Source organism: Fibrobacterota bacterium (assembly GCA_019509785.1).
GTDB lineage: Bacteria > Fibrobacterota > Fibrobacteria > UBA11236 > UBA11236 > Chersky-265.
This window is the reverse complement of record JAEKLQ010000044.1, coordinates 1-57671: the sequence shown is the minus strand read 5'-3', so window position 1 is coordinate 57671 and position 57671 is coordinate 1. Positions and strand designations below refer to the sequence as shown.

General features: G+C 63.7%; 38 protein-coding genes. 19 read left to right on the top strand and 19 right to left on the bottom strand.

All coding sequences use genetic code 11. The annotated features are described in order from the left end of the window. Nucleotides 1-127: 127 nt before the first annotated feature. From JF616_13200 to JF616_13175, 6 genes are all read right to left on the bottom strand, one after another. On the bottom strand, nucleotides 128-1510 hold the full coding sequence (locus tag JF616_13200) for a VCBS repeat-containing protein (protein ID MBW8888707.1): 1383 nt from the start codon (nucleotides 1508-1510) through the stop codon (nucleotides 128-130). A 146-nt stretch (nucleotides 1511-1656) separates the two neighbouring features. Beyond that, nucleotides 1657-3363: a hypothetical protein gene (locus JF616_13195; GenBank protein ID MBW8888706.1), complete on the bottom strand. Its 1707-nt coding sequence runs from the start codon at nucleotides 3361-3363 to the stop codon at nucleotides 1657-1659. A 134-nt stretch (nucleotides 3364-3497) separates the two neighbouring features. After that, entirely contained in the window at nucleotides 3498-5939 is a 2442-nt protein-coding gene (locus JF616_13190; GenBank protein MBW8888705.1) for a transglycosylase domain-containing protein, read from the bottom strand. Between the two features lie 6 nt (nucleotides 5940-5945). Continuing rightward, a complete protein-coding gene (locus JF616_13185) occupies nucleotides 5946-11795 on the bottom strand; it encodes a hypothetical protein (GenBank protein ID MBW8888704.1) in 5850 nt (1949 codons plus the stop codon). Next, a complete protein-coding gene (locus JF616_13180; protein ID MBW8888703.1) occupies nucleotides 11788-17403 on the bottom strand; it encodes a hypothetical protein in 5616 nt (1871 codons plus the stop codon). Before JF616_13180 ends, JF616_13185 begins: the two co-directional genes overlap by 8 nt. A 62-nt stretch (nucleotides 17404-17465) precedes the next feature. Further along, on the bottom strand, nucleotides 17466-19994 hold the full coding sequence (locus JF616_13175) for a UvrD-helicase domain-containing protein (protein ID MBW8888702.1): 2529 nt from the start codon (nucleotides 19992-19994) through the stop codon (nucleotides 17466-17468). 489 nt (nucleotides 19995-20483) lie between these two features. On the opposite strand from JF616_13175, the gene JF616_13170 reads away from it, so the two are divergent. From JF616_13170 to JF616_13125, 10 genes are all read left to right on the top strand, one after another. Continuing rightward, nucleotides 20484-23282, top strand: a complete 2799-nt coding sequence (locus tag JF616_13170) for a hypothetical protein (GenBank protein ID MBW8888701.1) — start codon at nucleotides 20484-20486, stop codon at nucleotides 23280-23282. Nucleotides 23283-23407: 125 nt separating this feature from the next. Beyond that, nucleotides 23408-23839 carry a phage integrase N-terminal SAM-like domain-containing protein gene (locus JF616_13165; GenBank protein MBW8888700.1) on the top strand — a complete coding sequence of 144 codons (432 nt, stop codon included), beginning with the start codon at nucleotides 23408-23410 and terminating at the stop codon, nucleotides 23837-23839. A 62-nt stretch (nucleotides 23840-23901) separates the two neighbouring features. Continuing rightward, a complete protein-coding gene (locus JF616_13160) occupies nucleotides 23902-25257 on the top strand; it encodes a hypothetical protein (protein MBW8888699.1) in 1356 nt (451 codons plus the stop codon). A 122-nt stretch (nucleotides 25258-25379) separates the two neighbouring features. After that, the gene (locus JF616_13155) at nucleotides 25380-26900 is read left to right on the top strand and encodes a hypothetical protein (GenBank protein MBW8888698.1); all 1521 of its coding nucleotides are present in this window, start codon (nucleotides 25380-25382) and stop codon (nucleotides 26898-26900) included. Further along, the gene (locus JF616_13150) at nucleotides 26873-27448 is read left to right on the top strand and encodes an NUDIX hydrolase (GenBank protein ID MBW8888697.1); all 576 of its coding nucleotides are present in this window, start codon (nucleotides 26873-26875) and stop codon (nucleotides 27446-27448) included. Before JF616_13155 ends, JF616_13150 begins: the two co-directional genes overlap by 28 nt. Further along, the gene (locus JF616_13145; GenBank protein MBW8888696.1) at nucleotides 27445-28203 is read left to right on the top strand and encodes a class I SAM-dependent methyltransferase; all 759 of its coding nucleotides are present in this window, start codon (nucleotides 27445-27447) and stop codon (nucleotides 28201-28203) included. The genes JF616_13150 and JF616_13145 overlap by 4 nt, the downstream gene beginning before the upstream one ends. 47 nt (nucleotides 28204-28250) lie before the next feature. Continuing rightward, nucleotides 28251-28715 carry a nucleoside deaminase gene (locus JF616_13140; protein ID MBW8888695.1) on the top strand — a complete coding sequence of 155 codons (465 nt, stop codon included), beginning with the start codon at nucleotides 28251-28253 and terminating at the stop codon, nucleotides 28713-28715. Between the two features lie 52 nt (nucleotides 28716-28767). Further along, nucleotides 28768-29466 (top strand): hypothetical protein, encoded by a 699-nt coding sequence (locus JF616_13135; protein MBW8888694.1) that lies wholly within the window; start codon nucleotides 28768-28770, stop codon nucleotides 29464-29466. 84 nt (nucleotides 29467-29550) lie between these two features. Beyond that, complete coding sequence (locus JF616_13130) at nucleotides 29551-30084, top strand: bacterioferritin (GenBank protein ID MBW8888693.1); 534 nt, start codon at nucleotides 29551-29553, stop codon at nucleotides 30082-30084. Nucleotides 30085-30116: 32 nt separating this feature from the next. Further along, nucleotides 30117-30386, top strand: coding sequence for a hypothetical protein (locus JF616_13125; protein ID MBW8888692.1), 270 nt, complete (start codon nucleotides 30117-30119; stop codon nucleotides 30384-30386). A 36-nt stretch (nucleotides 30387-30422) separates the two neighbouring features. On the opposite strand, the gene JF616_13120 is transcribed toward JF616_13125, so the two are convergent. The 4 genes from JF616_13120 to JF616_13105 form a co-directional block, all read right to left on the bottom strand. Continuing rightward, nucleotides 30423-31961 (bottom strand): hypothetical protein, encoded by a 1539-nt coding sequence (locus tag JF616_13120; protein MBW8888691.1) that lies wholly within the window; start codon nucleotides 31959-31961, stop codon nucleotides 30423-30425. Next, a complete protein-coding gene (tadA, locus tag JF616_13115; protein MBW8888690.1) occupies nucleotides 31958-33868 on the bottom strand; it encodes a Flp pilus assembly complex ATPase component TadA in 1911 nt (636 codons plus the stop codon). Before tadA ends, JF616_13120 begins: the two co-directional genes overlap by 4 nt. Before the next feature lie 22 nt (nucleotides 33869-33890). Next, nucleotides 33891-34868 (bottom strand): thiamine-phosphate kinase, encoded by a 978-nt coding sequence (gene thiL, locus JF616_13110; GenBank protein MBW8888689.1) that lies wholly within the window; start codon nucleotides 34866-34868, stop codon nucleotides 33891-33893. A 327-nt stretch (nucleotides 34869-35195) separates the two neighbouring features. Further along, nucleotides 35196-35519, bottom strand: a complete 324-nt coding sequence (locus JF616_13105) for a PEGA domain-containing protein (protein MBW8888688.1) — start codon at nucleotides 35517-35519, stop codon at nucleotides 35196-35198. A 105-nt stretch (nucleotides 35520-35624) separates the two neighbouring features. Here JF616_13105 and JF616_13100 point away from each other — a divergent pair, with 105 nt between their 5' ends. Beyond that, complete coding sequence (locus JF616_13100; GenBank protein ID MBW8888687.1) at nucleotides 35625-36458, top strand: ATP-binding cassette domain-containing protein; 834 nt, start codon at nucleotides 35625-35627, stop codon at nucleotides 36456-36458. Between the two features lie 73 nt (nucleotides 36459-36531). On the opposite strand, the gene JF616_13095 is transcribed toward JF616_13100, so the two are convergent. The 6 genes from JF616_13095 to JF616_13070 all read right to left on the bottom strand — a co-directional run bounded on the left by JF616_13095 (nucleotide 36532) and on the right by JF616_13070 (nucleotide 44419). Further along, the gene (locus tag JF616_13095; GenBank protein ID MBW8888686.1) at nucleotides 36532-38085 is read right to left on the bottom strand and encodes a type IV pilus secretin PilQ; all 1554 of its coding nucleotides are present in this window, start codon (nucleotides 38083-38085) and stop codon (nucleotides 36532-36534) included. Then, a complete protein-coding gene (locus JF616_13090) occupies nucleotides 38082-40463 on the bottom strand; it encodes a hypothetical protein (protein ID MBW8888685.1) in 2382 nt (793 codons plus the stop codon). Before JF616_13090 ends, JF616_13095 begins: the two co-directional genes overlap by 4 nt. 12 nt (nucleotides 40464-40475) lie before the next feature. Further along, nucleotides 40476-41072, bottom strand: a complete 597-nt coding sequence (gene pilO, locus JF616_13085) for a type 4a pilus biogenesis protein PilO (protein ID MBW8888684.1) — start codon at nucleotides 41070-41072, stop codon at nucleotides 40476-40478. Next, a complete protein-coding gene (locus JF616_13080) occupies nucleotides 41069-41932 on the bottom strand; it encodes a PilN domain-containing protein (protein ID MBW8888683.1) in 864 nt (287 codons plus the stop codon). The genes pilO and JF616_13080 overlap by 4 nt, the downstream gene beginning before the upstream one ends. Beyond that, nucleotides 41932-43014, bottom strand: a complete 1083-nt coding sequence (pilM, locus tag JF616_13075; protein ID MBW8888682.1) for a type IV pilus assembly protein PilM — start codon at nucleotides 43012-43014, stop codon at nucleotides 41932-41934. Before pilM ends, JF616_13080 begins: the two co-directional genes overlap by 1 nt. 202 nt (nucleotides 43015-43216) lie before the next feature. After that, entirely contained in the window at nucleotides 43217-44419 is a 1203-nt protein-coding gene (locus JF616_13070; GenBank protein MBW8888681.1) for a PilZ domain-containing protein, read from the bottom strand. 158 nt (nucleotides 44420-44577) lie between these two features. Here JF616_13070 and JF616_13065 point away from each other — a divergent pair, with 158 nt between their 5' ends. From JF616_13065 to JF616_13055, 3 genes are all read left to right on the top strand, one after another. After that, the gene (locus JF616_13065) at nucleotides 44578-45459 is read left to right on the top strand and encodes an HDOD domain-containing protein (GenBank protein ID MBW8888680.1); all 882 of its coding nucleotides are present in this window, start codon (nucleotides 44578-44580) and stop codon (nucleotides 45457-45459) included. Between the two features lie 27 nt (nucleotides 45460-45486). Then, the gene (locus JF616_13060) at nucleotides 45487-45777 is read left to right on the top strand and encodes a FliM/FliN family flagellar motor switch protein (protein ID MBW8888679.1); all 291 of its coding nucleotides are present in this window, start codon (nucleotides 45487-45489) and stop codon (nucleotides 45775-45777) included. Between the two features lie 189 nt (nucleotides 45778-45966). Continuing rightward, entirely contained in the window at nucleotides 45967-46965 is a 999-nt protein-coding gene (locus tag JF616_13055) for an SMP-30/gluconolactonase/LRE family protein (GenBank protein MBW8888678.1), read from the top strand. 1 nt (nucleotide 46966) lies between these two features. Here the strand turns inward: JF616_13055 and JF616_13050 are convergent, their stop codons facing one another. Beyond that, complete coding sequence (locus JF616_13050) at nucleotides 46967-49696, bottom strand: hypothetical protein (protein ID MBW8888677.1); 2730 nt, start codon at nucleotides 49694-49696, stop codon at nucleotides 46967-46969. Between the two features lie 79 nt (nucleotides 49697-49775). On the opposite strand from JF616_13050, the gene JF616_13045 reads away from it, so the two are divergent. The 5 genes from JF616_13045 to hisB all read left to right on the top strand — a co-directional run bounded on the left by JF616_13045 (nucleotide 49776) and on the right by hisB (nucleotide 54999). Next, the gene (locus JF616_13045; GenBank protein ID MBW8888676.1) at nucleotides 49776-52430 is read left to right on the top strand and encodes an LPS-assembly protein LptD; all 2655 of its coding nucleotides are present in this window, start codon (nucleotides 49776-49778) and stop codon (nucleotides 52428-52430) included. Between the two features lie 90 nt (nucleotides 52431-52520). Next, nucleotides 52521-53075, top strand: a complete 555-nt coding sequence (gene maf, locus JF616_13040) for a septum formation protein Maf (GenBank protein ID MBW8888675.1) — start codon at nucleotides 52521-52523, stop codon at nucleotides 53073-53075. A 7-nt stretch (nucleotides 53076-53082) separates the two neighbouring features. After that, entirely contained in the window at nucleotides 53083-54180 is a 1098-nt protein-coding gene (locus JF616_13035; protein MBW8888674.1) for a helix-turn-helix domain-containing protein, read from the top strand. A gap of 2 nt (nucleotides 54181-54182) precedes the next feature. Continuing rightward, on the top strand, nucleotides 54183-54380 hold the full coding sequence (locus tag JF616_13030) for a hypothetical protein (protein MBW8888673.1): 198 nt from the start codon (nucleotides 54183-54185) through the stop codon (nucleotides 54378-54380). Between the two features lie 25 nt (nucleotides 54381-54405). After that, entirely contained in the window at nucleotides 54406-54999 is a 594-nt protein-coding gene (gene hisB, locus JF616_13025) for an imidazoleglycerol-phosphate dehydratase HisB (protein MBW8888672.1), read from the top strand. Nucleotides 55000-55042: 43 nt separating this feature from the next. Here the strand turns inward: hisB and JF616_13020 are convergent, their stop codons facing one another. Then, the gene (locus tag JF616_13020; GenBank protein ID MBW8888671.1) at nucleotides 55043-56281 is read right to left on the bottom strand and encodes a S8 family serine peptidase; all 1239 of its coding nucleotides are present in this window, start codon (nucleotides 56279-56281) and stop codon (nucleotides 55043-55045) included. Continuing rightward, complete coding sequence (locus tag JF616_13015; GenBank protein MBW8888670.1) at nucleotides 56278-57621, bottom strand: hypothetical protein; 1344 nt, start codon at nucleotides 57619-57621, stop codon at nucleotides 56278-56280. The genes JF616_13020 and JF616_13015 overlap by 4 nt, the downstream gene beginning before the upstream one ends. Nucleotides 57622-57671: the final 50 nt, after the last annotated feature.

The window sequence follows — 57671 nt, the reverse complement described above, 5'->3', positions numbered from 1 at the left end:
GAACCCCTGGGGTTGATACCTCCATTGGACGCTTGGCCCGGGAAAAGGTTGCGTTCCGGCAGCGCGATCGGGGGGATAAAACGTCTTCGCGCTGCGAAAATACGGAATCGTGACCCTTCCGTGACGATCAGTCCCCGGCGTCCGGAGCCCGGCTTCCATCGATTGGAGCGCGACCCAGAGCGTCTTCACTCCCGTCCCCATGCGGGAATAACAAAGTCGGAGAGGGCGCCTTCGGGAACCGCTCGGCGATCTTGCGCGACCGTCCGGGCCGTAGCGCGGTTCCCGTCCCGTCGTTGAAGAAGACGAAGGCGCCGCGGCGGCGGGCGACCAGGATATCCGGCCGTCCGTCCCCGTTCACGTCCGCGATGGTTATTTGGGTTCCGATGCCGGCTTCGCTATCGATGAGGTAAGGCGTGAAACGCGGCGCCTGCCCGGCGGGCCGCGTCAACTTGAACCAATAGAGCACCGCGGGCGAATCGATGTCGGCGACGCCGTTGCCATGGGCGCCCTTCCTCTTGCCGGTGATGATGTCCTTCAATCCGTCTCCGTCCAGGTCGGCCAGGGCCAGCGCGTGCAATTGCGAAAACGCGACCCCGTATTTGGCCTTCTCGGAAGGCAGCCCCACGAGCTGATGCGCATCGAAGGCGAGGCCTCCGCCCTTATTCTCGAACCAGGACAAACCGAAGCCATGCGCTTGCAAGCTGGTTACGATATCGTTGTCCCCGTCGCCGTCCACATCGTAGGCGTACATCTGCGCGCCTCCCGGACTTTCCTGAGGCGCAGCCTGCCCGCCTAAGGTGGCGGCGTGAAAGGTCCACGGCGTGTCCGCGACGGCTGCGGGATGTTCCCACCAGCCGGTGGAGAACATCAGATCGAGTCGCCCGTCGCCATTGACGTCCCCGGCGCCAATGCCATGCGTATACGAGCCCCAGTTCTGGACCTGGGTGACACGATGTAAAGACCAGGGGGAAGCGGGTTTGGACCAATCGGGCGCGATCCAACCGCCATACCCGCCGGAATTGGTGATCAACTCGGGCTTGCCGTCGCCGTCCATGTCGAGAAGGGTCGCCGATTCGTTTTGGACGACGGAGTGGACCACGTGCTCGGGCCAGAGACCTCCCGCGCCCTTGGGATTCTCGTACCAGACGGCTTCCATCCCGCCATTCTGCCGCGTGGAGAGGACGTCGAGCCATCCGTCGCCGTTGAAGTCGAAAGGGAAGACGGAGTAGCAATCGGAATCGCCGGTGGTATCGAAGGGGGTGGTCCGCGGTTGGCGGAAGTCCACTTTGCGCGCGAAGTCGGGGCCTGGGTAATAATAGGGCCCGGCCACGATATCGATGATGCCGTCATGATCCAGATCGCCGGCGCTGATGCCTTCCGAATAGAATTGCGGATTGAGGCAGAGCTTGCGGAAATGAAGGGGGCCTTCCTGGGCATGAAGCGGCAGCGCGGGGATCGCGATGAGGACCGATGCCAGGGAGAATGCAAAACCTGGTGAGCGCTTCGGCATGAATCCCCCTTCCGGCCGCGAGGCCGGATGCGATCGCCCGTAGAAGTAAGGAATCCCCGGGCCGCCAGTAGAAGATAAGGCGTTTAGGCCGAGCCTGCCACGCGCATCCCTACGGCGTTAGGCCAGAACGGCCTAACCTCGGACGGTTACTTGCCGTGCGATAGGACCTGGGGGGCTAAGGATCGCCCGTCCAGCCCATAGATGCCGCCCTTCCCTTCCAGAACCAGGGAGCTCCCGCGCACGCGCATCCGGTAGCCCGGGGGCGTCCGGGCCGCGCCGGGAACGGATCGTAACGCCGCGATGCCGAGAGACTCCAAAGGGAAATGGCCGTAATGCATGTTTTTCGAATTCCAGGTCATGACCTTGACCGCCGCCGCGCGGGGATCTCCGGCGGAAGGTAGCGCGAAGGTTACCGATCCTCCCGTTCCCAGGGCCGCCCGGCCCTCGGCCACCACGGTCTCCCGGACGTATTTCCGATCGCGCTGGGCCTGGTTGGCGGAAAGGATGACGGCGTTCCAGGGCAAGGAATCGATGCGGACCAGCTGGAAGCAGGCGGAATCCCCGGGCGCGCCCGCGCCTTCCAAGATCAGGCGTCCCGGCCCGCTGCCTTGCGCCGGAACCAGATCGAGGATGGGCGGATGCAGGCTCAGGCCCGGATCGCCAAGCAGCACATAGGCGGCCGCGTTCCGCATATCCGTGGCTCCTATGGAAGCGTCGGCCCGCTTGGCCGCCGCGACGGCGGCGCCTACGGTCCCGCCCCGCGCCGCAGCGGAATCGAAAGCGCGCGCGAGGTTGAGATTGGGCCCTGGATAGGTCAGGCTGGTCGCGCCCAGGAAGGCGATGGCGCCATCGGGATGGAGCAGCAAATCCCGGCCGATGACGCTCCCGGGGTCCACGAATCGGGCGACCGAGGCGGAAAGCGCGACCACCACCGGTTGCAACCGTTTCGTCCGCAAACGCGGCAAGTCCCCCGGGACCATGAACATCTTCTCATCGGTGAACTGGGAAGGATTTCCCGTCCCTACCCAATACGCCCGCGCCGGACCGGCATTGAGCAAGGCCACGGCGCTGTCCCTGGCCTCCGGCTTGGTCCCGTCAGAATGCAAAGGGAATTCGATAGAGAGGACCCGGCGCACGAAAGGCTTCACCTTCAACCCCTCCCAGAGATCGTAATGATTCTCGGGAAAGTTCTGGATCGGCATCAGGCTGTCCGGGAGCCCGATCTGGATATCGTCATCGCTGAGGTACCCGTAGGTGAAGGCCTGGGGCCCGTAAGGGAAAGCCGACTCGTAATCCTCCACCTTGTCTAAATAGGCATCGGCCTGTTCCGGCGTCGACGCGGGGATGCGGCCCAAGGCGAAGCGCGGGCCAAAGTCATCGGCATGGGCGATGCTGTCGAAGAATTCCGTGTAGGCATCGTCGGTGGTCAAGGTATCGACACCGGGAGGAGGTTGGATCAAGGAGGGCGATTCTTCCCGATAGACGGGTACATGGTTGGCGGCAGAGGCATCGTCGAAGGATGCGCCTCCCATCAAGGCAACGTGGCCCATCTCGTGGGGGGAAGCGCGATAGCGCGAGGCCAGATAATCACGCAGGGAAGTCCAGCGCCATCCCGTGGGCGGGAAAGCGCGGTAGATATCGCCCATATCGGCCACGCAGGGATGCGCGGCGATGGCCGGCGTAACGCGATGCCGCAAATCGGCCAGGCGCCTGGCCTGCGGGGCAAGGACCGAGTCCGTGATGACGAGGTAATCGCAGGGGCCCGCCGGCAGGGCGGAACGGGCCGGGCCGGGAAGGCCTGCGGCGACCATGGCCACGGTCGCGAAGAACGGATCGAGGGTACGACGAAGCATGCTTCCTCCTGGTTTCGTAAGTTCGATGCGCGAGCGCAAGCGAATGTATCAAGGGGAAGCCGCGGGGCGCAAGGGCGGGAAGACCGTTTTCCGAACAAGTACGTTAGCGATACGTTTTCAATACACTTCCGTTTTCAATACACTTCCAGCCGGACCGTTGCACTACGATAATTGGTCCCTGGAACGACCGCCTGGAAGGTATGCGGCCCCGCGCGCATAGGCCATTTCAAGGTGAAAGGGAATTTCACCTCGGCCACCTCTTCCCCATCGGCGAGCCACAGGACGGTGGCAGGCGCGGGATCGATGCGGCAGGCGATGGGCAAGACGCTCGCGCCCTCCGGCATCTCCGGATCGATGAAGAAGCGCGAACCTCCGCGGGGGGAGGTGATGGAGAGAGCGTAACGGTCTGCGAATCCTTGGCCGCCGCATTCCGGGCTATAGCGATCGGGCGGGACCTCCAGGCCCTGGGCGGCGGCCCATTCACGATAACGCGGTTCCAGCACGGTGAAGCGTTTCCACCGTATGGGCACGGGGCAGCCGGGGTAGGCCAATAGCCCATTGCGCGCATCCACCGGCAAGGTCTGTTGCGCATCGCTGTACTCCAGCGGCTCGGTGCCGGGCTTGAAGTATTCGGTGGTGACGTAAGGCGTAAAGCGGTCCGCGCGCTTTCCGGTGAGCCGGCAGATGGGCACGGGGACGTAACCGGGAGGATACGGGGTTTCGCCGTCTCGCAGGCCGTCCAGGCGATCGGGGTGCAAAGCGTACAGCATGCGTTTGGCGATGCGCGCGGCGCCTTCGTACCCGCTGAGCCCCTTTGTGGGCGAAAAATCGGCATTGCCGATCCAAACCCCGACCAGGTAGGTATCGCTGAAAGCCATGCACCAGGAATCGCGGTAGCCTTCGGAGGTGCCGGTCTTGACGGAGACCGCGAAGGGATATTCGAGGTTGCCGCCCCGGGGGAAGCCCGGCAGGCGGGCCACGGGATCGGCCAGGAAGCGGCGGATCATCATGGCGATATCGGCAGGCATAACGCGCTCGGGCTCGGCATGGGCGGATTCGGGTTCTACCGCGGTTCGTCCCGTGGCGCTGTCCGGCAATTCCCAAACCAGAGGGCGGCGCTCTCCCTGGTTGGCCAAGGCCAGATAGGCCTCGGCCACCTGTTGCAGGGAGCAATACAACCCTCCGATGGAAAGGCCCAAGCCGTAGTGGCCCGCCTGGCCGTCGTCGCGCGCCAGCCCCAGGGCGACGCAGCGCCGGTAGAATTCATCCACGCCCACCGCCTTCAATACTTCCACGGCGGGGATGTTGCGGCTATTGGCCAGGGCGTTCTTGTACAGCACCGGGCCCAGGTATTTATGATCGTAATCCTCCGGCACGAAGGAGTGGTTCCCGGTCCCGAAGTCGTGGCCCTGATCGTCGAGCACGGTAGCGGCCGTGTAACCTTTCCACTCCATGCCCATGGCGTAAATGAAAGGCTTGAGCAGGCTCCCCGTGGACCGGGGCAGGTTGGCGAAATCGATGGCGCCGCCGCGCGGGTCGAAATAACCCTGCGAGCCTACATAGGCGAGGACCTGGCCCCGACGGACGTCCAGCACCAGGGCGGCGGCGTTGCCGGCCTCCCATTTCAGGAGTTGGGGCAGCTCGCGCCGGAGCAGGGATTGCAGGGTATCCTGCACGGCGAGGTCGAGGGTGGTTCGTTCTTCGCCGCGGGGATGCGCGGGTACGGCCGTGTGCGCGGCTGCCGTATGAACGGCGGCTTGGCGCAGGTAATGCAGCACGCTGGGATCGCGCGATTGGCGGGCCGGCCGATCCAAGGAGGCCAATTCCGCCAACGCCCCGTCCCGCTTCTCCGCATCGATGAAACCGTAAGCCTGGGCCCGCTTCAGGATGAGGGCCGCGCGACGCCGGGCCCCCGCGAAGCCCTCCACGTCGAAGAGGTTATAGCGAGAAGGCGCCTTAGGCAACGCGGCCAACAAAGCCGCTTCGGCCAGGCTCACGTCCTGGACGGGTTTCCGGAAATAGCGGCGGGCCGCGCAGGCCGCCCCCGAAATGCGGTTGCCGTAGGGAGCGTCGCGGAAATAGGCGCGCAGGATCCCGGTCCGGCCCAGGCGCGCGGTGAGACCTAAGGCCGCGGCGGCATCGTGGATTTTCCAATACCAGCCGGCGCCCCCGGAGCGTTGCAGGCGGGCCACCTGCATGGCCAAGGTGGAAGCGCCCCGCTGGGGGCCGCGACGCAGGTAATGGTCGCGGAAGGCCCCGGCGACCGCGCGCGCGTCGATGCCGGGATGGGAGGCGAAGCGGCGGTCCTCGGCGGCCAGGGCGGCGGCGATCAGGGCGGGAGGCAGGGAATCGGGCATGTCCCAGTACCCGAAATCGCCTTGGCCGTTATCGAGGGCGGCGATGAAGCGCCAATTGCGATCGAGCAGATGCAGCGAAGGCGTGCGCGCCTTGAGGCGCGCGTCGAAAAGGCCATGGACGATGGGTATTAACGGCAGCGCCAGCAATAGGGCCGCCCAACCGCGGCGGGCCTTCACGAACCCGGAAGGGGTTTTGCCGGATGGAGGGAACGCGGCCATTTCCGATTACGGCGCCGGCCGCACCGCCACCTGGGCTCCCGGGCTGGTCCCGTAATTCCCCATCTCGTACATCATCTCGGCGCGGGCCGAGGGCAGGCTATAAGCGCCTTCCACCGACGCGCGCACCCGGAAATAGAAGTCGTACGTCCCTTCGGGCAGGCTCTCGAAGAACCAGGTCGCCCCATCGTCCAGGAAAGCCTGGTAATCGCCAGAATTAGTGGTAGCGCCCTTGGGCTTGGCGTCTTCGCCCGAAGTCTCCAGGCGCGGATTCAGGTATTCCATGCCGGCCGCGAAGGGGGCGGTTACCGCCACCCAATGCCGGGCCACGGGATTCTGCACTTGGATATGATCCTCGATGATGTCCCCGACCTGGAGGGATTGGGCGCTGCCGGGGGCGTCCAGAGGCGTGTGCCGATCGGGTTGACCCGGCCGGACATAAATCAACTCGCGCTTCACGACGAAGCCCTTTTGCACCGCGGGAGCCTGGCTGCCGGGCTCGGCGGGCATCCAGCGTTGCGTGAGGCGCGCGTAGACCGGGACGGAGGCGGCATCGATCCGCAGTTCCAACTTGCCGGCATCGGCGCAACGGGTCGCGAAGGCGCCCTTGGAACGATCGTAGGCCATGCGCTGGGCGCTCCCGCCGCAAGCCAGGGTCCCCGTAACTTGCCCGTTACCCGAGGGCCCGGAAAGGAAATCCCGCATGGCCAGGAGACCCAGGCCGTTTTCCGCCGTGGATCCCCAGGAATCGCCGTCCCCCAGGGAGACCAGTTCATCGACCAGCATGGGCAGCTTGGGCGGCCGCTGCGGCTCGGCGCTGAAGGCGCTCACCAAGGTCGCCAGCGCCGTGATCTCGTCCGCGTGGACGCGGGCGCCGATGCGGAAGGACCGCTGCTGCAGACCCGCGAACACCTCCTTGCCATCCTGCTGCTTGAAAACGGTCTGCTTCCAAAGCCGCTCGCGCAGTGCCGCCAGTTCCGCCTTGAGCGCGTCCGGCTTGCGTAAGAGCGCCTGGTAGATTTGCGCTTGGCTCTGCACGTCGACGTCGTTGGCGGCGCCCGCCAGCTCCCGGGCATAGCCCACGTCCAGCTCGCCCGCCAGGGCCAGGGCGTACAGGGCGCAAGACCGCTCGTAATACGTTTGGCCCTCGATGAAGCGGGTGTAATCGGTGCGCAGGCCGCGCTTCAGGGCGTCGATGGCTTTCTTATAGACCGCATCGTCGAAGGGATATCCCGCTTTCGACTTCGCGTTGGCCTGCTTGACCTCGCTCAGGAATTCCACCGCGTAGGCGGTAAGGTAAAGGTAGCCGGTCGATCCGGGCCAGTACCCGATCAGGCCGTCGGGGGCCTGGGCATGGGACAGGTAGTCCACGGTGGCCGCCACGGAGCGTTTCACGTCCGGCATGGGAGGCTCCAGCCCGAACTTGGCCCAGATGTCCCGGTAGGCCACGGCCGGATAGGCCTGGCTCAGGCGCTGCTCGGCGCACCCGTAGGGGTAACCCACAAGCGACGTCATGGCGGCCAAAGCCTTGAGGATGCCCAGCTGATCGCTCACCGCCAAGTCCCGGGCCAAGGTGCCCGGCCGTATGGCCCCGGCGATGGCCGGCGCCGACAAGGGCTTACCCGGCGTAACCTGCGCAAAGACATTTTCCGATTCCAGCGGCCGATCGGATTTGAGGGGGATGCTCACCGCGAAGGCATCGCCAGCCTTGTCCGATTTGCGTTCCACCGCCATGCGGATGCCGACCGAATCCCGCTTCAGCCGTCCCGCAGCGTCGAATCCGACCTGCTCGACCTGCATCTCCGCCCGCAGAACCGTCGGCTTATCGGGGATCAAATTCGTCTCGGAAACCGCCGCCGGCAATGTGGCCTTAAGCCCCTGGGCATCGATGGACCAAGAGGCGGCCCCGCCCGGGCCCTCCACCACGCGGGCCACGCCTCCCGCCATGAATCGATCGCCTAGGCGAACGAAGCGCGGCAAGGCGGGTTGCACCAACACCGGCAGGCGCACGCGCACTTGCGAGGAGCCTTGGCCGAAGCGGTCCATGGCGGACACCGCCACCGCGCGCACGGCGAAATTGGTGAGGTCGTCGGACATGGCGATGGAGACCGTGGCCTTGCCCGACTTGTCTACGGGGATGGCCGGGTTCCAATAAGGCACGGTCTTGAAGTTCTTGCGCACCGTCATCTTCCCGAAGAAGGCGTCCGGCCCGCCGTTCCCGTCGCCGCCGGGGTTCTCGGGCACGCGCAGATCGCCCATGATCAGGTTGCGCGTGTCCCGTAAGGATACGTGGGATTCCACCTGAGGCAGGAAGGAAGGCAATGGGTCAAGCGGCTTCTCCTTGCGCAGCGAGAGGACGGCTTCGTCCACCAGCCATAACGCCACTTCGCCGGGCCGGGGATTCCCCTGATCATCCTTCAGGCTCACGGTCATGTCGAAACGGGTTCCCGGCCGCACGGTCTGGGGATGCTCCAAGGCGACTTTCAGGAGGTTGCCGGTCGGCTCCACCTTGAGCCAAGTGGTATTGCCCAAGGTCTGCGGACGCGCCGCGTCCACGACGGTCCCGTCCGGGATGCGCTTCTCGTTGCCGATGCGCGGACGCATCAGCAGGAAATCCACCGGGATGCGCGGGGCCATCTCGGGCCCGATGGACAGGGTCAAGGTTCCCTGCCCGTCGGCGATGTCCACCCAGCGGTATTCCGGCTCCCCCGCCGGCCGCTCGATGACGGCCAAGGCCCGGGCCTTCTGGAACGGGCTCTTCAGCAGGATGCGGGCCTCCTGGCCCGGCAGGTATTTCTCCTTGTCCGGCACGGTCTCGAACAAGGCTTGTTCCCCCTTCTTCCAGGTAACCGGCTTGTTACCCGCCAGGAAGAGGTCCGCCTTCACGGTCTGCAAGCGCCCCAGGCGATCGCGGGAGGAAAGTTCCAGCACGAAAACGCCCGGCTCCTGGCCCCCGAATTCGACGGGCACGGGCGCGCTTCCCGTGGTCACCGGCTTCTCGCCGATCAGATCGATCGATTCCCGGGTGCGGTACTTGGGCTTGCCCCGCGAGAAATCCGTCTCCTGCAGGTAGGCGATCCAGGACATCTTCTTCAATTGCACCGACACCTTGTGGCCGGCTTCGAACTTGCCGTCCACGCCCAGTGCCGCCACCTCCGCCTTGATGGTCGATCCGCCGGCGATGTGCCTTTCGGTCTTGAGCGCCAAGATAAAGGGCGGCAAGGCCACGAAGGTGGTCCGGTTGGAAACCGTCTGCTCGTCCGCATCGGTGACCGTGGCTTCGATCAGGTATTTGCGCGGATTGCCCCCGGTGGCGGATTGCGGATTCACCGCCAGGACCGCTTGGCCGTTGTCGTCGGTGACGTCCTTCTGTTCCAACGCCCCTTCCTGATGCTCCGGTTCGGCGCCGCCATAACGGGCGTCCGTCGACAGGATGAAGCCCGCCACGCCGTCGGGCGCGTAAGCGAAGGGATAAGATACCACCCGCCAAGCCACGTTCTGCCCGGCCACCTTCCCGCCCGCGTAGTAGGCAGCGTTCAGCTTCACGGATACGGGCCGATCGTTCTGGGCCTTATCCGGGGCTTGCAGCTTGATCTCGAACTTCGGCAGCTTATAAGCCTCGATGGCGAAACCGGTCGAAGCCACCTCGCTCTCCCCTTCCTTGGGATGATGACGAAGCAACCGCAAGCTATAGTCGCCGGTGGGAAGGTTCTTCTCGACCAGGCTATCGTTGAACGTGCCGGAGGCGGACAACCGCGGATGGAACTCGTACTTGAGGCCGGCGGGGCTTTCCACCACCGCCGAATAGCTGGCCGCCGCATCGGGCGCTTCCACCTTGCCGTGGAAAAGGGTGCGCGCGATGCCCTTGAAGTAGACATGCTCGTCGGGCCGGTAAATGGGGCGCTCGGTGAAGACGAAGCCCGCGGGAACCTTGTCCTGGGCGTAGTCGTAGGGATCCCGCGCCAGCCAGGACAACCATTCGGACCCGGATTGCGAACCCGCCCAATGGTTGTTGGCGAAGGACGGCGGGGCCTCCCCCGGCCGGGTGTCCAAAACCAACATGTCATCATCCTTGCGGACGGTGACCCGCTTGAGGGAGGAACCCTCGAAGCCGCCCGAGAGGAGCTGGGTATGCTCCACCGCGAACATGCCGTCCGCGTCGGTGCGGCCCTTGGCCAGCACTTCCAGCTTGTCCTTGACCGCGCCTTCGATCTGGATCTCGGCATCGGCCACGGGCTTGCCCGTCGAAACCGAGGTGACCGCGAAGCGCGCCTGGCGTTTAGCCTCGACGGTAGTGAGGGCCAGATCGGTGACCAGCAGGCGCACATAGGCCCGTTCCGTGGTCCCGTCCAACGGGCGGAATCCCACCAGGTACGCGCCGGGCTTGTCGGCCCCGGAGATCTTGGCGAATAGGGGTTTCAGATCCAGGCTCTGGAATCGGGTCACTCCTTCTTGATCCAGATCAATCACCGCGGAATAATGCGGCGCGCCCAGCATGCGGATATGCTTGTCCATCTCGAAGGCGCCCAACGGCCGCAAGATGTCCTGCTCCCGTTCGGGTTCCTCGCCCGGTCCCGGCGGGGCCTGGCTCTCGTCCACGCGCACCGGTTCGTCCGGATAGGGCCAGAAGGCCTTATGCTTGGCGCTGATCTTATAGATGCGCAGGTCCAGGCTCTTGACGCCGTTCACCAACAAGGGGAAATGCTGCGGGCCGTAGCGCTCCAAAAGCCCCTGTCCCAGCCCCCAGCGGGCGTATTGCCGATCGAGCGGCTGATAGATCCAAAAGCGGCAGGGATGATCGAGATGGAGCTTGCGGCCGTCGCCATCGACGATGCCGGTGGGGGCCAGGGTCACTTGGTAAAGCCGTTCCTGATCGACGGATAGCTTTACCGTGATGCGTTTCTGGGAAAGCGACCAGTCCATGCGGCGCGGGGCCGGGGAGAAATTGAGCAGGCTTTTCACTTGCGATAGGGACAGGCCCTCGGGCTTGGCGGAAAAGTCCAGTATCAAGGAACCGTCGTCCGGCAGGCGGATGGCTTGATCGCGCCCGTAATTGCTGCCTTCGGAGTTGAGGGTGAACTGGTATTCGAAAGTGCCCGCCTTATCCAAGGTGAACTCGCGGCGGGTATCGGCGGAGTAGACCCGCTTGGCGTCCGAGAGGGAAGGATCGGCGGCCAGGCGCACCACGGTGCGGATACGCTGGCCGTTGGCGAAAGGCCGCGGGAAGATGAAGGCGTAGCGGGCCGAGCCGGGCCCGCCCTTCTCCAGGGACTTGATATGGTATTCGGCCGGGCCGTAGACGCGCGCGTTCTTGCTCTCGATGCCGGGCAGCGGCGTGGCCTCGAAGGTGACCAGCTTGGCCAGCACTTCGGGCGCCACGGGCTGGGAGAACTCCAACTCCACGCGGGAGAATGGCTCCAACCCTTCGCTCCCGCCGGCGGGCGAGATGGAAAGCGGCGGCGTCAGCAGCGCGGTCAGGGTTTTGCTTTCGCCTCCCGCCTTCACGACGTAGGCCTGCATCGGCTTCCAGGGAACGGCCGGACGGAACTCGATGGTGCGGGGATCCAGCCAGCGCCATTCCCCCGGCTGAGAGGGCTTCAAGGTTACCAGCGAATCCGGCCGATCCAGGGGGCCTGGGGCCTTGGGATTCAGATCACGACCATAAAGGATGGTGATCGGATCGTACTCGCGCAGGAAGGATCCCGGCATGATCATGGCCCCGCCCTGCGGACGCGCCTGCCCCAGGTCGGCGGGCCGGTAATCGTACGGGACGCGTTTTTCGGGCGGCGCCGCTGCGGCCGCGAATGCGAAGCCCATCCACCCGGCCAGGACTATTCTCCCGAGGAATCGTTTATTCACCTTGGCCCTCCGCGTTCCCCGCATCACCCGCTCCTTGCCCATCCCCGCCGGAGAGGTCCTGGCCCGCGCCATCGCCGGCCTCCGCGTTTCCGCCATCGCCCGTCGCCTCCGCGGCCTCGCCGCCTTGCCCGCCCTCGCCCCCTTCGCCGCCCTCGGGATTGGCCGCGCCTTCGCCGCCTTCCCCTCCCTCGTCGCGGGATTCTTCGCCGCCCCCGTAAGCTTCGCGCCTCAGCAAGCGTTCCCATTCCGGCTTCCGCTGATCCGGCTCCGCCGCTTGCTCCATCGCGGTCTCGGGCCGGGGCCCTTGCGCCCCTTCGATGATCCATTTGACCAAGCGCTCGGGCGGCTCATTGGGCGGGGACTCCTGCCCGAATACCAGGGCCGTCACTTCCGTGCCTTCCGAACCCTCGGGCACGCGCATCCATAGATGGTAGGCGCCCGGATTCAACTTCACGAACTGCTGCTTGCCTTGCGCCACCACGCGTCCATCGCCATCGTAAAGGCGCGCCTCCACGGTTTCCTTCCCCATGCGCAGGCCGATGCCGAAGTCGGCCTTGCGGGCCACGTCGAAGCGCAGCAGGCGGCTCTCTCCCGGTCCTAGGAAGGCGGTGAAGGGATGGGCTTCCGTGACCGTCGGGATGGAACGGAACAGGCCGGCCAAGGACGCGCCTTCCAAGCTCGCTCCCGCGAAAGGGCGGATGCCCAGGGCGTATTTCCCCGGCGGCAGCGGCAGGTCCCAATTGAAGCGCTCCCACGCCTCTTGGTACCGATAGGGGGCGCCATCCCTGAGCAGCATGGCCGCCAAGGGCGCGTGGGCGCCGAGATTCACGTGCTGGGTATCCTGCAAGGCGAAGGCGAACCAGTTGACGCGATCATGCAGTGGCAAAAGCGACGACCGAGGGAGGGTTTGCGTTTCCGAAGGCGACAAGCCGGCCGCCCATTCGCAAGCCATCACCGCCGCCGGGGAGGAGGCATCGCAAAGATCGATCTGGGCCTTGCCCGCCCCATGGCGCAGGGCCAGGATCCCGCCGGGGCCCACGCTGCCGCCATCGGCAAGGTCGGCCCAGAGTTTGCCGTCCCTGCCCACGTAGGCGGCCGTCTTCACGGCGCCGCGGCAGAACAATCCCATCGGCTTGGCGGCGCCTACGGAAACGAGTTCCAAGCCCTCGGCGGGGAAGTCGAAACCGCGCCCGGCCCCTTCGGCCAATGGCCCGGGAGACCCGCCCTTCGCGGCCGCGAAAAAGGCGGCTTCGAAATGCGCCTTAGCATCGAGCGCCAACAGATAAAGATCCCCGCCTTCCGCGCGGTACTCCCGCGTTTCAGGCTCGGCGTCGAAGTCGCACTCAAGTTCACGAGAGCCATCGGGCCGGCGGAGCAGAACCGCTCCCTGGGGCGGTAGAGTTACCCGTGCCAGCATGCCGCCGACGGGCAAATGCAAAACGCGCGCCGCCGGCTTGCCCGGCGCCCAGGCGGAAAGTCCGGGCCCGGCCGCGCCGCCGTCGCTCAGCGGCAATTCGCTCCAGGACAATTTGGCCGCCGGACGATTGCCGTCGCCTGAAGGAGCGGAGTTCCAAAGGGCGATCGCCTGCGGATCGCCGGGAAGCGCCATCGTAGCCGCTCCGGCATCCCCCAACCATACCGCCTGGGTGACTTCCGTTCCCCGCACGCGGAAACGCGGGCCCGGCCCCGCGGCGAGCGGTCCCGCCAGGGGACTGGCGCCGTCGGCCTCGACGCGTAAAAGCCCCACAGCGCCCTCGGCCCGCTTCGTCGCGAGCACGCGCGGACGACTACCGGCGAGGGAGAGGGTAACCGGGGAGTTACCTAGGGCCAGCGGTTCCACCTTCACGCGGAATCCGCCCGCCTGCTCGAAGCGCAATTCGATCCAGGCATAGCGGGACAAGGAAGAGAATTCCGTCCCATCCCCGCCATCGAAGACGCTGTCCAGGGCCGTGGCGACCGCCAGGCCGCCCAGCGGATTCTGTTCGGAGACGGAGCGGAAATGCCCCGGCGCGGACTTGCCCAGGTCCACCTTGAACCAGGCGCGATGTTGCATCCCCAAGTCCTCGGGCCGACCGGTCAGGCCGGACGCCGCTTGCTTGGCGTCCACCGCCCGCGACGCGACCGCCAGATAGCCTACCGTAACCGGATCATCCGCATTGGCTTCGGACCAGACCTTCAGCCGATAGCGCGCCCCCGGCGCGCGCGGAACGCTCACCGCGGGCGCCAGGCCGCCGTCCTGGGCCAGAGGCTGCCAGACGTCGCCGGAAACGGCGCGCTCCAAGGAAAGCCCGACGCGCGAAATGCCTTGGGCCGCGCAGGCGACCACGTCCCCCGGCCCCTCGGCCAGCGGGAAGATCCCGAGCCGGCGGTTCAAGCGGCGTTCCATAGCGCGGGACTTACCGTCCCCCGCCAAGGTGTCCATCGCGGTGTCGGTCAGGGCGCGCATGAAAACCGTGGTCGAGGTGAATCGCGGCTCCGCCGATTCCACCCGCAGGAAATACTTTCCGGCCGGAAGCGCGCGCGAGATGGAGAAATTCCAGTCCAGGTAGCCGTCGTCGTTGGCGGCCAGGACGGTCCCGTCCGCATCCAGTAACTTGGCCGTTACGTCGAGGAGCCCTTGGCTGCCGAACTCGACGATGCTGGGCCGGCCCAGAGACACCGCGAAGGTCTCCTTCTTCCTGAGCGCGAAGGCGAGGCCGGGAACGAGATTCCGGGTGGCGACGGAGACCTGGTAGGGGGCCAGGTTGCGCTTCTTGGCCGGGAACACGAGCATGCGGTAGTCCCCGGCCGGCAGCTGGAGCTTGCGGATCCCGGTCCAGGCGGCGATGGCCGCGTCTTTCCGGCCCAAGGTATCTCCAGGGTTACGGGTATCCCGGGTGTTACTGAAGAGGGAGGCGTTGAACCCGTTGCTGACGGAAAGCCGGGCCGTGATGGGAGCCGGCAGGGAGAAGGTGAAGACGGCTGGCGCGGCAGCGGCCGAAGAATCGCCGCCCGGACCCTTGGGTCCGCCCGGGCCCTTGGCCGCCGGGTCCATCCAGGTGGACGACAAGGTGGTATTGAGGGGAAGAGGATGGGGACCCTTGCCCTTGATGGCGCGCTTCTCGGCCAGGGCGGTCAGGCGCGCCACGCGGCGGCCGGGCTGAGGGGCGGGCAGGGAAAAAAGCCGGTACTCGCCCTTGGCCAAGGAAAGGGTTAGCGGACTGGCCGACACGGCTGGCTCCACCGGCCATCCGTCCTTATCCTCCAACCGCAGGGAGTGGCTTCCGTTCAGGCCCTGGGACTCGATGCGATACCTGCCGGCCGAAGCGATGCGCAGCCCGTAGGCCGCGCCGGAAAACGCGTCCACGAAGGCGCGGTTATCGATGCCGGGCTCCAAGGCTCCGGCCTCGACCCACCCGTTGCGGGCCGCGGACAATCCCAGATGCCCGGCCGATCGGCCGCCGGGGCGGACCATGAGCTGATAATCCCCGGGCAACAGGTATTCCAGGATCAGGGCGTTGCGCCCCACGCCGTTGGCCTTCGCGTCGCGGACGAATTCCTGGAAGCGATCGGCGAGATGCAAGGACGTTTCCAGTCGGCCGGTGGTCTCCAGGCGATAGAGGCCGGGCTGGGCCACCCGCAAGGCATAGGTGCGGTCGCCGCCGCGATCCAGATCGAGCCAGGCGGGCTTGCCCGCTTCCAGCCCGGGGAACTTGGGCAAAGCCGCGCGGGCGGCATCCGGAAACCGGGGCGCCGGGCCATCGGAGGATCGTTCGGGAGGCATGGCGGAAAGGACCACCAGGCGCGCCGCGCCGGCTCCCGCCAGGGTAACCGTCAAGTTACCCGAGGCTTCCCAGGGCCCGGCATGTCGGCCGCCGGCTTCTAAGGGAAGCGATTCGCCGCGCGCGTCCCGCACGGAGAGGATCCTCTTCCCCGCCAGCTTCAAGGGAAGATCGACGCGTTCGCCCGGCTTCAGCCACAGGGCCACGGGCTCATCGGGATCCAGGGGCAGCTTTCGGGCCGAAACCGTGGCTAGCTCCGGCGATTGGGAATTGATCCGGACGTCATACTCCGCGTCCTTGGCCAAAGCGATGCGGGGGAAGCGCACCTCGGGCCGGGGCGGATCCCAGGCGCGACCGTCCGCCGCTCCCAGCGCCGATTTCCCCGACGCGACAAGCCCCCCCATTAGGGTGGACTTGCCCAGGACGAAGGTGGCGATGCCTTTTTCTTGCGGGGTCAGGGTCAGGAGATAAAGGCCGGCATCGAGCTGCAAGGCCTTCGCGCCCTCGTTCACCGCCGGCGGCGCGTAATTGGCGGGCGGGTAGTGGAAGTAGCGGCCCAAGCTCCATCGGTAAGACGTACCTCCCGGCGCGAAGGCGTACTTGCCCGCTTCCGGAATCCAAATGAAGTCGGTCATGCGCCCGAGAAGATTGAAACGCCGGGCGATTTCCTTGGTGCTGACTGAATCCGCGACCACCGCCACCAGGGAACCGTCCTTATGATTCACCACCACGCCGCTGGCCCCGATCTGATCCTCGGGATTGCCGCTATGCTGCGAGACCACCCACCATTCCGCCGCAGCCTTTCCCGAGAGAGCGCAGACGCAGGGCCCGAAGGTTTGCAACGTATACGCCCGCCCGGGCGCGCCCCACACTTTCAAGAGGCGCCAGCCTTGGCCGGCGGCCACGTCCCCGGGATGAAGCAGGATCCGCGGAGCGGACGATTTCCCGTATATGGAATCGCCGGCCATCCAACCGGCCGGCGCGAAGTCCGGGCCCAAGCGGGTGATTTCCGCCGCCAGCCGTTGCTTGTCCGCTTCTTCCACAACGACATCGGCGGTTCCCGGAGCCAGCAGGAATTCCTCGAAGCCATGCGGAGGAAGCGTACGCGCGCCGCGGACGCCGGTCCCCAAGGACTCCAGGCCCATGCGCATAAAAGCGGGATGCTCTCCGGCCCGCTCCGACCAGGCCGGCGTTTCGCCGCCGTACAGGCCCACCCGGTAGGATCCCTTGGGCAGCCGCACCGCTCCGGCCAGGCCCTTCCACGGGGTGCCGTCCGCGGGACGGGCCGTAAACGGTTGGAACGTTACCGGCACGCGCCATTCGCCATCGCGCCAGACCACCATGTCCGCCAGATTGCGCCCCGCCGATTCCAGCCACACCACGCTGTCCGAAGGCAACTCGAACCAGTAGGAGGCTTCCCGGAGATCGTCCAGTTCCAGGCGGTTCTCCCGCAAGGCGGTGAGACGGGAAGATTCGGCCCCGGGGGCCGGAGCGAAGGGGGATACCGTAACCGTGGCGTTACCGGGGGACTTCTTGGGCCCCTGCACCGCCAGCTTGTATTCCCCCAGGTCGAGGAAAAGATCGATGCGGCCATGGCGCTGTCCCGGTTCGCCGTCCCGCCGCAGGAGTCCGTTGCGCCGATCGGAAACCGAGAGCGCCACCGGTTGTTCGCCGGAACTGCGCAGGCTATAGCGTCCCCAGCGGGACAAGGCGACCGTGGTTTCATGGCGGCCGGCCGCCGGAAGCGATGCCGTGATAACCGTATCGCCGGGCGTCGCGGAGGCGGCCATGGCGGAAGCGATCGCGCAAAGGAAGGCGGCGCCCGCGAGGGAGGTGGAACGGTGCATGGGACTCCGATCCGCTGAAGGATTAATCGCGACCGGAGAATGTAATTATTCGGTAATTGATTTCAGGGATCGAGCGTGCGCAATTTGGCGAACTTCACCATCAGCACCCGGCGGATATGATCCGCGAACAGGACGTGCACCCGCGCTGATTCGCCGTTCCCATCGGTCGCCATTACGGTTCCGTCGCCGAACTTTTCATGGCGCACGCGCTGTCCCTTGCGGAAGCCTTCCTCGTGTTCTTGGCTGAAATCCTCGTAGTCCGGGGTCGCGGTGGTGCCGAAATCGTCGCTCCCGCGCCCGCCCGAGGTCCCGTAGCCGCGTGAGGGCCCGGATCCGCCGCGGGCGCCCCCGAACCCGCCCCAGGAACGTTCCTCGCGCCCGGCCGCTTTCGCGAAAGGGCTTTGCGGCATCCGGGGCCTGGCGATTTCCAGGTAGTTCCGATCGATTTCGCCCAGGAAACGGGAGCCCCCCGCCTCCTGATACATGCCGTAGCGCCGCCGGCGCCGCGCGTAGGTCAGGTTCAATTGCTCGCGGGCCCGCGTCACGGCGACGTAGAACAGCCGCCGCTCCTCCTCCACGTCCCCGTCATCCCCTTCCCTCAGCATCGGGAAGAGGCCGTCTTCCAATCCGGTCACGAACACGCGCGGGAATTCCAGCCCCTTGGCGCTGTGCACCGTCATCAAGGTCACCGCTTCCTGCGAAGCCTTAAGCCCATCGGTATCCGCCAGCAGGGAGATTTCCTGGAGGAACAACTCCAGATCTTCCAGACGGCCCGTACGCGGGCCGGCAGGCGACGATCCGCCCGAGGTAGCATGTAGGTTACCTCCGGGAAGGGCGTCCCCGAAGAAATCAAGTGCCGCGGAATCGGCCCCGGTTTCGGCGACGGATCCGCCCGTCGTCGAGTCCGCATCCTCGCGTGAAGGCAAAGGGAATTTCAGTTCCAGCGCGCGTTGAAAACGATCCGCTTCGTCCGCATCGGGGTCGCGGGCGGCTTCGAGTTCGTTGTCGGAGCGGCGCCGCAGGAAGTCCTGGGCCGCCGCCACCAGTTCCTCGACGTTGGCCAGGCGATCCAAGGCCTCTTCTGTCCCCTCTTCCTCGAGATGGGATTTGAAGCCGGTACGATTGATGATTTCGGCGATGAGGGTGGGCAAGGACTCGTTGGCCGCGAGCGCGCGCAAGGTGTCGATCAGGGCCACGAATTCCAGGATGCGCTTGGCCGCGGCATCCGATAGGCCGCTGGAGCGGGCCCGGCGCAGGCCATCGAACAGGCCGATGCCCGTTTCCGCCGCGTACAGTTCCACCGTCTGGATGCTCTTGTCCCCGATGCCGCGTTTGGGCACGTTGATGATGCGCGCCAGGGAGACGCTATCCTGCGGATTGGAAAGCACCCGCAGGTACGCCATCAAATCCTTCACCTCCCTGCGTTCGTAGAAGCGGATGCCCCCGACGATCAGGTAGGGGATGCGCTGCCTCCGCAGTTCGTCTTCCAGGACGCGCGACTGCGCATTGGTACGGTAGAAAACCGCGGTATCCCCGGGTTTGAAGCGGTTCCCCCCGTCCTGCTCGCCGATGCGGCGGGCCACCCAGGCCGCCTCCAGGATCTCGTCGTCCAGTTCCAACAGTCCGATCTTCTCGCCCGGCTCGTTGGCGGTCCAAATGGTCTTGTCCATCCGGTTCTTATTGTTGCGGATGACCGAAGAGGCCACGCCCAGGATGTTCGCGGAGGAGCGGTAATTCTGCTCCAGCTTGGTCACCTTCGCCTCCGGAAAGTCCTTCCGGAAGCTAAGGATGTTGCCGATATCCGCGCCGCGCCAGCCGTAGATGCTTTGATCGTCGTCGCCCACCACCACCAGGTTATGATGCGGGCCCACCAGCAGGCGGATCAGCTTGTACTGCGCCTTGTTGGTATCCTGGTACTCATCGATGAGCACGTAACGGAAGCCGGAACTGAATACCTCGCGGATTTCCGGAAAGGACTCCAGCAAGCGGATGGCGAGGAAGATCAAGTCGTCGAAATCCATCCCGTTGTTCTTGATCAGCTCCTCGTTGTACTTGTGGTACAGCAGCGCCATGCGCTCCTCGTACGTGTCCTCCGCTTCCAGCTTGGCCTGATCGGTCGTAATTCCCTGGTTCTTATTCCGGCTGATGTAATGCCTCACCGCGTCCGCGGAGAAGCGCACGTCGTCCTCGAGCTTTTCCGCTTTCAGTACGGCCTTGATGAAGCGTTTCTGATCGTCCGTGTCGAAGATGGAGAAGTTGGCCGTATAGCCGAGCCGGGTGGCGTGGAAACGCAGCAGCCGCGCGCAAATGCTGTGGAAGGTTCCCACCCAGCGCAGATTCCCCGCATAGCCGATCAGCCCCGCGATGCGCAGGCGCATTTCCTGCGCGGCCTTGTTGGTGAAGGTGACCGCCAAGACTTCCCAGGGCCGTAAGCCCCGTTCGCGGATCAGCCACGCGATCTTATACGTCAGGACCCGCGTCTTTCCGGATCCGGCCCCGGCCAGGATCAATTGCGGCCCCGGGCCGTAGGTGACGGCTTCGAGCTGGGGCGGATTCAGGTCGGAAGGCTTGAGATCGGGGAGGGATTGCATCGAGGGGGTAAAGATAGAAATCGGGGTATGCCGGGGCTGCGGCTGAGGTGGGTCCGGGCGGGGCCGGGGCTCCGGTTCGCCTCGGAGCTCGCTGGTCAATGCGTCGCGGTCGGTTCGCGATCCGGGGATGGGGACGCCCGCGGAAAGCAAACTGTGTGTCTCTCGCCGGCTGCCTCGGGCTGGCCGTCCTTTGCGGACCATTCCCATCCCCGGATCGAGGCGCTTGCAACTCGGCGAACCGGAGACCCGGACCCGCCCTTTCCGGCCTCGCCGCAACCCACATCTGCCCGTCCGCTTGGAGAGGAAGGGAAGGGCGTGGGAAAAACGGCGGAATCGGGCGCGGCAAGAAGATTTCAATGGAAGGCACTAGGGTTTATGGTGCCTTTTCTTTCCTAGGGGAGGGAAATCCGGTTCCCCGATGCGGGAAAGGCATGAATTCCGGCCCGATCGGTGTTACCTTTTCCTTACCGCGATATCAAAGGAGTTGCCATGCCCGCAGTGCAACCGCTATCTGTCCGATTCCATGCTCTCAGGTTATGCGCCGGATTTTTCCCGCTCGCGGCGTCCGCGGTCGCGATCGGCCTGGGGATCGTCGCGAATGCGGCCGCTTCGGATCCGATCGCCTCGGAAAACGGACTGGTGGCCCGATACGATTTCGACGATGGCGATGGCGCGGTCCTGCACGATCGCAGCGGCCATGGTTTCGATGGGGCCATCCAAGGCGGGGCGAAATGGGCTGCCGGGATAAAGGGAAGCGCGCTGGAATTCAACGGCATCGATGCCTACGTGCAATTGCCTGCCGATTCGGCTTTCCTGCTCGCCTCCTTCACGGTGGCGGCGTGGATCCAACCTACGGATCAAGGCCCCGGGACGGTGGAGCGGGACATCTACAGCAATCTCGTCTCCACGACGCCCGGATTGCTCACGCAGGGATCGTTGCTGCGTTTCCGGAACAGCCAATTGGAAGGCGTTTCCGCCGGCGCCGAATTCAATGGCCACTGGTCCGATATGATGCGCCCCGTATCCTTGGCCGATGGCGCCTGGCACTGGGTGGCTTTTTCGGTTTCGCAAGGCATCGGAACCCTGTGGGTCGACGGGAACATGGCGGGAGCGCCCCAACCTTGGGCCGCGATCCCGCAGCCAACCTCATTGCCCCAGATCGGCGCATGCCTCCGCAACTGGGCCAGCAAGGGATTCTTCCGCGGCCGCATCGACGAGATGAGCATTTATGATCGCGGTCTCGACGCGTCCGAAATGGCCGCCGCCTACGCCCTCCTCGCCGATAAGGTCAAACCGCCCCAGACCGGCGGCCTGATCGCCCAGTACGATTTCGACGAAGGCGAAGGCGCGATACTGCACGATCGCAGCGGGAACGGCTTCGACGGGGCCATCCACGGGGAAACCGCATGGAAAGCCGGCGCGCGCGGATCTTCCTTGGAATTCAACGGGAAGGACACCTACGTCCAGCTGCCTTCCGATTCGGCTTTCAATCCCCCGGCCTTCACCGTGGCGGCATGGATACAGCCGTATGAACAAGGGATCGGTAATGATCAGCGCGTCATCTACAGCAACCTGATTTACACCATCGGGGATTCGGTGGACCAAGGGACCGAGTTCCGTTTCCGATTCGGCGAACTCGAAGGCGTCACCGGGAGGAAGGTCTATAACGGCGCTTATTGGTCCGAGATCTTCCGCCCCGTTTCCCTGGCCGATGGCGCCTGGCATATGGTCGCCCTCACGGTAAGCGACGGATACGGGAGGATGTGGATCGACGGAGTCCAGGCGGGCGCCGCGGAGACGTGGGGGGAGATCGGCTATCCTCCGCCGCTGCCCCAGATCGGCGCCTGCATGCGCAACCAATCCACGCCTGGCTGGTTCCATGGCCGTATCGATGAGATGAGCATTTACGGGAGGGCGCTGGGAGCGGCGGAGATCGCGGCCGAATACAAGCGCATTCCGTCCCGGCCTCCCGTCCTGAATCTCGGGATGGGCAAGTTCTTCGGGAAACCGGGCGATTCGGTATGGGTGCCATTGCGCTTGGCTAACTTGAGCTCGGCCACCCTGTCGGCTTGCCAGTTCGTCTTGCGCGTCGATTCTACCGTGGCCCGCTTCGCGGGGATCAAAACCGATAGCGGCCTGGCGCGCGATTGGGCCCTAAAGGGATGGAACGATGCACGCAAGGATTCCATTCCCGTCGCCTTGGGCGGCGCTCCCGTCGCACTTGGCAAAAGCGAGGGCGAGCTATTGCGTTTCGGCTTCGTCATTCCGGCCGAAGCCCCCTTGGGCGCCTTTACCGACGTGAACCTGGAGGGCATCCGTCTCGACGACAAAGGCGAGTTGGTCGCCACCTTGGTACCGGGACGGATCACGGTTTCCGCGCCGCGTTCGCTGCCCGGCGACGTCAATGGGGATGGCAAAGTCGACATCTTCGATGCCCAAGCCATCCTGGACTACGTGGTGGGCTTCCGACCGGGAACGGATTCCGCGAAATTCGATCCGGCACTGGCGGACGTAAGCGGCACCGGTGGCATCTCCAGCTATGACGCGGCCCTGGTCTTCCAGTACGCCATCGGATTGATCGGCTCCTTTCCCATGGAAAAGGGATTGGGCAAGCGCGCAGCCGCCTCCCCCGTCACCGGCGCGGCGTTGACGATCAATCCTCCCTCGGCCGCCGGGACGGCGGGGGATTACGTCTACAGCCTGTCCGGAAGCGGCCTCGTCGGCCTTACCGCGGCCGAGTTCCGTTTCCAATTACCCGCGACGGTCACGCAAGTGGGCCAAATCCACTCCTCGTGGTTCTCCGACAGGGTGGTCTCCCACTTCGATCCCGTCAGCCACGTCCTTTCCGTAGCCACGGTCGGCGAGGTTCCCCTGGTCGGGGATGCGACCGGTCTCCTCCGCATCACGGCAATGGCCGATTCAGCGACGGCTCCCGGGCCGATAACCCTCCTTTCCGCCTACCTGAACGAAGGCCGGCTTACGGGCGACGGCTTCGTCTCCGCTCCGTTGCAGGTCGATCCCACTCCCGTCATCCATCATCGCGCGGCCGTCCCAGCAGGGGCGCGCCTTTCCGGCAACCGCATCCAGTTCGCCAACCTCGCGGGAAAGCCCGCGCGCCTGCAAGCCTTCGATGGGCGCGGCCAACGCCTCTGGTCGCAATCCTGGGATCGCGCCCCGGCCGTCTTCGATCTTCCCGAACGCGGTTGGCCGCGCGGCCTCATTTGGATCCGCCTCTCCGCGCCCGATGGCGACAAGGCCTGGCTCCACCTTTCCCTGGGTTCCCGTTGAGCCCTTCGTGAGGATGCGCGTAGCCCCCCTGTGAGCCCCCTCACAGGGCGAAGCGGGATCGTGATACCGATCATCCTCCGGAGACGTCCAATGAGCGACATTGGGAACGAACCCGGGAGGTGAATATGGTTCCATTCGCGACCGCCGTGTTACGCGCCCAAAGGCACGTCGAATCCGCCCAAATACAGCATTGGATGAACCGGTTCGATTCCGCCCTGGAACGCCGCGGCATCGAGGCGGAACGCCGGGTCCGCTGGACCCGGGCGCTTTCGCCCTTCCTGGCCCGCCATGCCCTCAAGCCCGAAAGGCTCCGTCCCGGGCAAGTGCAATCCTTCATCGAGGAGCAGGCCGAATCCGGCCGCTACTCCGCCCGTGCCCTCATCGATTTGATCCAGGCACTGTCCTTCTTCTACGACAGCGTGGTCGAACAGCGGGAACTGGCCGGGGAAGCCGGCCACCCCTTCGATCTGCCCGCGGAGGAATGGGCCGTCGCCGAGACCGTCCTCTTCCTGGGACAACGCCGCCAGGGCCGCCCGGATTGGGCCACACGCGACTAACGGATTCCCGGATCCGGCCGCCGCGTGGTATAGTTAGGGGGCATTAATCCCGGGAGGGACCCTTGAACCCCAGGTCCGCATCGCTTCGACTTTTCCTTGCTCCTATAACGCTATCCCTCATCTTCTTCGCCACGCTCGCGCGGCCGGTACGGGCGCTGGAAGTGCATTTCATCCTGACGGATAAAATGGGGCAAGCCATCCCGGGAGCCAGCATCTGTTTGCAAGAGGATGCGGGCCAATGCCAGACCTCCGATTCCCAAGGCAAATCCGTATTTTCCCCGACGGTGTCCTTGCCCCAGGCCCCGTCCGCCGCGCCCGGCCTTTCCTTCTCGATCCGCGCCGGTTCCTTGATCATCGACGCCCCCCAGCCGGCGCTCGTCCGCCTCCTGCGCTTCGCGATGAACGGCCGTCGCATCGGGCCCGCGCTTTCCCTTTCCCTGCGCGCGGGAAGCAACCCGGTTTCCTGGCGCGAGCCATTTGCGGGGCTGGCTTTCTTCCGCCTGGAGACGGAACACGCGCGTTACGCCTTCCCGGCCCTTGGCGACGCCGGCCATCCGGCGCGCATTTCCGTTCTCGGGAAAATCGCCACCGCCAACTTGCACGCCTTCACGATCGTGAAACCGGGATACCAGGCCGCCCTTTTCCGGCCCCGCAAGGATTTGGATACCGCCGTCATCCGCATGGCGGTGGACGGCGATACCGGCCTGCCGTACGCGGGCCTCATCCGGGCCCGGCTTCTGGATATCGACAGCGCCAACCATCTATTGCATTACGCGTACGCCGAACCCGGTTGTAACGGATCCGCGCCCGTGTCCCAAGAGGCGCAATCGTCCTTGCCCATCTGGATCCAAGGCGGCAAATGGTATATCCCGGCGGGCAATTGCTTTGGCGTCGCGCTCGCCAAGGACGGGAGCGGTCTCTACGGCCAATGGAAATCGCAGGGCCTGGTACCGCTGCCGTCAGGGCTGTTCCCGGTGACCTGCGAACCCGACAAGGATTCCCTGGTCACCAGCGTGCCGAACCTGTTCTTCCTGAATGAAGGCGGGGGCTGGGACATCGATCTCAAATCCGATTCCCTTACCATCCGCATCCGCCGCCGCGCTTGCCTGGGCAACCAGCTCATCGGGGATCCGACGGCCTTGGACGGGCAGAACGGGCATCTCGCGCTCATCAAGAACACCTGCCAGGAAGTGGTTCTGAAGAATGCCAGGAACGAGACGGCCGCCTATTCGTATCCGGCATCGGCGGATTCCCTGCAAGTCTCCTTCGCTTTCGGGGACAAGACCTGCGTCTCCGCGGGCGTGCCGCTGATCCTCGATACGACGGCGCCGAAGGCTTGCCCGGAAGCGCAATCCGGGGTCGTCTTGGCGGATACCACCTGGCAGGCTTGCGTGCGGACCTCCGGGTTCGGACAGTAACCGGCAGGTTTCAGGGCTCGGTGGTGCCGGTATCGCGTACCGATTCGCCCTGGTGTAGTACCGAGAAATAAGCCATTTTTGGGACTCCCGTAGCCACTTCGCCGACCCGAAAGGAAATCCGCATGCGACCAACCCCGATTCTCGCCGCGCTCGCCATCGCCATAGCCCTTCCCATCCATGCCTTGGATATTTCCGGCAATGTCTTCGATAAGCTCGAGAACCCCATCTCCGGGGCCAAGGTCTGCATCAAGTCGGATCCCACCTCATGCGTGACCACGGATGCCGATGGAGCCTTCGATCTCGCCAAGGCCATCGCGATACGGAATCCGGGAACGGGGGCCGGCGCCTTCTCCTTGACGTATCGCCGGGGATCCCTGATCGTGCGCAGCCCTTCCGCCGTTGCCGCGCGCCTGGAATGGCTGACCACGGATGGCCGCCGCGCCTTTTCCGCTTCGAACGTGAAGTTGTCCGCGGGCGCCAATGCCCTTCCCCTGCCCGCGGGCTTGCCGCACGTAGGCGTGGTTATCCTTCGCCTCACCGCCGCGGATCAAACCCTCACCTGGAAGGCCGTACTCGCGCCGGGCATCGCTTCTCCGACCGGCGGCGCCGCTTCCGCGACGCCTCGCATCGCCTCCCTGGCCAAGGCCGCCGCGGCCACCTTGGAGATTTCCAAGACCGGATACCGCACCCGCACCTACGAGCCCGCATCGGAAACCGAAACCGACGTCCTCATCTACCTGAGCCTGACCGGCGACGTGGGGGTCGAGCTCACCGGCAACCTGGTCCAAAAGGTCATCGCCATCGATCACGCCAAGAAAACCATCGTCACGCAATTCATCGACGTCTACTGCGATTCGGGGAGCAGCACGAAGATCCTGCGCGACACCACCGAGGATACGTCCTCCTACGCGGTACGCGACGGCAAGCTATGGACCTGGGCGACGGGGGATTGCACGGGCCCGATGTTCACCGGCACCGCCACGGACATCGTCGGAACATGGAACCTGGTCGATGCCAACGCGTTATTGCCCGCCGATCTGCGGACCGGCTGCACCAGCGACACCACCGGCGGGGACAGCCCTTTCGAATCCTTGACCGCCGTGTACACCATCAGCGAATCCCAGGCCACGGAAGCCATCACCGCGGAGACCTGCGCCGGCGATTATTTCGGCTACTACTTCGCCGCGGAATTCTCCGCGGACACCACCATCACCATGACGAAGAACACCTGCAAGGAAATCCAATTCAAGAACGGCAAGGGCGAGACCGCCACCATCGACTTTTCCAACCAAGGAGATTCCCTGCACACCGTCTATTCGTATAAGACGAGCACGTGCGCCCTCAGCATGGATTTCGGCCTGAGCCAAAAGGATCCCGTTTGCCCCGAAGGCGAAGGCCTGGCCGATTTGATGAGTTGCGTAACGGGAACCGGTTTCGAGACCGTCGCTCTGCCCGCGAAGGCGGGTTCCCTCGCGAAGACCGCGGCCGGCATGCCCTCTCGGCTCCCGATGTCCCTCGAACGTCGCGCCTCGCCTGTTATGGCGAAGCTCCCCAAGTCCGGGCTGTTGGCGCCGTTGCGCAATACGGGCCATGGCGGAGAGTATATTTCCCGCATATGGAAGGCGCTTCCCCAGAAGAAATAGGCCCTTGGACCCGGCTGCGTCGCCGGGAGGTCTACGATAACCCCTGGATCCGCGTGCGCGAGGACGACGTCCTCCGCCCGGACGGATCCCCGGGCATCTACGGAACGGTCCATTTCAAGAACATCGCGGTGGCCGTGGTGCCCATCGATGCCCAGGGCCGGGTCATCCTCGTGGGCCAGCACCGGTATCCTTTCGATCGTTATTTCTGGGAGCTGCCCGAAGGCGGGTGCCCTGAGGGCCGGGAAGAACCGCTGGATTCGGCGAAGCGCGAATTACGGGAGGAGACCGGCTACTCGGCCGCCCGTTGGGATTACCTCGGGAGCTTGGAACTGTCCAACGCCTGCACCGACGAGATCGGCCACTTGTACCTCGCGCGCGATCTCACCCCCGGGCCGCAGGATCCCGACGGGGATGAGCAGCTCGCGGTGAAGGCCATGGATTTCGGAGAAGCCTGGCGCATGGCGATGGCAGGCGAACTCACGGAATCCCTGACCGTGGCGGCGCTGGCGCGGGCGCGTTACTTTCTGGATCGCGAAGCCGGCGCATGAGCGACGCCCCCGCCTTCAAGGATCATTTCTCCGGGAATGCGGCCGGCTATGCCCGGGCGCGTCCCACCTATCCCGAATCCCTGTTCGATTACCTGGCTTCCCTTCCCGCCGGAACGGGGACGGCCTGGGAATGCGGGGCCGGCTCGGGCCAGGCCTCGCGTCCCTTGGCGGCCCGCTTCCGCGCGGTGATCGCCACCGATGCCAGCGCCTCTCAGATCGCCAAAGCCCGGCGGGTTCCGGGCTTGCTTTACGCCGCGGCCGCCGCCGAACGCGCGCCCTTGCGCGACGCCAGCGTGGATTTGGTGGCGGTGGCCCAGGCCCTGCACTGGTTCGACGTGCCCGCCTTCGCCGCCGAGGCCGCCCGCGTAGCCAGGCCGGGCGCGGTGCTGGCGGCCTGGTGCTACGGTAACTGCCAGGTTACCCCGGATTTCGATCTCGCCTACTTTCGGCTTTACCATGGCCTGGTGGGCCCTTATTGGCCGCCCGAACGGGTTCATGTCGAGAACGGCTACCGCTCCCTGGACCTTCCCTTCCCCGCCTTGGCCGCGCCGGAATTCGCCATGGAAACCGATTGGGATTTCTCCGAACTGCTGGACTATTTCGGGACCTGGTCGGCGGTGCAGTATTATCGCAAGGCCAAAGGGAAGGATCCCGTCGCCCTGGTACGCGAAGAAATGGCGGCCGCCTGGGGCGATCCGGCCCGGAGCCGCAAAGTGCGCTGGCCGCTCTCCCTCCGCCTGGCGAAGCTCAAGTGAAGCGATCCGCCCGGCCGAAGCCCAAGGGCAAAACCCCGCGCCAGTTGATGGCCGAGGCCATCGCCCTTTCCGCCCATGGGCTCAAGGATGGCCGCGGAGGGCCCTTCGGCGCGGTGGTGGCGAAGGACGGAAAGGTGGTGGGCCGAGGGCACAACCGCGTCCTGGCCGAGAATGATCCCACCGCGCATGCCGAAGTGGTGGCCCTGCGCGCCGCCGGCCGGCGCCTGCGCCGCTTCCATCTGGACGGTTGCGTCCTGTATACCTCTTGCGAGCCCTGCCCCATGTGCCTGGCGGCCGCATACTGGGCCCGCGTCGACGCCATCGTCTTCGCCAACACCCGCGCCGACGCGGCGGCCATCGGCTTCGGGGACGCCTTCCTCTACGAGGAGATCATGCGCCCCGCGCGAAGCCGCAAAATGCGCATGAAGAGAATGCTGGCGAGAGAGGCGAAAGCCGCCTTCCGGACCTGGGCCGATTGGGATCGCAAAACGCACTACGGCCCGGAAACCTGATCGGCGGGGCCCATGCTCCCGGGAATCCTTCCCCGAAAAGGAAGCCTACCCCATGCCGGCCCGACTCCGCGCGGTTATCATTCGGATCATGTACCGCCTGGCCGCCCCCTTCCTCGCTCTCCTGGTCCTCGCCACCGCGAGCGCCCGCGCCGCCGATTTGCAGCCGCGTAGCTATGCGTGGCTGATGTCCCATGCCGGCTTGGTCGTCGCCGGCACGGTGGCGAACGTCTCGGGCGGGTTGTTCGGCGACGGCCGCAGGGCTACCGTGCGCGTCGATGGCCTGATCAAGGGACGCTGGAACCGCCGCGAAATCGAAGTGGCATGGAACGATAAGGATTTCGAGGAAACGGCTTTCAAGCGGGATGCGCGCGTGGTCGTATTCGCGGTAATGGGCAAGGACTCCACCTTCACCCAGGCCGCCCCCGGGATATCCTGCTGGCCCGTGGAGCGCGTCGAATTCAACGGCAAGACCGCCCGGGCCTCTGAGTACGCCTATCCCCTCGACCTGCTGACCCAGATTCCGGCGGCGGCCATCAAGGCCACGGAGAGCGTGGAAAAGTCGAAGAATTTCCGCATGTCCAAACGCAAGCAATGGATCGTGATCGACAACCTCCTGCCCCCGGTGCGGCCCTTGGTCCTCGCCAGCCCCAAGCCCTCCCGCAAGACCCCCGCGAAACCGGCCACGAGAGCGGCCGCGAAAGGCGCCGCGAATCCGGCGGCAAAACGCGGGAATCCGGCTTCCGCGAAATAAGTCCACCCCCCGGCCTGGAAAAGTATTTTCGGCATGAGAGGCCGAGCCCCCTATTGGGCCCGGCCCAATTTTCCAGGAGGAAGAATGGCCGACGCCACCATGACCGATGTGCGCACCTTGCGCGAAAGGGCCCGCCAACGTATCGACGACGGCGCCGTGACCAAAGGCTATTCCGCCAATCGCGAGGCCGTGATCAAGCTATTGAACCAGGCTTTGGCCACGGAGATAGTCTGCAATCTGCGCTACCGCCGCCATTATTTCATGGCCTCGGGCCCCAATTCCGAAGCGGCGAAGGCCGAATTCATGGAGCATGCCACCCAGGAATTGCAGCATGCCGACCAGATCGCCGATCGTATCGTCCAATTGGGAGGCGAGCCCGATCTCAATCCCGCCACCTTGATCGAACGCAGCCATGCCGAATACATCGAGGGCCGCTCCCTGGAGGACATGATCAAGGAGAACCTGGTGGCCGAACGCATCGCCATCGACAGCTACCGGGAAATCATCCAGTACCTGACGGACAAGGATCCCACCACCCGCAGATTGATGGAGGAGATCCTGGCCACCGAAGAGGAGCATGCGGAAGATATGTCCAGTCTGATCATGCGTAAGGGTTGAGGCCGGGGCTGAACCCGACGGGAGGAGGTACCATGGCTGAGGATAAGGATACGGAAGAAAAGAACGAGAAAGACAGCCATCTGCCAGCCCTCAACGAGCCGGTCGCATGGGGTAAGGCCATCGCTTTCCTGGCGATCCTGATCGCCATCAACGTGGTGGGAGCCCTCGTCTCCTACGGCTTCGGGGTCATCGTTACCATACCCCTGACCATATTCATGGCCTTCCTGTTGGGGCGGGATCTCATCCCGCGGCATCGCTTTCCCCGGGGCCGGCAGCCGCCCACGGCCGCTCCGCAAGCCTGAAGGGCCAGGTAAAGCATCTCCTAACCGCGCCTCCCGTCAATCCGGCGGCAGGCGCCGCCACATCTCCAGATTGTACGGATGCTTCGCGATGCGCAGAATCCGGACCGGGGCGTAGCCCGCATAGAATCCGTCTTCGCCGGGGTACAGCAAGCCCTCGTCCTTGGCGAGCCTTAGGCCCACGATCCATTCGGGATCCATCCGATCCTGTAGCTTCGCCATGCGCAGCCAATGCCCTTCGGCGGGGCCCAGATAGGGCATGGCCTCGGGGGAGAGCAGCCCGTGCATATCCAGGATGCGCGCATGCGACCAATACCCGATCGCCCCCACCTCGTCGATCATGACCATGGTCGGACGGCCGGGAATGGACAGCGAGTCGACGATGCGGGCCGCTTCCCGGTAGCGGCCTTCCCGCCCGGCCTCGGCCAAACGATGCTTCGCCGGCAATTGCTGACGGAAAGTCTGGGCCGGCACGTACGCCAGGAAGCCGAAAAAGAGGGCCCACGCCGCGGAAGCAGGCAGGCCTTGCATCCCGCGCGCCAGGCCCTCGACAACGACCAGGATCAAGAAAGGCAGGACGGGGAGGAAGTACCATGGGAAAAGGACGTAACTCGCTCCCGTCGCCATGAAAAAGAGGAAGTAGGCCCCCGGCCAGGCCAGGATGGGCCAAGGAAACCTTTCTGTTACCGTATCGTTCATGTTACTTCGGTTCGCGTTCCCCGGCGGCTTCCAGCCCCATGCCGCGGCGGCCAGGATCAGCAGATTGGCTATGGCTACGGTTCGCGTGCCTCCGAAGCAGGGTCCCTTGAAGAAGACGTTCAGCATCCAGGCGCCCAAGCCCTCCAGGGGCCCGACGTGGATTTCGGCCCGTTTGGCCACGATGGAATGCGGCAAGGCGTGGCCGTAGGCGTAAAAGTTGAAAGCGAAGAAGAGGCAGAGACCCATGGCCGCGGCGACGGCGGCCAGGCGCGAATCCCTATCAAGCCGGAAGCGGCGTCCGGCGCCGGAAGCACGCGCGAGGATCAGGACGCCGGGCAGAAGCGCTCCTTCGGGTCGCGCCAGCGGGGCGAGGAAGGCCACCAGGGCCAAGCCGTAACCGGCGCGTTCCGCGTACAGGCCGTACCAGGTTCCGGCCAACGCCAGGGCGACGTACATGGGCGTCTCCATCCCCGACGCCGAAACGGCGAGGGCGTTGACGGAGAGCGCATAGGCGGCGACGCATAGCCAGGGCCAGGGGCCGGGAAGTTTCCGTCCGAAGCGCGCCAGGCGATAGAGATAGCCGCAGCCGATGAGATCCCAAACCGCGTTGATCCCGTACGCGTAATCCGGGTAGTTCCCGCCGCCCAGGATCCGTCCCGCGAGAGCGAGCAGGGTCGTATGCAGGGGCGTGCTGGTGGCGCAGACCGGATTCAAGGCGGACATGACGGGGCCGAGGCCGGAGGCCCAGGAACGCGCATGGGCCAGGGTGATATAGGCGTCATCGCAGATGAGGATGCCGAAGGAGAATTTGAGGGCCGCATAGGCCGCGAGCAAGGGAAAGGCGGCGGCCCAGGCCGGGAAGCGGATGGGGGTTTTCACATCTCGGACTGCGAGACGGCCACGACCTGCTCGATGGTGGTCTGGCCGGAGAGGGCTTTCTCCAGGCCGTCGCGGCGGAGGGTGGCCATCCCCAATTGGCGGATCGCGTAGAGCTTGATCTCGTCGCTGGACTTGCGCTCCAAGATCATCTGATGGATGTGCTCGTCGGGAATGAGCAGCTCGAAGAGGGCCAAGCGCCCCCGGTACCCGGTGTTATTGCATTGCTGGCAGCCCTTGCCTTGGAAGAAGGGCGTTCCCGGGCGGATGCCGATGCCTTCCAGCACCACGTCCGGCACCTCCACCTTTTGGCGGCATTTCTCGCAAATGCGCCGCACCAGCCGCTGCGCGAGTACGCCCTTGACGCAAGAGGTGACCAGGAAAGGTTCGACGCCCATGTCCAGCAGGCGAGTGAAGGCGCCGGCGGCGTCGTTTGTATGCAAGGTGGAGATCACCAGATGGCCCGTGAGAGCCGCCTGGATCGCCATCTCCGAAGTCTCCTTATCGCGCATTTCGCCCAGCATGATGACGTCCGGGTCCTGGCGGAGGATGGCGCGCATGCCGGCCGCGAAGGTAAAACCGGCCAGGTTATTGATCTGCCCTTGGGTGATGCCCGGGATGTTCTTCTCGACCGGATCTTCCATGGTCACGACGTTCACCGAAGGGGAGGCCACCCTCTGGACGAAGGCGTACAGGGTGCTGGATTTGCCCGAGCCCGTGGGGCCGGTGGTGAGGATGATGCCGTCGGGCAATTCGATCAGGCGGGCGATACTCGGGAACACCGAGGGCGAAAAACCGATCTTATCGATGGTGGCGACTTCCTGGTTGGGATCGATGATGCGGATCACCATCTTCTCCACCACGCCGCGGGAGCGCAGCAGGGTCGGGAAGGTGGAAAGGCGCAAATCCACCTCCTGGCCGCGGTACTTGATATGCGCGCGGCCGTCCAGGGGCTTCCGCTTTTCGGCGATGTCCATGCCTCCCAGCACCTTGAGGCGCGAGACGATCTGCACCATGAGGCGGGCCGGGATGGGATTCTGTTCCATCAGTTCGCCGTCGATGCGGTAGCGGATGCGCATGTTGCGCTCTTGCGGCTCCAGATGGACGTCCGATGCGCCGAGGCGGATGGCTTCGCTCACGATCAGGTTGACGATCTTGATGATCTGCCGGCCCTCTTCGTCCCCCGTGAGGCCTTCCTCCTCCTCCTTCTTCTTGTCGTTATCATCCAGGACGAGATCCTTATCCTCCTGGCCGCCGATGAGATCGCTGAGGGCTTCCTTGCCCCCGGCGTAAGCGCGCCCGATGGCCACCGTGATTTCGGCTTCGGTGGCGATCACCGGCTCCACGTCCTTGCCGGTCTTGAACTTGATATGATCCAGCGAGCGCAGGTTGGTGGGATCCACCATGGCCACGGTGAGGACGCCGTTGTTCTCGTAAAGCGGGATGGTCTTATAGGAACGGGCCATCTCCTCGGAGATGAGCCGGGTGATGTTCGGGTTGAACTTGAAGTTTTCCAGGTTGATATGCTGGAGATCGAGCTGCGCCGCCAGCACGTCGAGAAGCTTGGTCTCTTCGATGTAGCCGAGCTTGACCAGGCATTTCCCCAGGGGCATGGCCATGGTCTTCTGCTGGGCCAGGCCGTTGGCGAGCTGTGGTTGGGTGATATAACCCTGCTCCACCAGCAAATCGCCGATGCGCTTGCGGTAGCTGAGCTCGAGCTGCTTGCCCAGCACCGCGTTCAGGGTATCCTCGTCGATGAAGCCGAGCTTCACCAGCACGGTGCCCAGGCTGATGCCGGTGGTGGCGTGCTGCTCCAGGGCATGATCGAGCTGCTCCTGGTTGATATAGCCTTGCGCCAGCAGGATTTCCCCTACCTTGCGCTTGTTCCGTTTAACCTGTTGGATGCTCATCGGCGCTCGCCGCTTCCGGAGCTCAGTGGCTCCAGCCCGCGGCCTCCAATTCCCTTTCGGTTCCCGATTCGTCCACGAGACCTACGCCTTCGCCCGCGCGCGCGGACCCGATCTCCCGGATCTCCCCGCGCGCGGAAAGCCGCGCGAGATCTTCCGGCGAGAAGTTCCCGGAGAACAATAATCGGTATTCCTCTCCGCCATGGAGCACCCAATCGCGCCACCGCCCGCCGCCGGGAAGCCGTTCCAGGCCATCGTCATAAGGAAGCTTACCCCATTCCACCGACAGCCTGCAACCCGACTGCCGGGAAAGGTGGGCCAGCTCCGAAGAAAGCCCGTCGCTCAGATCGATGGCCGCCACCGGGCCGGGCAGGGCCGCCAGGGCGGGCCCCAGCGCCAAAGGCGGCCGGGGAAGATCATGCGCGGTCAAGAAGCGGTCAAAGGCCGGGTCCCGGCCGGGCCGCTCTCCGGCCCGATATAAGGCTAATCCTGCCGCCGACCGCCCCAACGGCCCGCTGACGTAGAGGCGATGACCGGGTCGCACGTTGGAACGAAGCAAGGGCCGCCCCGTGATCTTGCCCATGACCGTGAAGCCGAAAAAAATTTCCTGGTCCTTGCGTACCGTATCGCCGCCGGCCATGCGGAATCCATGCTGGCTCTCCAGGCGCGCCAAGGTTTCCTTCAAGCGCGCGATTTGCGCGCCATCCCACGATTTCAAGGCCCCCAAGGTGAGGAAGGCCAAGGAGGCGCGGCCGCCCATGGCGTTGATGTCGGAGAGATTGGATAGGAGCGCCTTCTCGAGGGCCGCCTCCGGCGTGGTCCAATCCAGGCGGAAATGGATCCCCTCCACGCTGGCATCGGCGGATACCGCCCAGGTTTCCCCGCCGGCTTCCAGCAGGTAGGCGTCATCGCCCAAGCCATGCCCGTCCTTGGAGAAATGGGATGCGTCGAATAAGGACTCGATGAGCGAGAATTCGCCCCCGGGGGCGAAGAAGCGGTTCATGCTCCGCTCAACCCGGCGCCGCGGGCTGACTCGGCGCCGCAGGTTGGTCCGGCGCCCCAGGCTGGTCCGGCGACGCAGGCTGGTCCGGCGCCGTGCCGTCTTGCGGCGGAGGCGGGGCGCGGTGATGGGTCATGGACCTTTTCGCGCATTGCATCATCATCGTGATCATTCCCGCGACGACCAGCATCATGATCATTAAGCGCATGCCTCTGGACATCGGAAACCTCCACGACGAATGCCCGATCGGAATTATACCCAAAAAGCCGTCGCGGAGCCTGGAATCGGGGTCCGCCGGGGAGGGATGGGGGCGATTCGAAGCGAATCGGATCAGGAATCGCCCGCGGCGCCCGGTTGCAAGCGCACGTCGAGGTGCACGCTGCCTCCTGGCGGGACCAAAACGCGGCCCGCGTAGTCGCGAAAGCCCGTTTTGCGGACGCGGACCTCGTGTTGCCCGGGGGATACGGAGATAAGCCAAACGCCCGCGTCCAGGAAGTCCCCGTCCAGGGCGACCTCGGCGGGGCCGGGGTCGACGTCCAGCCAAATCAATCCATAGGCGGAAGCGGGCGCGGGGGACGCGGCCGAGGAAAGCCTATCCGTCGGGGCCGCGGAAATAGCGGCGACGGCAAGAGTCAGGGCGGCCGCGGCAGCCAAGACCTGGAACCGGGCCTGCTGTGGATACGGGAGGGAGCGAGGGCGCGAAAACTTGATCACCTCGCGGAATTATAACATCGTTCCGCAACCGGGAGGCGAAGACGCATGGCGAAGCTCGCGGCGGGCAATGGCCCGCGATCGAATGGGGAAATCATAGGCTTACGCGGCATCGAATTGCGCCGCGAAGAGCGCCTGGTCCTGAAGGACATCGAGATCTCCATCCGCAGCGGCGAGCATTGGGTGCTTCTGGGGCCCAACGGCAGCGGCAAGAGTTCCCTATTGGCGATGCTGCAAGGGTTCCTCTGGCCGCAGGAAGGCGAGATCCGCGTTCTGGGGAATAAGTTCGGCGAGAGCGATCTCACCGAACTGCGCCGCGTGATCGGCTGGGTGGGCAACGATATCGAGCCCGAATTCCCGGCCTGGCAGACCGTCGAAGAGATCGCCTGGTCCGGTTGCGTGGGCACCATGGGGCTGCGATTCGACCAACCTTCGGCCTCCGATCGCTTGCGGGCGCGCAGCCTCCTGCGGGCCGCCGGCATCGGTCATCTCATGAAAAGGCGATTCACGCAATTGAGCCAGGGCCAACGGCGCATGGCCACCATCGTTCGGGCCTTGATGGTAAAGCCCGGCATCCTCATCCTCGACGAACCGGCTTCCGGACTCGATCCGGTGGCGCGGGAAGGCTTCCTGGAACGCCTGTCGGCCTTGATGCGCGCGCCTGCGGGCCCGGCCATCCTCTACGTCACCCATCACGTGGAAGAGATCCTGCCCGATTTCACCCATGCGCTGATGCTGCGCAAGGGACGGGCCGTGGGATTCGGGAAGATCCGGGAGTGCCTGACGGAAGCCAACCTGGAACGGGTGTTCGGTCGCGCGGTGATCCTGAAGAAGCGCGACGGGCGCTTCAGCTTGCGCTTGAGAAGCGGCCTAAAGAAATAGGCCTCCCCGAAGGAAGGCCCTCATGAAATGCGATGTGAAGCCAACGCCCCGCAGCCCCTAAGCGAGTAAGGCCCTAGGGATAATCCGGTTTGCCGGGGGGCGGAGCGTCCATCGACGACTTCTTGACCTCGGACTTGGGCGCCGGCGCCGACGTTGAGGAGGGCGCATTATCCCCGTACACCCCTTCGCCTTCTTTCAGATCCCTTAGGTCGTTCTTGGCCATCTCATCCCCGCGGTTGGCTTGCGCCACGATATGCGGCGTCACGAAGACGATCAGATCGCGCTTACGCGTGGAGTTTGCCGTGTGCTTGAACAAGTAGCCCAGCAAAGGGATGTCTTTCAGCAACGGCACTCCCGTCTCCGTCGAGGTTTCTTCCTTGGTGGTGAGGCCCGCGATCACCACGGTCTCGCCGTCGTTCACCACTACCGTGGTCTTGGCGCTTTGCTTCTGCAGGATGGTTCCCGCGCTGGGATCGACCCGGAAAGAATTCTTCTCCGGATTGAGATCCAAGAGCACGCGCCCGTCGGCGGTTACGTGCGGAGTCACCGTCAGCGAGGTGCCTGCGTCCTGGAGCTGGATGGCCTGATGGCCGGTGGCGTCCAGCACGCGGATGGGAACCTGCTCGCCCATGAAAATCTTGGCCTCCGTATTGTCGATGGTGGTGATCTGCGGCTTGGCGAGGACCTCGCCATGGAGATTCGAGACCAGGTTCGCCACCGCCAACGCCAGGTTCCCGTTCAATAGGCCGAAGGCCAATTGGGTGGTCGCCCCCGCCACGCCGCCCACGAGGGCTCCCGTGGTAGGGCTGCTTCCCCCCGACGATCCGCTCGAACTGGAGCTGGAAGATGAAGATTGCGCGCTTTGGTTCGAGGTCCCCACCATGCTGAAGTCGCTGACGGTGGTGGGCAGCTTGCCTGGCGTATTCAATAAGGGCCCGAGCTTCCCGCCCCCCACCCCGAATTGCCAGTCCACGCCCACTTCCCGCAAGGCGTCCGCATCCACCTGGATCATCTGGGCCTGGATGTTCACTTGGTAGGTCTCGACGTCCAGCTCCCGGATGGCCGCGCGGATCTCGCGGATGTTGGCGCGGGTGTCGAAGACCAGCAGGGCGTTGTTGCGTTCCACCACGTCGACCTTGCCCCGCGTAGAGAGCATCTTCCCGATCGGATCCATCAAATCCTTGGCCTTGGCGTTCTTCAGCTTGATGATGTCCCGCATCAGCGGAGCCATCGATCCGGCCGCCTGCAAGGCCTGCGCGTTCTCCACCGAGGATTTGTTGAAATCGGCCAGGTTCATGACGTAGAGGTAGTTGTCTTCCACCAGGTATTTCAGGCCGTACATCTGGCACAGGATCAGCATGGCTTCCTGCCAGGTTTTATCGGTCAGGATCAGGTTCACGCTGGAAGCCGACACGCTGGGCGCCACCACGATGTCCACCCGTCCCGAAGCCGACAAGGCCCGGAACGCCGAGCGGATGTCCATGTTGGAGAAGCTGAAGTTCTGCCGATGGGCGGAACCCAGCGCCGTTTGCGATGGCCCCGGTTGCGCGGATGCCGGGTCCTGTCCCATGGCCGCGCTGGCGAGCCCAGCCGCCAGAGCGGTGGCCCGGAGGAATCGTAAAGTCATTTTTTGGCCCCTTCCTTCGCGTTCGAAACCAGTCTCAGGCTGTAGGAACGCGAAATGCCGTATTCGCTGATATCGAAGGTCACCGCATCATGCGAGATGCGGGCCACCCTGCCGTTATGCACCGGATCGCCCTCCTTCACCGTGAACGAGACGCCCGCTTCGTGGCTATGCTCGAGCACCGCCATCGGCTGGGAAGCCTGCCAGATGATCCCCACCACCTTCATCTGATCGATGTCGATCCCGTTATCGGCGGCGCCTTGCTCCACCGGGATGAACGGATCGCGGCGGCCATAGCTGTTGTAGGTCACCCGGTTCTCCTCGGGCTCGATGCGCTTCTTCTCTTCTTCGGCGGCTTGCTTCTCCTGCGCCAACTTGTTGGCCAATTCTGGATTGTCGGCCAACCCGAGCTTAGGCGCTCCTTGCGCCGGCGCCTTCGCTCCCGCCCCTGGCGCCGCTCCCGGATTCGGGCCTCCGCCAGGTTGCGCTTGCCCCACGCGGTTAGGCGCGGCTCCCGCTTCTTGTATGCCGACGGGCGGATTCGCCTTGGCGGCGGCGGCCGCAGCCGCGGCTTGCCGTTTGGCATCCAGCGCCGCTTGCTTCTCGGCGAGCTTACGTTGCGCTTCGGCGGCCGCCTTGGCGGTCGCTTCCTCGGCCTTGCGCTTGGCCTCTTCCTTAGCGAGCCGGGCGGCTTCCGCCTTCGCGGCCTTCTCCGCCTCCTTGGCCTGGGCGGCGGCCAGCTTGGCTTGCGCGGCCTCGATGCGGGCCCGGTTGGATGCGAGCTTGCCTTGGATGGCCTTGTCCTGGGCCGGAGTCAACTCATCGTCGTAAACCGCTTCGGAAGCGCGCAGCCATCCCGTATCCTGGCCCGCGACTACGCGCACCTTGCCCCACTTGGTATCCAGACGCACCACCTTCTCGCCGATGGGGATTTTCCGGATGACCTTGCCCTGGGCGCCGGGATCGCTCTTGAGCGAAGCCGAATCCTTGAGCAATACCAGGGTCTTGCCGCCCGCCGCGAGACCGAAGACGCGGCTGGAAGACAGGCTTCCCTTCGCTTTGCCCGCGCCAACGCCGGCGCCGGCGCCATGGCTTTTATCCAGGGCCATTCCGTCGGCATGGGCCGAAGTCACGGGATCGGGGGCTTCCTCCGTTTTCGGGGCAGATGCCTCGGTCTTCCCGGCCATCTCCGTCTTAGGAACCGCTTTGGCATTTGCTTCAACCTTCGTATCCGTTTTGGATTCGGCCTTCCCATCGGGCTTGGCTTCCGTCTTCGCGGTTTCGGCCTTCGCCGGTCCGGCATCCGGAACGCCGGGATGTTTGCTCGACCATGCGGAGGCGGATGCCGATCCGCCCTTGCCCGGGGCCGAGAGCGTCAGGCCATTCTCTTGGGGCGTTACGCTGACGCTCGCGCCTTCTGCCAGCTTTACGCGCACGACCAACTTACCGCCCTTCAGGGCCGCCTTGATTTGCCGGAACACCCCGTTTCCTGGTAGGGTGTACTCTTTGCGCGGGAGGCCCGAAACGGCGTTCTCGATCGATATTTCCGTCCAGGCCGTGTCCTTGGGATCACGGGTAGGAACGGGGTTGACCGCGACCGGCGCATCGAACAGCATCAGCAAATCCTCTTGCTCGGCGGCGACCCGCGACTGGATTTCGACCAGGCGGGCCTTGCGCGCGGGGGCAACGGGCTTGGCGGAAGCCGCGGCCGGCTGGGCGTCCCGGGCCGCGGAGGAATCCCCGGGACCGGATGGGGCGGATGGCTCGGCGGGAACCGGTGCGGAAAAGGCTTCGGCGGTTTCACGCTCGGCGGCGGCGGCCGCTGCGGCCTCGGCCTTGGCCGTCTTACTCTTAACCTTGGGCGGGGGGGCGGCCTTGGCGGACAGGTAAGCGTCGCCGGCCTGGAGCGCCTTGGCGAGGGACCATTCGTACTTAGGCAAGGTGGATTTTCCGAGCTGGATCTTCAGGATCCCCTTCGGGGCCGTCTGGACTTCGGCCTCGCCATCGGCGAGGATGGCGGAACCGGGGTCGCGAAGCTTGAATTCGATGCCTAGGAAGTTCTTCCCGCTGGGGCTGGTGATCTTCTTGAGGGTGATATCTTCCAGCTCCGGCGCGTTCGCATCCAGGGGGTGCCGGCCCAAGGGATAGGCCGTGCCGGTCTCCAGGAAGGAAAGGGTCAAGGTGCCACGGGCGGCGTCGCCCTTCTGGAAGTAGAGGGGGAATTCGCTTTCGCCCGCGCCCGCGGAGAAAGACAGCTTCAGTTGGGCCTTCCCTCCCGAGGCCATCAGCGAGACGTCCTTGAGCTCGTGGGCGGCGGCGGTCAGGCTCAGGCCCAACGCCGCGGCGGCGAGGCGGACGGTAAGGATAGCGGTGGTTCTCATGTCCGGGGATGCCTATCGCTTGGAGGTGAAGGTGGTGAGTTGGAAGTTGGCCACGACGGTGCGGGGGGTCTCGCCATGATCCCTCGCCTCGTCGACCTCCTTATCCAGATCCGGCGCCTTCTCGATCTGGAGTTTGTTGATGGCGGTGGGATAGCGGAAGTTGGCCACTTCCCCGAAAAGCATCCCTAAGGCGTGGTAGCTCGAAGAGATGGTGATGGCGTAGTGGTTCTCCTTGTAGAACTCCTTTTCCTCAACGCGCAGCGGGAGGAATTTGGTCGGCACCGTGAGGGATTTGCGGGTTACGGCCGTCAGGTCGATCAGGCGGCGCGGGATGGCCTCTTCGTCGGGGAACATCTCTTGCAATCGGATGAACTCGGCATTGGCCAATTCGATCTCGGACTCCAAATCCTTGAGCCGCTGCTTTTGCGCGAGGATCTGGCGCAACTCGCCCTTCTTCTTCCGAATGTCGGTATCGAGCCTTTCCACTTTTTCCGAATAGACCGTGTACTCGGCGGTGTAGAAGTTGTAGCCCATGTAAGCCATTATGCCCATGCAGACGGCGGCGAAAACCCACAAACGGGCATTGATGCTGAAGTTGATGCCCTTCATGCTCCGTCCTCCTTGGCCGGCGCGGCGGGGACGGCGCGCTTGGCCTTATTTACCGGTCCGGATGCGGCCGGAGGCGGGGGTCCCGCCGGATCCGGCGGGGAAGCGGCAGGAGGACCGCCCGCGGGTTCGCCGACCGGGACCGGGGCCGGGCCGGACGCCGAAGCGGCGGGCGCTGAAGTAGCGGGCGCCGAATGGCCAGCAGCCGGAGGCGGGGACACGGGAGCGGTCGCGGTAACTATCCCCAGGGCCGCATCGATGCCCACGTTGGGATTGAGGTTGATGCGGATGGTGTAAAGGAACGAGCTGCGGTTCTGTTCCTTCTGGAGCTCGATCCCGTTCAGGAAGACCTTGGAGAAATATTCGTTCTTCTCCAATTCGATCATGTATTCGGCGATCTCGGGAAACACGTAGGTGCGGCCCTTGACCTCCATCTCGTTATCGTTGGTCTCGGACTGCTTGAGCGATTCGATCCACATGTTGAGCGGCAAGGATTTGTTGATGCCTTCGAGGATGCGCACCCACTTCTTCTTGCTGACGCTGATGCTCTTCAGGGAATTGTTCTTGGCGGTCTTCTCGTCCCGCAACTTCTCCAGTTCCTTGATGCGCGACCCGACGTAGGCGTTCGCCCCGATCTCTTGTTGCACCTTTTCGAGCTGGGTCTTCTTGCCCTCCAGGTTGGCGCGGAAAAAGGATTGGCCGATCAGGTAAGACACGGAAACGCCGATGAGGGCGGTGACCGAGAGCAGGATGCGCATATCGATGAGCCACGAGTAGTCCTTGCGGACCACCCGATACTCGATCGGGAGGAGATTGACGTGGATGAAATCGGGGGCCTTGGTTTCGAGGGTCTCGGAAGCCATCAGATGCGCCTCAAGGCCAGCCCGGTGGCCACGGTCAGGATGGTGGAAATGGTGGACGGGATGGGCCCGTTGAACTTCTTTTCGTCGTGGGCGATATGCGCCAACGGGTCGGTGACCTCCACCTCCACGTTATGGCGTTTGGCCAGGATGCCCGCCAGATCGCGGATGCAGGCGCCTCCGCCGCAGAGCACCATCTTTTCCACCTTGAGATTGTTCTCCGAGGACTGGAAGTAGCTGAAGGCCAGGTCGATGCCCACGGAAAGCTCCTCGGCCGAGAACTCGATGCTGCGGTTCAAGGTGGCCTGGTTGAACTTGTCCGCGTTCTTGCCGCGCAGGATGTTGGAAGCCTCTTCGCGTTCCACCTTCAGGTTCTTCATCAGGGTCTTAACGAAGAAATCGCAGGCGGTCGCGATGTCGCGCGTGCTGTGGTAGGTGCCGTTCTTGAGGAAGGTGAGATTGGTCAGGTGCTCGCCGATGTTGATCAGGGAGACCACCTTGTTGCCGTCCTCGGGAGGGGCCGAAAGCAGATACGCGTTGGTCACCGCGAAGGCGTCCACGTCGATCACCACCGGACGCAAGCCGGCCTCGTAGAGCAGGTCGATGTAGGACTGCATCACTTGAAGCTTGGCCGCCACGAGCAGGACTTCCATCTCGTCGCTCTCGGGATACTTGTGCAGGATCTTGTAGTCGAGGGTGATGTTGTCCACGTCGAAGGGGCTGCGTTGGCCCGCCTCCATGAGGATCACCTCTTCATCGCTTTCGCCCTTGTTGGACTTGAGCTTGATGCGATCCGCGATCACGCCGTAGGACCAGGACAGGGAGAGGACCACGTCCTTGATCTTCCCGGCCGGATCGGTCCGGTGCACCAGCGCGGTAAGCGATTGCAAAAGCTCGTCGCGGTTCTTGATCTCGCCGCCTACGATGGTATCGGGCTTGAGCACGTGGATGCCCGCCCCCAGCAGCACCGGCCCTTGCGGACGATGGGCGACGCGGGCGATTTTGATGCTGTAGTTCCCGATGTCGATGCCCACCGTGGTAGGCTCGCCCTGGATCGTGTTCAGAATCTTTTCCTTGAAGCCCAAAGCCACTCCTCGGCCGCAGCCGGCCCGGATCATTCGCGACCCGGGCTATAGGGCCTGTAGGCAGGCCCAAAATTCCTCAACAGCCAGATTATATCACCGTGGGAAAAGGGATTGCAAAGGATGTTGGTCGCGAAGTTTAGACGGGAAAGCGGGTTAGCGGAGTCTCTAATCGAAGGAACGGCGGGAATCCCGCCGGGAAAGTTCACTCGGTCTTGACCGGGCCCCGCAGCTGCGAATCGATTCTCTGCTTTTCGAACACGTAGCGGACGATCTTTTCCTGGAACGCGGTTTCCATCTCGGTGAACTTCAGGTTATGCTCGAAGTCCTCGCGGTTGGCCCGGACCACCGAAGTCATGCGCATGACCTCGCAGCGCACCCCGCGTAGCGAAGTGCCGGGCAGATCGAAATTCAAGGACAGCTTGTACCCTTGGGGAATGGGGCTGGTAAAGCGGGCGCAACTGCCGCCGCCGCTCAGGTCCAGCATGCGGCCTTCCAGCACCATGCCCACCGCGGGCCCGCCCTGTTCCTTGTCCCAGCCCTCGCAGCGGGCCATCACCGTTACGCGGCAGGGGATGTTCACGTCGATACGCACCCAATTACGCAACTGCTTGCGCTCGAGCGCGCGGGTATGCGGCAGGAACACCATCTTCTGCCCCAGGCGCGTGGACAGCACGGGAAGGGTCACGGCATATTCCCCATCTCCGGGCCTCAATAGGGACAATTCCACCGCCCCGCCGATCGCCACGGTGGGAGGGATTTCCGATTCCAACGCGATGGCCCAAACCTTCTCGCGCACCTCCTGGACGCGGCCCCTGCGGACCACGCCTTCACCGTCCGTCAGGCTCACTTGCATCCCCTCTTCCATCTGCCGGGTGCCGGAGAGCGGGATCTCGGGAGGCAAATGGGAATAGCCGAGCTTCAGGCGCAGGCCCCGCAGCAGGGCGTATTGGGTCTCTTCCTTGTCGAGCTGGCGCTGATTGGCCTTGAGAAATCCTTCCAACGCCTCTTCATATACGAAGGAGGAATCGAAGACCATATCGGCGCTGCTGACCCCGCCGTCCTCCACGATGCGCTTGAGGATCTCCACTTCCTGGCTGGTCAACCGTTTCTGGCCCGCCATCTCGGCGAAGTATTGCCAGCCGATATCGATTTTCTCCCGCTGCCCTTTGCCCGCGCGCAAGATCTCCAGGAGGACCAGGCCGCCCATCAACGCAACCAGGAAGACCCCGAAGAGGATGAATCCGGTGACGCTGAAGCGGCCGAAGCCGCTGCCCAGGGAACGGATGACTTCGAGCGAGGCCTCGGCATGGGCCGTACCCGGGGCTATGGCCCCGAGCAGAAAGGCGAAAAGCCATGCCCGGAACAAGACCGGGAAGGCCGCAGGTTTAAGATTCGATTCCGCCATAATCGGGTTCCAACCTTATTCTTGCACATTTTAAGTTGCCTGTCCTCCCCGTCGGACGCTAAAATCTGGAGGCTACCCCCGTCGGCCGCGCCCGAAGGCAACCGGGACCCGGGCCGACCGGCCTCCGGTTTTGGAGGCGGGATGGCCGGAGGCAAGGCTTGAATCCCGAATCCAGCGAATTGAAGGCCCTGGTCCAGAAGGTCACGGACCTTCCCACCCTGCCGGCCATGATGGCGACCATTACCCGCCTCATGCAGGATCCCCGCACCTCGGCCGAGGAACTCGGGCGGGCCATCTCCACCGATCCCTCCCTGGTCTCCAAGGTTCTGAAGCTGGTCAATTCCGCCTTTTACGGTTTTCCCGGCCGGATCGGGACCATCACCCAGGCCATCGTGATCCTCGGCTTCAGCACCATCCGCAACGTGGTATTGACTACTTCCGTGCTTAAGGCTTTCGCCAAGGGCAGTCCCTCCGGCGTGGACGTAAACCGGTTCTGGGAACATTCCCTTCTCACCGGCGCCATCGCGCGCGCGCTGGCCATCGAACGCGAAGCCAATTTCATCGAAGAGACCTTCATCGCCGGCCTTTTGCACGATATGGGCCGCATCGTGCTGAGCCAGAAGCTGCCCGCCGAATTCGAGAAAGTGCTGCAGGCCAAGCGCGATACCGGCATGCCCCAATTGCAAGCCGAGCAAGCGGTCCTCAAGCTGACCCACGGCGATATCGGGGGTTGGTTGGCGCGCAAATGGAACCTGCCCCTGCCCTACGTGGAAGTCATGCGGCTGCACCATTTCCCGCTGCATATCCTGGAGCAAGAGCCGGACTCGCAGCACGACACCGTAAAATTGGTCTTTCTGGTCCACGCCGCCGACGTACTCGCAAATGGCATCCGGGAGGGGGCCTTGCAAGCCGGATCCCTCGCGGACATCCATCCCCAGGTGCGAACGGAATTGAAACTCGACCCTGCCGGTTGGGACCGCTTGCGGCTCAGGGCCGAAGAGGAGATCAAGAAGGCCCAGTCCTTCCTGGAAATCCTATGATCCGCATTTTCCCGCGAGGATAGCACCATGGCCACCGAATACAAGCGTTCCGCCAAGAAAAAGCTAAGCATGGATCAATTGCAGGACATCACCCTTCCGGTGAGCCTGGAGCTGGGGCACAAGCTGATGCGCGTGAAGGACCTGTTGGAATTGGTGCCGGGCCGCATCGTGAAGCTCGACCGCCTAGCGGGCGAACCGGTGGATCTGGTCATCAACGCCAAGACCATCGCCAAGGGCGAGGTGGCCGTCATCGACGAGAATTTCGCGGTGCGCATCGTGACTCTGCTGAGCCCGGAAGAGCGTCTGAAGCTGCTCTGACCTTTCCCCGGCCGATTTACCGGCTTCCCGGCCGGCACATCCTGCCCCCCGCTTTCCTTCGCAAATAATCCCGGCAACCGACGCGGCACGCCGCTATTTTTCATGCCAGGAAACCGAACCATGACCAGCAGCCGCGAACCCATTCTTCCTCGGCGAGGAACGCCTCTTCTGAGAGGTGCGACACTCGCCTTGGCATTGGCCTGCGCCGCCTTCGCGCAGCCCCGCAATACCCTGCCCGCCTCCCTAGCCGCCGCCGACGCGGTCATCGACACCATCATGACGGGCCTCACCGGTACGGGCGGCATCGCCGCGGACGATAAGGGCAACGTGACCGTGGCGGAAACCGTGGCCAATCGCAGCTGGCGCCTGCCCGCCGGCGGCGCTAAAGTGGCCCTGGCCTCGGTCGCCGGCCTCACGGTGCGCGGCCTCGTGTACGACGCCCAGGGCCGCCTGCTTTTCTGCCAGGACGATAAGATCTCCTACTTCGATGCGGACGGGGCCGCGCATGATCTGGCCGTCAAGCGCGCCGACGGCGGGAAGCTCGGCCACAACAACGATCTCGTGGTCCTGGACGATGGCGGCGTCTATTTCACCAACGGCGACGGGAACGACGTCTTTTACTGGCATGCGGGCGCCGACCCGATAGTGGCGGCTTCCGGATTGAACTATCCCGACGGCATCGAGTCCGACGAGAAACTGGGCAAGGTCTACGTCAACCTATTCAATCAACCCTACGCCGTGGCGTCCTTCGACATCCAAAGCGACCACACCCTCGCCAACAAGCAGGTATTGACGGCCGCCCTGGGGAACCCGGACGGGCTGGTGCTGGACGCCCTGGGTAACTTCTACGTTACTAGCTTGGCGGAGGGTTGCGTGGCCGTCTTCTCCCCCGCGGGCAAGGAATTGGGGCGGATAACCTTCCCGGGCGAGAAAATCCACAACGCCGCCTTCGGGGGACGCCGCAACGATACCCTCTATATCGTCGGCGAGTACGCGGCCTTCAAGATGCCCATGAAGGTTTCGGGCCAACGCGATCCCTTCCATGCCACGACTTCGCTGGGATTACCCGCGTTCCGCCTGCCCGGAAGATCTTCGTCGGCGTACCCGTTCCCCGCCTTCGGAATCGATGAGATTGATCCGCTCCGCGATGCCCTGGGCCGGACCCGGCTTCCGCCTCGCGCGCCTTGATTCATCGGCGTCGGGAACGTAGGCGTACCGTACGGGTTTCATTCCTATGCATCTGGATCGGCCCGGATTCCCAAGGCGCGAGGCCCGGGATATCGATGGCGATCCGGTAAGTCCCGTCCCCGAGGCGGGGGAATACCACTTCGCGGCGCAACCCGATCTGAAATGATGAGCCGGACCCGGGCTTTTGTTCGGACCGCTCGACCCGGATCCGCATTTGCTTTTCTTGGGCCGAATCGAACCCGCGCGGGAATTCCAATTTCAAAGCGAGCCGATACAGAGGGATGTCCACGCGCACGGGGCCGTCCGGCTTTTCCCGTAAGGGAACCGTCACGCTGAAGAGCGCGTCCTTCTGGAACTGTTCCGAGAAAAGGTACAGGTTGCAGAACCTCACGGCCTTGGCTTTCCGCCATGCGGACAGGTAATTCCTCCGTTCCATCGCGTAACCGCCCTCATGCAAATCCACGCTAGATCCCCAGTAACAGGAATCCTTTTGCTGGGAGCAGGGAACTTCAAATCTGAAATAGCTCTCCGCTAAAGGCTTTCCCAAGGAGGTGAAGACGAATTGCACGGGAAGCAAGGAAGGAAGGGTCGCGGTATCCGGGGCGGAGGGCCCTAAGGCCTGGAGGGCCGCCTTTCGGGAGGAGCGATTCGGGATCGCCGCCAGTTTCTTCAGGTACTCCTCGCGCTCGGGAAACTTCAGCCGCGCGAATAGGCCGACGAAGAATTCCGCCTCGATGTCGTAGGGATTCCCGTCCACTTGGGATTTCAGGCGGCTGAATACTTCCGTGCGCAGATCCACCGGGAGAACGGGAGCGCGGGAATCGCGATAGCATGCCATGGATCTTTCCCCATACGGAAAGAACTTGTCGCCCGGTTCCGGCAAGAATCGACCGAGATCGGTGGGCGATACCCAGCCTTGCCCGGTAAAACCGCGGCCATGGAGGGCCAGGAGTTTTCGAAGCGAATTTGCGGAACCGTAGCGGGCCAGCATGGCTATGGAATTACTCTGCCCTCTGTACTCCACGTCCACGATGCCGCCCAGGAAGAACGATTCCCAATCCTCGCCCCGGCATTCCAAGATGCGCTTGGCCCGTTCCGGCTCGGTGGTCCCGCGTAAGGCCGCTGCCAGGTTTCCGCTTTCCAGATCGCGGATCAAGTAAGCCATGGATCTGGGTTCATCCAAGCCTTCGCTTCCGTTTCCGCACCACCCCGACCAACCATAGCTCCCGATGCTGTCCAGGGAGGCTGTATCCCCCGTTCTCAAAAACGCCGCGATATGGCGATACAACTCGGGGTAGGTCCAGAGCGTGTCCGCGAACGCAGGCTTGGACGGATCAGAGGGAGTCCGGTCCAGAAAGGTCCTGCGGTAGGCGAGGTCGGCGCGCAGAATCTTCGGGATGTTCCCGTCCTTAGGAGGGGCCGCCGGCTTCGATGCGACAGCCCTCGCCGCGCCGGAGGCAGGAACCTGGCAAAAGGCATCGTACGCCCGATCCAACCTATACTTGAGGATATGCCGCAGGAGAATGCCATCTTGCATCTGCGAAGTCGAATCGGCGCGGACCCGCTCCAGTAAACCCGCGTAGGCTTTCTGACCGCCCGCAGCCAGATATGCTCCTGCCGCGGTGTCCATCGCTTCCCACCAACCGCCCGATTCGGGCTTGGTCCGCAAAAGGCTGTCGAGGTAGACGCCGATACGCTTGAGGCTTTCGGCCGCATCTCCCCTACCTTTTGCGCCCAAACTGTCCCGGATGGCCTTCACACGAGCCTGGTCGAACGCCTGTTGCCGATCCAAACTGTCCCGGAAGGATAATCGATCGGGCCGAACCGACCCGATCGGCGGCGGCCGGAAGAGCTGGCTTAACCCGCGCAAACTGGAGGTTTCGATGCCGAGATCCAAATTCCGGAACCACTCCAGCTCGCAGGGCCCGGCACTCGCACTGCCTTTCCATGCAGAGCTGGAACGGTTGAGGCGGGCCAGGGAGTCGACGGAGAGGTAGACCAACTCCTGCCTGATCTCGATTCGGCCCTGGGCGTCGCGCGAGACTTTATGCAGCGCTTCCCCCCGGGCGCCATAGGTCCGTTCGACCGTGTTCACCCGCTTCCCTCCGGCATCGAACCGCCGCAATTCCCGCAGCCGTCCATCTTCCTCGCGCAGCAGCGTATCACGTCCGATCGGGACGCTATCCGCCCCGAAAAATCGCGTGGCGACGTGCCGGTGGCGGGAGTCGAACAGGAATTCCGCCGATGCAAGCGTACCGCCCTTCATCCCTCCGAGCAGGGAAACCCGTTGCGCGCGCCCCAGGGAATCGAGGACGAAGCTATAGGCGGTGGCGGCGACCTGCATATAGGCGATGCGGCGGCCTTCCTTATCGATCTGGAGCGAAAGCCCGTCCATGATGATGCCGCCCTCGGTCCGGTTCCAATCCGCCAACTTCGTTCCCGAGTATCCGCAGGATGCCTCCTCAAGAAGCTCCCCTTCCGGGGATTGCTTGATGGTTTTCATGGCCTTGCCGGCATCGTCGTATTGGTACTGGATGGAATATTCGGCCCGGCCGTCAGGCCCCTTCCGGACCAATCCCAGCCGCTTGCCGGTGGCATCATAGGTAAGGGAATCGACCCCTTGGATCCGGCCCGAAGTATCGTAATCGAATTTCTTCCAGAGCAAAGGCTCGAGGGGCTTTCCCGCGACCTGGCCGGCCAAGGCACATAGGAGAGGCAAAATGTAGGGCATGCGAGTGAGGGTTAATCTACTTAGGAAGTCTTCCGCCGCGCGCGGGAAAAGCATCCAGCCAGCTACGGATTGCTACCTTATGCCGGCCATGACGGCCTTTCGCACGCGTCTTCCCGCCTTGCGCGCCGTCATCGCTGCCGCCCTGTTTTCGGCCGCGCCGATCTTCGCCCAGTTGCACACCCTTTCCCACGCCGTCCAGGACAGCCTGGCCGCGAAGGTCAAGGCCGATTCCGTCCAAGCCCATGCCGACTCGGTCAAGGCCGATTCCCTGGGCACCCGCGCCGATACGGTGCAATACTCGGCCCGCCGCATCCGCTATCGCAGCGATCGCTTCTCGCTCTCGGACAAGGCCCTGCTCACCTACCGCGGCTCCTCCCTGGTGGCCGATTCCATCATCTATTACAACCAGGATAACCTGGTGGAGGCCATGGGCGCCCCGCTCATCACCGATGCGGGCAACCCGCCCATCCTGGGCTACAAGATGCGCTACAACCTGAAGACCAAGGTGGGCGAAATCTATTATGGCTCTTCCAAAAAGGGGAACCAGACCTTCGACGGCGTGGAGGTGCGCCGCCAGAAGGACGGGGACATCCTCATCGCGCGCGGGGATTTCTCCACCTGCGATCTGGTCGACAAGCATTACTTCTTCTACAGCCGCCGCATGATCCTGGAGCCCAAGTCCAAAGTGCTTTCCGGCCCCATCGTCATGAACGTGGCGGACGTGCCGGTGGCAATCCTGCCCATGATGGTGATGCCCCTGGGAACGGGCCGGCGCTCGGGGCTGTTGCAGCCGAAGTTCGGCGGCGATCAGACCCAAGGTTTCTATCTGCAGGGCCTCGGCTATTATTGGGCCATCAACGATTACACCGATTTGAAGATGGCCGGAGACGTCATCGAAGGGGCGCAAGGCACTTTCGACAAGACCAACCTGAACGGCGAATTCCGCTACAACAAGCGCTACGACTTCAACGGATTCCTGCGCGGCACCGCCTACGTAAGCCAGTTCGACGTGAGCAACCCGGGATGGTCGGCGGAATACGCGAACGATTGGACCATCACCCCGGACGGGAAGCAAACCCTGAAGGGCAGCGGCCAGTTCGTGTCCGAACCGAAGATCATCCAGGACAACGCGCTCAACGAGACCCAAGCCGCCAACCAGACGGCCAACGCCACCTTGGGCTACCAGCGTGTGTTCGCGTGGAACAATGCCACCATCAACGCCAACTTGCTGCAGAACTACAACCTCACCTCCACCCAATTGGATCGCAGCATCCCCGATCTCACCTTCCGCGTGGGCGCCCCGCTGTTTCCCCGTTCCGAGGACGAGTCCCCGGTAGTCGGGGACGATCCCTGGTACCGCAAGATCACTTATGATTACCATAACCATTTCAACGTGGATCAGGTGAAAATCCCGGCCCCGGCGGGCGTCGCCGTCGGGGACAGCAACATCTACGCGGGCTACCAGGACGGCTTCAACCTTTCCGCCAAATACCCGTTGTTGCAATACTTCAACATCACCCCAGCCCTAAACCTAAGCCAGATGTGGACGGCCACCCAACGGGGCGATTCCCTGCATCCCGTGCGCGACGATTGGGATCCCGCCCGGGGCGAGTCAGGCGAGTATTTCGCCGCCTACAATCTCAGCACCACGGTGGACACGCGCATCTACGGGATCGCGCAGCCCGATGGCAAGCCCTGGTTCGGAAAGCTCGCGGGCATACGGCACACCATCAGCCCCAGCGTGAGTTATACCTTCGCTCCCAAGATCGATTCCAACCCCCGCTTCCTGCCCGACCCCAAGATCGGGGGCGCCGCCTTCCAGGCGCGCCAGCAGACGGTGGGATTTTCCCTGGGCAATGACGTGGATCTCAAGTTGGCCCCGGACGAGGCCGCCGGGCAACCGCCCCCGGGCCAACCCGGCGCTCCGACCTCGGTTCCGGCTTCCTCCACGGGCGCTCCGGTCGCCGGTTCAACCAACGGCGGGACGACGGGATCGGGTCCGCTCACGACGGGAACAAAAAAAGGGCCTAAGGCCGAATCCTATAAGCTGCTCTCGGCTGTATCGAGCGCCAATTACAATTTCGCCCGCGACACCCGGGAATGGTCCCCCATCACCAGCACCTTCAGCCTTTACCTCACCAAGGACGTCGCCTTCACCCTCAATACCACCCATGCCCTTTACGACGACTTCGACCCGGCCCGCCTCGACGTCCTGGTCTCCCCCATCCTCACCTCCTATTCTTTCGGATGGCGCAAGGGCGTTTCGGTCGGGGGCAATTTCAACGATGGCGTGCGGGTCAAGGACACGCGCGGCTTCGCCACCGATCGATTCGATACCTCGCCCTGGTCCATGGATCTGAACTACAACTTCAGCTTCAATTCCACCCGCGTGGGCGCGGGCGGAAGCAGCGATCCCCTCGCCAGCGCCTTGGGCGGCAACGGGACCTTCCGCCGGGATCGGACCCATTCGGCCAGCGGCAGCCTCAAGCTCAACCCCACCGCCACCTGGCAGATGTCCTACGATACCGACTACGATTTCTCCCAGGGCCGCTTCTCGCGGCATTCCTTCGCCTTCCACCGCACCTTGCATTGCTGGGTCATGGATTTCAGCTGGACCCCCGAAGGGCTCACCCAAGGCTGGCAATTCAATATCCGCATCACCGATCTGCCGGACGTGAAGTTGGAAACGCGCGACTCCCGCATCCGCACCCCGTCTTCGGGCTTAAATCCCTGACGCGGGGCGGTCGCATAACTAGATTTTCGGCCATGTCCCCTGTTCCGGGCCCCCAGCGGGTCGCCGGTAGATAGCATGCCGAAATCAGAGCTGGTATTGGCCAGCCGCTCGCCGCGACGGGAGCAGATCCTATCTATGTTGGGATTCGGATTCACCATTCAGGTCCCCGATTACGAGGAAATCAACCCGCCCGGCATGGATCCGCGGCGCGTGCCGGAGTTCCTGGCGCGGGGGAAGGCCGAGGCCGTCAAACCGACCCGGCCCGGGGCCCTGGTCCTGGCGGCCGATACCGTGGTCCTGCTCGGCGATTTGATCCTGGGCAAGCCCAGGGACTCGGCCGATGCCTTGGAGATGTTGTCGGCGCTGAACGGCCGCACCCATGAGGTGGCGACGGGCGTGGCCCTGGCCCGGGATGGTAAAATAACCGCCTCGGGGACGGAGCTGTCGCGGGTGACCTTCGCGCGCGTTTCCGATGCGGTCTTGCGCGCGTACGCGGCATCGCAAGAGCCGCTCGATAAGGCCGGCGCCTACGCCATCCAAGGGCACGGAGCCCGACTGGTGGAAAAGGTGGACGGTTGCTTTTACAATGTCATGGGCCTGCCGATCCAGCTCACGCTGCGGTTGCTGGGCCCCTATCTGGACTAGGAGAGACATGAGCGAGGAAAGCAACGCCAACGGCACCCAGGACGGCGAGAACGTCGGCGCGATCTTGCGCAAGGCGCGCATCGAGTCGGACATGGACGTGAACAAGATCTGCGCGGACTTGCGCATATCCCCGCAGGCCCTGGAAGCCCTGGAGCAAGGCAATTACCACTTCCTGCCGGGCGATCCGTACATCCGCGCCCTGCTGGGGTCCCTGGGACGTTACCTGGGCCTGGACGCCCTGGCCCTGGTGCAGAAGTACAACCGCGAGATCGGCGCGGTGCACGCCGCCCCGTCCATCGCGCCTTACAAGGACCGGACCTCCACCCACGTTTCCTCGCATAAGCAGATCTTCATCGTCATCTTCGCCGTGCTGATCGTCGTGCTGATCGTGATCATCAACCAGCTGAAGAAAAGCGAACCTTCCGCCACGGGCATGGGTCCCGCGCCGGGAGCGGTCGCCGGCGCATCGGATAGCTTGACCCCCCAGCAGGATAGCCTGATCAGCAAGTCGCTGGCGCCGGATTCGGGCGCTTCCCGAAGCTCGCCGGATTCCGGCGAAACGCGCGGGCAACCCGCGACTCCGGCCTCCAAGGCCAACCGCGAGGCGGCCGCGAAAGCGATCGCCCATGCCGACAGCGCCGCTTCCAAGCCGGCCTCCGGCGCAGGCCCGCATGCGGCGACGCCCGCCACGCCTGCCACGCCCGCCGGCAAGGCGCCTGTAGCCCCGCCCGCCGGCACGGCGCCCGCTCCGGCGCCATCGGCCGCGACCGTCCCCGCCGCGGCTCCGGGATCGTCCGCTACCCCCGGTTCGACGGCCGCGCCTGCAGGAACGGCCGCCGCCTCTGCCGCCGCTTCCATGGCCGGGCTGAATTCCGCCATCATCAAGCCGCTGATCGACAGCGTAGGCGTGCGGGTCGTCCGCTCCGGCAAGGAAGATTTCAGCACCCTGCTCCGTCTGGGCAAGCAAATGCAGGTGAGCCATACCGATACCATCGTGGTCATGGTCTCCAAGCGCAAATCCGTCGAAGTCACCATCGGCGACAAAACGGTGACCCCGGAACGGAAAAGGTTTAAGATATACGGGACCACCCTGAAGACGTTCTGACCATGTCCATCCTCCTGCTCATCGCCCTCGCCCTGCTGCTACCCGCCGCCCTGCTTTACCTGACCTTGTCGGTAAACGATTTCGAGAAGAACACCAAGGCACTGACGGCGGTCCTGCAAAAGCGTTACCACATCGAGCCGCCCAAGAAGGCGACGCCGGGCCAACTCATCCCTTCGACGGCGAAACCGGCCAAGGCCTAAGACTTAAGCAGGAAGGCGGAACCCAGTGGCGCGCAAAGCAGACATCAAACGCAAAACCAAAGAGACGGACATCAAGCTGTCCCTGGATCTGGATGCCGCCATCGACGGGCCCATCTCCACCGGCTCGGGCTTCCTGGACCATATGCTGGATTTGCTGCGCAAACACTCGGGCATCGGGTTGACCGTGGAATGCAAAGGCGACACCGACATCGACATGCACCATTCCGCCGAGGACATCGCCATCTGCCTGGGCGAGGCGCTGCTGAAGGCGGTGGGGGATAAGAAGGGCATCGAGCGTTACGGCTTCTATTACGTGACCATGGACGAGGCCTTGGCCCGTTGCTGCCTCGATTTGTCGGGCCGCATCGGCTTCGTCTACAACGCGGCCATCCCTTCGGCCCGCATCGGCAACCTGGACACCGAGCTGGTCCAGCATTTCTTCCGCAGCGTGGGCGAGAACGCCAAGATGAACCTGCACATCGATTTGCTGCGCGGTTCGAACGCGCACCATTGCGTGGAAGGGATGTTCAAAGCCTTCGCGCGGGCGCTGGCGATGGCGATTTCGCCGTCGCTCAGGGTGAAGGACGTGCCTTCGACGAAGGGGACGTTGGGCGGTTAACCCTTCTCGTTGGGCCGAGGCTTCAAGGCCTTGGCCAACCCATTTACGGCTTGGTTAATCCAAACCCCTGGATTCCGAAGGCCGGAACCGATTTGATAACCCTTCTTCCATCGACGGTGAAAAGGTTCAAGGCCACGATCTGGCTGTTCAGCTTTTGGCTTAGCGAAGGCCGCGGCGGACGGATGCTGCTTATCTGCGACAAAGCGCGAAAGGCGTTCACGCGGCCGCAACCATAATACTTGTCGCGCCCAGGCGTGTCTTCAAGCGGGTCGCCGACGAGATCATCGGCGCTCGAGCATAGGATGTCGCGGATTTGCGCAGGGGTGCGGCGCGGGTCTTGGGCCAGGAGCAGGGCCACCACGCCAGAGACTTGGGCAGTCGCCATCGAAGTGCCGGAAGCCATTTGGTCATAAGGTTGATTTGATGAAATATCCAATACCGGGATGTAATCACCTGGCGCGACCAAATCGAGTCGATCCCCGTAATTGCTCGGTGCAGAGCCAGGGTTCAAACCTTTTGCACGGCGATCATCGGGACCCGTTGCGCCCACAGCGATAACACCTGGTAGCTGGGCGATCACGGAAATTTTTTCAATGCCATTATTGGCAGATCCAGCTACAACAACTATCCCCGCCTGAATAGCTGCTGCAACCGCATCCTTGTATTCGGTTGTGAGAGCGGCGGCCGTATCCCCCCTTGAAATATTGATGACCCGCGCTTTCATTTTTATGGCGTAACGAATGGCTTTAGAGGTGTTATCTAGAAGCCCGCTCGAGTCACGACCATCCCTCAATATCATCAGCTTGCATTTCCAATCCACACCTGCAAATCCCAGTCTATCATTCGAAGCGCTTCCGATCACCGAAGCTATGGAAGTGCCATGACCATCGATGTCATCGGGATCGTTGTCATTGTCGTGGAAATCCCATCCCCTCACATCATCGACCAAGCCATTGCCGTCATCGTCGATTCCGTTGCCTTGGATTTCCCCCTTATTAATCCAAATCCGGCCCGCGAAATCGGGCAATTTCCATTTGCAGCCCGTATCCAGGATGGCAATGATAATGGAGCTGTCGCCGGTGGTGATATCCCAGGCTTGCTCCATATGCATGTCGGCGCCGACTTTATTGACGGTGCACCCCGTGCATAATTGGCCCCCGGAATTCTTCAGGGGCCACTGATATTGGAACAAACTGTCATTAGGCAGCTTGGCCTGAACCGAATGGACCAGGCCAAAAGCTGCCGCGCAGGCGGTTCCGATGAATCGCCTGGGCTTGATCATGGCATTGTAAAGGCGTTGAGCCAACTGTCCGGCTGAATGCTCACTTTTTTGGCCTGCAGCCGTCCGTAGAATTGGGCTTGTCCTTGTTGGTTGGGACGGCTATTGACGATAACCAAGGCATTCGGTGCCAATAGGCCGCCTACGAATTTGGAATCCGTTCCCAACCGCAAATCGGCGGTTTGCCGACTGGTGAATTGGATCAAGGAGGGAACCGTTCCGGCGGTCGTATTCATGATGAACCGATCCCCCAACGTCATGAAGTCGCGCACCTGGACGTCAAGCAGAGAAGTTCTAGCATCCAGTTCGAATTTGACATCGGTATCCACCTGGAAGGACTTGAACCGGTAAGTGCCGCTGCGCAGCTTTACCGTTGCCCTAGAATATACGATCACGTCCCCATAATTGCCCGGAGCAAGTTGGATGATTTGATCGTTCGACACGGTTACGTTCTGGGTGCCTACCGTTTGACTCGGCAAGGTCGGCAAGCTGCAAGGCTGAAGAGCCTGGCCTTGCGCCAAAGTACCCGTAATGACCGTTCCATTCTGTCGGGTCAGAGTTCCGTAGATGGCGGCATTCCCTTGGATCTGGGCTCTTTCCCGCAAAAACGCAGTAGAGCCTCCGTAAAAGTTGCCTTGGATTACGGCATCGGAACCCAATTCAAACGCGCCATTTGACCGTACCTGTCCTGTAGTTTTCACGCGATCCGCCAGGGTCATGTCCTGAACCGAAAATAGTGCCAAGGCGTCCCCGCAAGAACCGCTATTCGCGGCTTTATTTCCCATGACCCAATTCGCATCAGGAATGGTATAGGTGACAGTGCTCCCCGGCGCACCGTTCAAGAACGGTCCCACCACCAGGCTTCCCGTTCCCATGTTCTGACTGCCGACGACGGTAAAGGTCTGGCCATCGGTGCTATACGAAACCTCCACCGCGCTTCCTTTGCGTTCCACCTTGACCCAAACCGGGGTATTGGTGAACACACCTGGGATTGTGGTAACCGTGCCGGCCGAACGGCCATCAGGCCGGCTGAAAACCTGGAGGGTGCCATTTTGGTTAAGCGCGATTCCGATGTGCTGCTCAACCAGTTCTCCGGTCTGCCGGGCATCCAGCCCAACCGCCGTTCCAGCCTGGATAGTCGAGGTATTCACTTTAAGGGTTTGGACAAAGTCCTTACCGGATGCCGTGGCTACGGGAATGTTGAGCCAAGGGTCACCTTGACCTACGTCGGTGGAAATTTTTCCGGTGTAGGTAGTAGAATTATTTGATGGGTTACGCGTTGGTTTTACGCTCGATATTACCGAAGCTTGCGGAGGCGAATCCCCGCGGGATTTTTGAATCATTCCTCCATCAAGAGTTGTTGTATTCCCAGCCTTGTCTGTAGCTACATATT

What these genes read in the sequence shown, in the direction of transcription:
- JF616_13200 (MBW8888707.1), bottom strand. Translation starts at nt 1,510, where the DNA reads ATGCCGAAGCGCTCACCAGGTTTTGCATTCTCCCTGGCATCGGTCCTC.
- JF616_13195 (MBW8888706.1), bottom strand. Translation starts at nt 3,363, where the DNA reads ATGCTTCGTCGTACCCTCGATCCGTTCTTCGCGACCGTGGCCATGGTC.
- JF616_13190 (MBW8888705.1), bottom strand. Translation starts at nt 5,939, where the DNA reads ATGGCCGCGTTCCCTCCATCCGGCAAAACCCCTTCCGGGTTCGTGAAG.
- JF616_13180 (MBW8888703.1), bottom strand. Translation starts at nt 17,403, where the DNA reads ATGCACCGTTCCACCTCCCTCGCGGGCGCCGCCTTCCTTTGCGCGATC.
- JF616_13175 (MBW8888702.1), bottom strand. Translation starts at nt 19,994, where the DNA reads ATGCAATCCCTCCCCGATCTCAAGCCTTCCGACCTGAATCCGCCCCAG.
- JF616_13170 (MBW8888701.1), top strand. Translation starts at nt 20,484, where the DNA reads ATGCCCGCAGTGCAACCGCTATCTGTCCGATTCCATGCTCTCAGGTTA.
- JF616_13165 (MBW8888700.1), top strand. Translation starts at nt 23,408, where the DNA reads ATGGTTCCATTCGCGACCGCCGTGTTACGCGCCCAAAGGCACGTCGAA.
- JF616_13155 (MBW8888698.1), top strand. Translation starts at nt 25,380, where the DNA reads ATGCGACCAACCCCGATTCTCGCCGCGCTCGCCATCGCCATAGCCCTT.
- JF616_13150 (MBW8888697.1), top strand. Translation starts at nt 26,873, where the DNA reads ATGGAAGGCGCTTCCCCAGAAGAAATAGGCCCTTGGACCCGGCTGCGT.
- JF616_13145 (MBW8888696.1), top strand. Translation starts at nt 27,445, where the DNA reads ATGAGCGACGCCCCCGCCTTCAAGGATCATTTCTCCGGGAATGCGGCC.
- JF616_13140 (MBW8888695.1), top strand. Translation starts at nt 28,251, where the DNA reads ATGGCCGAGGCCATCGCCCTTTCCGCCCATGGGCTCAAGGATGGCCGC.
- JF616_13135 (MBW8888694.1), top strand. Translation starts at nt 28,768, where the DNA reads ATGCCGGCCCGACTCCGCGCGGTTATCATTCGGATCATGTACCGCCTG.
- JF616_13130 (MBW8888693.1), top strand. Translation starts at nt 29,551, where the DNA reads ATGGCCGACGCCACCATGACCGATGTGCGCACCTTGCGCGAAAGGGCC.
- JF616_13125 (MBW8888692.1), top strand. Translation starts at nt 30,117, where the DNA reads ATGGCTGAGGATAAGGATACGGAAGAAAAGAACGAGAAAGACAGCCAT.
- tadA (MBW8888690.1), bottom strand. Translation starts at nt 33,868, where the DNA reads ATGAGCATCCAACAGGTTAAACGGAACAAGCGCAAGGTAGGGGAAATC.
- thiL (MBW8888689.1), bottom strand. Translation starts at nt 34,868, where the DNA reads ATGAACCGCTTCTTCGCCCCCGGGGGCGAATTCTCGCTCATCGAGTCC.
- JF616_13100 (MBW8888687.1), top strand. Translation starts at nt 35,625, where the DNA reads ATGGCGAAGCTCGCGGCGGGCAATGGCCCGCGATCGAATGGGGAAATC.
- JF616_13095 (MBW8888686.1), bottom strand. Translation starts at nt 38,085, where the DNA reads ATGACTTTACGATTCCTCCGGGCCACCGCTCTGGCGGCTGGGCTCGCC.
- JF616_13090 (MBW8888685.1), bottom strand. Translation starts at nt 40,463, where the DNA reads ATGAGAACCACCGCTATCCTTACCGTCCGCCTCGCCGCCGCGGCGTTG.
- pilO (MBW8888684.1), bottom strand. Translation starts at nt 41,072, where the DNA reads ATGAAGGGCATCAACTTCAGCATCAATGCCCGTTTGTGGGTTTTCGCC.
- JF616_13080 (MBW8888683.1), bottom strand. Translation starts at nt 41,932, where the DNA reads ATGGCTTCCGAGACCCTCGAAACCAAGGCCCCCGATTTCATCCACGTC.
- JF616_13070 (MBW8888681.1), bottom strand. Translation starts at nt 44,419, where the DNA reads ATGGCGGAATCGAATCTTAAACCTGCGGCCTTCCCGGTCTTGTTCCGG.
- JF616_13060 (MBW8888679.1), top strand. Translation starts at nt 45,487, where the DNA reads ATGGCCACCGAATACAAGCGTTCCGCCAAGAAAAAGCTAAGCATGGAT.
- JF616_13050 (MBW8888677.1), bottom strand. Translation starts at nt 49,696, where the DNA reads ATGCCCTACATTTTGCCTCTCCTATGTGCCTTGGCCGGCCAGGTCGCG.
- JF616_13045 (MBW8888676.1), top strand. Translation starts at nt 49,776, where the DNA reads ATGCCGGCCATGACGGCCTTTCGCACGCGTCTTCCCGCCTTGCGCGCC.
- JF616_13035 (MBW8888674.1), top strand. Translation starts at nt 53,083, where the DNA reads ATGAGCGAGGAAAGCAACGCCAACGGCACCCAGGACGGCGAGAACGTC.
- JF616_13030 (MBW8888673.1), top strand. Translation starts at nt 54,183, where the DNA reads ATGTCCATCCTCCTGCTCATCGCCCTCGCCCTGCTGCTACCCGCCGCC.
- JF616_13020 (MBW8888671.1), bottom strand. Translation starts at nt 56,281, where the DNA reads ATGATCAAGCCCAGGCGATTCATCGGAACCGCCTGCGCGGCAGCTTTT.
- JF616_13015 (MBW8888670.1), bottom strand. Translation starts at nt 57,621, where the DNA reads ATGATTCAAAAATCCCGCGGGGATTCGCCTCCGCAAGCTTCGGTAATA.